Genomic DNA, 57671 nt, shown 5'->3' on the forward strand with positions numbered 1-57671 from the left:
CTTCATCGAGATGCGGCAGCCTAATATGACAACCCTGATGGACCAGAGCCTCCGTTAGCTCACGATGCCAGTTGGTCCCAAAATCCCTGACTACGGACAAGCTTGCGAAACGTCCCAACGTCATCGCCAAGATATCCGGCATCATCGCCTATACAGATCCCGACAACTGGACCGTCGAAAGCCTGCGGCCCTATGTTGAACACACCATCGCGAGCTTCGGCTGGGATCGGGTGGTGTGGGGCAGCGACTGGCCGGTCTGCAATCTCGGCGGCGGGCTGTCTGCCTGGGTCGCGGCCACGCATGCGCTGATCGAAGGCGCCAGCAGGCATGAGCGAGATAGCCTTTTGTCGGGCAACGCGCAGCGTATCTGGAAATAGCCTGGCCGCTTTTGCGGGAACAAAAAAGCCCCGGCGGGGAGCCGGGGCTGAGGTGGTTCTTCAGATGCCGTTGGGATCGGCACGCCGCATAGCTAGCATTGCTGCACATGTATCGCTTTGCGCAGGATCAAAGAGAAAGCGGACGGAAGTCGTCAAGACATCGCCACGAAACCCAAATAGGTTGCCTGTTCTCTCGTGACCCGGCTGGCAGGACCTTGGTCAGCCAGCGTTCATCTTCGCTATGCAAATTGTCTTTTCGGCCTAAGGGGGCACAACGGAGATCTTGAATATGAATAGTCTCAAACTCGCGGCCATTGCAGCCGTAGCCTTTTCCGCCGCGCTCGCCGGCTGTTCCCAGACCCCGCAACAGCAGCGGGCAACCACAGGCGCGGCGCTTGGTGCCGCCGGTGGTGCCCTAGTCGGGCAGGCGATCGGTCGGGATACCAAGAGCACGCTTATTGGCGCCGGCGCCGGGGCGCTGCTTGGCGCTGTCGCGGCGACGTCTGCGGGACCTCAGCCGGGCGAACGCGAAATGTGCCGTTATCGCGCGCCGGATGGCCGAATCTACATTGCCGAATGCGACGACCGCTACTATCGCGGCCAGTACTAGGCTGCGAACCTGTAGCCTGACAGAACAGTTGGCCGGTGCCCCAAGGCTCCGGCCATCGTTCTTCAATATCGGCCTTCATCCCTTGAATGGGTGATGAAGCAGTTTCCGGACCGCGCATAACGTCCCCGCCCAAGATCGATTGCGGTGAATGCGCGTGTTGTCAGGAATCCATATTGCCAAGACCAGTCGCGAGACGGACAAGCGCTGTCTGTCCGTTGGTGCCTGTCTTGCTGAAGATTGCCTTGAGCTGGCTGCGCACCGTTTCCGTCGAAACGCTCGCCGAAGCCGCTATTTCCGCTGGCCGCTGGCCAGCCAGGATCGCTTCCAGAACCCGCGTTTCAGCAGGCGTGAGCCGATAGGCAGATGCGATCCTTGCCGTATCGGGCACCGCCTTGCGCTCGCGGCGCGCCATCAGGATTGCCAGTGTGCCGCCCAGGAAAATGCTCGAGCCATAGTCTTTCGCGCTGCGTACGAAGGTGATTTCGGTGTCGCCATCGACAAATTTGGCCGTCCTCGTGCTGACAAGGCTGCGCCGAAGCGCCTGCCGCAAAGCGTCCTGCATCGCCGGGTTGCGAAAACTGACCGCTCCGCTCGCGCCGATGCGCAATGGAGAGCCGCTTGCCAGTCTCGCTTCACCGAGGGGCGAAGCGTAGATCACGCGCGCTGCCGTGTTGACGACGACGGTTGCAATCCCGCCGACCTCGCCGATCTCCGTGGCGAAGCCGCCGCCGAACGTATCGACGCTTTGCTTGCGGTAGAAGTCCGAGACGCGGCGCAAGTGCGGTGCAAGCTGGGTAAGATGCCGGGCGCGGGCGCTGTTGCGGCCGAAATCCGTGTCGCCGCAGAGGACCGAGCACAGAAAGAAGCAGCCGTTGTCACGGCTGATCGTGACGCCGATGCCGGCTTCCTGTCCCTGATGGCGCAGGAAGTCGTTGTAGTATTCGGTTCGAAGGAAGTGATCGCGTGGCACGATCTGCTCGCCGACGATGCCTTCGCCCAGCCTTGTCGCCGCGACCTGCGACATCCAGGGGTTAAGCGGCGCAAAGTGGTCGATATAGTCGCGCTGGACCGCCTCGGGGATGCCGTGGGCAAGCGTTATCGCGCCGCGGCCGCTGTGCGCGTCGTGATAGAACAGCGTCGCAACATCCGCATTCGTGGCCGTCGCGACTTCGTCGACGACTTCTTGCCAGTGGGTTTCTCCCAAAAGCGCGGAATAGATCAACGTGATCGCTCTTTCGCTGTTCGCAGCCGTCACCCGCGCCCTCCCCAAATCAATCGGATCAACCCCAATATCAAATGAAAAGAGAAAACAATATGCGAAGTATAATTCCAATCGTAATTTGTGCTGGTCTCGCACTTTCCGGATGCGAAACCACAGGTGGCGACGGATATATCACGCATTCGGATCATAATCTGACGGCGTCGGAACGAGCTGCTGTCACCAACGCGATGCAGAACTATCTCAAGGTTCCGGTGACGGTCTCCAGCCTCAAGGCGAGCTACGATCTCAACACCAGCGCCGTCATTGTCTGCGGATATGTCGCAGGTCTCGTCGCCGGTAAGCCAACACCGCCTTCGGTGTTCGGCGGAACGCTTTCGTCGCAGAGTTTCGTGCCGCTCAAGGTAGGCGGCAAGGGACAGGACCCGCAGCGCATCGCAACGGTGCGCGCGTTTTGCCAGGCAGCGCATATCAGCATCTGAGGCGGTGGCCCCAGGGCCTCGCCGCGATACCTAGACCATCATCCCAAGCAGTAAGGAAAGTCATGAAATTCACGACATTGATCGCAATCACCTCGGCTCTGGCAGTCATGGCCACGGCTACCCACGCAGCGGACAGCATCGGCGCCGAGCAACCGATTGCCGGCTATGACTGGTCCGGCACGTATATCGGCATCCAGGGCGGTGGCGCCTGGGCCAAGGCCGCCGACAGCGTCGACCATGTCAGCTTTAGCGGCGGCGCACTCGGCGGCTACGCCGGGGCGAACTGGCAATCCGGCAATCTGGTCTTCGGTATCGAGGCTGATGCAACGCACACCTGGAACGACGGCACAATTTTCGGTGTCGGCACCGGCACGGATTGGCAGGCGTCACTCAGGGGGCGGCTTGGCTACGCCATGGATCGCGCGCTGATCTACGGTGCCGGCGGCCTCGCGGTAAGCCGCGCCATCGTCGATGCTTCGCCGGCCTTTGTCGTCAAGGACACCTTCACCGGATGGACACTGGGCGGCGGTGTCGAGTACGCGTTGTCGTCGAACTGGACCACCCGCGTCGATTACCGCTACTCCGACTACGGCAGCAGTGGATTCGGCCTCGGTATTGGCGAGGTCAAGTTGACCGAGCATGCCTTGCGGTTCGGCATCGGCTATAAATTCTAACCGTTGCTTCAAGCGGCAGGACGTTTTCCTGCCTTGAAGACTTTACCCGATACCGAATCGTGTAACCGGCGACTGGCAGGCCAGTCGCCGGTTTGATTTTACTCATTCTGAAAAATACATTGGCCTGCTGAACTGGCTGGGCCATGTCCAAGGCCGTAGCCAGGCATGCACCGTATGGCGAACAGGCGTGTCCTGCATGCAATTTCCGGCTCCTGCGTTCCTTTCATTCATATCGCAGTCGCGGATTCGACTGGCAGATCAAGCATTGCCCGCTACATTGTTCGTGCGGCGTCAGGTGCCTTCTGGCAGCTATTCATTTTCGCGTCCCGAAGCGCCGAGTGTTGCGCACGGCACGATAGTGCCCTATTAACCGGCTGCATTTCCCAGCATTTCGATTATGTTGCCCTTCCTGCTCAAACGAGGTTTTTGTGACTGAAGAACAAGTAATCAAATCGGATCTTGCCGAGCTGACGGCAGATGTTGTCTCGGCCTATGTCGCCAACAATTCAGTTCCGGCCAACGAACTGACGGCCCTGATCCAGCAAATACACCAGACGCTGTCTGCTTTGGTGTCTGGTGGCTCCGTCAAGGAACCCGAGGCGGAGAAACAGAAACCCGCTGTGCCGATCAAGAAGTCGGTTACGCCGGACTACATCATCAGCCTTGAGGACGGCCGCAAGTTCAAGTCGCTCAAGCGCTACCTGCAGACCAGCCACGGCATGACGCCCGACGACTACCGGGCCAAGTGGAACCTGCCTGCCGATTATCCGATGGTTGCGCCGAACTATGCCGCACAGCGTTCCGCGCTCGCGCGCAGCATGGGCCTTGGCCGCAAGCCAGCGCCCGCCAAGCCTGCCCGCAAGAAGGTCGCCGCTCGCAAGCCGGCCGGCAAGTAACGCGGCAAAACGGCAACGTCGGACCTGAACACAAGGGGCCGCTCCCAGCCGGGAGCAGCCCCTTGGCTTTTTCATTGACGGCCTGATATTTCGAGCGCATTTCTGCGTTGACGATCTTGCACACGTGTGCAATGTGACGGTGAACTTCACCAACAGAGACTGCGAGGCCATGTTGATGGCAACCGGCGCTATAGAAGCCAGTGATCTGGACCGGCGTGAGGCCTTCTGCCGCCAGGTGGTGAAATCCGCCGGCGAGATCGCGCGCAAGGGGTTCGCCGACATCGCTGCCGGCGGCTACAGGATGAAGGGGCCGCAGGACTTTCTGACCGAGACCGATGCAGCGGTCGAGCGCCACATCAAGGAACAGGTCGCGCAAGCGTTTCCGCAGGACGGCTTCCTTGGCGAGGAAACCGGCGGCGCGCCGGCGCGCGAGACATGGGTTGTCGATCCGATCGACGGTACCGCCAACTTCGCCCGCGGCATCCCGCATTATTGCATCGCCGTCGCCTTCGTCAGTGGGGAAGAGACCGAACTCGGAGCCATCTACAACCCCAGCCTCGACGAATTGCATTTCGCAAGGCGCGGGCGAGGGGCCGTTCGCAACGGCAAGCCCATCCACGTGGCGGCGACGGCTGATTTCGACAGTGCCTGCGTCGAGTTCGGCTGGTCGAACCGCAAGTCGAACAGCGGCTACATTGCCGCCCTGTCCGCCATTCTCGACCGTGGCGCCAATGTCCGGCGCGGTGCGTCGGGCGCGCTTGGCCTCGCCTTTGTCGCCGATGGCCGCTCTGATGCCTATGCCGAGCTTCACATGAATCCGTGGGATTGCCTGGCCGGCCTGCTGCTGGTGAAGGAGGCCGGCGGCCTCGTCGGGCCTTATCTCAGCCAAGGCGGCCTTGTGCATGGCGGGCCGGTTATCGCGGCTGCGCCCGGCATCGCAGCCGGCCTGGCGCAAGCGACAGGCCTTCATCTCGACCTTGCCTGAACGGCTCGATGACGACCTCGCCAGCACCCGTGGCTTTCGCACCATGACGTTTCGGCTAGCGGTGATCGCCGACCCACATTTCCACGACGTGACCTTTCGGCCCGGCAGCGGAAGCCAGCCTGAAACCGCGTTCAGGACGCTCGCCGATACGGAAGAATCGACGCGGGTCTTCAACGAGAGCTTTGCGGCGCTGCCGCGCCTGCTCGACGACATCGTTGCCAGAGGCATCAAGATCGTCGTCGTTGCCGGCGACTTGACCGACGACGGCCAGCAGTCGACGACGCGCGCCGCCGTCGCGCTGCTTGAAGACTATTCCCGCCGTTTCGGCCTGCGCTTCTTCGCCGCCCTCGGCAACCACGATGTCTATGCGATCCACGGCCGCCATCAGTCAAAGCGCTTTCTCGATCCGGACGGCAGCCACACGCTGGTGACCAGCGATGCCTCGTTGCCGTGCGGCGCTTCGGTAAGCCCGCAAATGTATTGCGGCGGCTACGCGTCGGTTCTGCAAGCGATGGCGGGTTTCGGCTTCTTCCCCCGCAAGGATTTTCTACATTGGGAGACGCCGTTCGGTCAGGATGGCGGGCTCGATCATCGCAGCTTCGACATTGGTTCTGCGGACAGAAAAACGCTGCGCCGGATGGTCGATGCCTCCTATCTGGTCGAGCCGATCGACGGGCTTTGGCTGCTGTCGATCGATGCGAATGTGTTCGAGCCCCGGAATGGCGATCTCGATCCCAGGGCTGAGCAAAGCTTCATCGACAGCACGGATGCCGGCTGGAATTCGATGCTGCGCAACAAGCCGTTCATCCTGGACTGGATGAAAGACGTGGCGCGCCGCGCTTCTGTCGCCGGAAAGAAGCTGGTGGCCTTTTCGCACTATCCGCTGCTCGACCCGCTCAACGGAACGCTGACCGACGAGATGGCGCTTTTCGGAGACACGATCTTTGCCCGGCGCACACCCGGCACGGCCGTCGCGCGGGCCGCTGCCGCGACCGGCATCAAGGTCCATTTCAGTGGCCATCTCCATGTCAACGATACCGCCTTCTGGCAGGAGGGCAGCGACGTCCTTGTCAATGTCTCTGTGCCCTCGATGGTCGGTTTCCCGCCTGCCTACAAGGTCGTCTCGCTTGACGAGGACAGCATGCATATCGAGACGGTGCGCATCTACGATGTGCCCGGCTTCGATATTGCGTCGGGTGCCTATCTGTCCGAAATCGAGCATTCAGGCGCGCCGCTGTCTCCGCTTCTCGAAGCCACCAGCCATGCCGATTTTCTCAGCCGCCATGTGGCTGAACTGGTCAAGCGCCGCTATCTGCCCAACGAATGGCCGGCGGACCTGCGTGGCCTCGTTTTCCGGCTCGCCCTTGGCGACCTCGAACATCTTGCCGTGACAGCGCAACCCGTCGCCGCACAGGCTTTTCAGCTAGACGAGACTGCCGTCTGGCAGGGCTGGCGGGCGATAAGCTTTTTCGAGATGACGGTCGACTGGTATCGCCTGCGCAACGGGCGGCATCTGGCGCTCGATTTCATAGATCCCGCCCGCATCGAGGCGTACCGCCGGCTGGCGGCCGGCTTTGCTGCCGGAACATGGCCGCAGGAGAGCCTGCAGGCGCGCCTCGCCCTGTTCCTGCGCATGATGATGAATTATGTGGACGCGCCGCCGTCACTGGATTTCAGCGTCGATCTCGGCAATGGCCGTATCCGATCTCGCGATGCCGATTACCTCGGGCGCACCGAACGGCGCCAAACCGGCACTGCCTGAAAACAAGCTGTGCCGTCGTCGGATGCACTGTCTCCCGGTTCCGCCAGCAAGCGCATGATATGGTCGGCAATCTGGTCGATCGGCTGTTTGAAAGTGGTCAGGTTGTACGACGCCCAGCCAGCCTGTTCGATATCGTCGAAGCCGATCACGCAGATTTCCTGCGGCACGGAAAGGCCGAACTCGAAGCGCGCCGCATCCATGAAGCCGCAGGCAAGCAGGTCGGTGACGCAGAAAGCAGCCTGCGGCCTGTCCGATCCGCTGAGCAGGACACGTCCGGCCTCGAAACCCGATGCATAGGAGGTCGGCCCGGTGGCGGTAACGGTGACTTTCAGTCCGGCCTCGGCGGCGGCCGCCTGGAAGCCTTTCGTCCGGGCAACGAGGCTCGGCGTTCCAGCCAGAGACGAGACGACCGCAAGCCGTTCGCAACCTGCCCGCTGCAGCATCAGGAACGCCTCGCGGGCTGCCGCAGTATTGTCGAGCGTGATGTTCTTCGGGCCGTCGAGGTGGTCGTCGCGGTTGATGAGGATGACCTTTTGGCCGCTGGCCACGCAGGTCTTGATCAGGTTGGCCGGTGGGGCTCCCGAAAGGACGATGGTGGCGCCGGCGCGATAGTTGAGCGTCTGCCGAAGCGCAAGTTCGACGCTTGAGCTGTCGCCCGCCGTGTTGATTACCATGCCGACCCGGCTGATCGCCTGAAGCCGGCGTGTCAGGGCGTCGAGCATGCGCGCCTGATAGGGCGTGTTGATCTCGGCCCCGATGATGCAGACGATGCCGCTGTCTTCGTTGATCAGGCTGCGGGCGAGGTGATTGACGTGGTAGCCGAGGCTGTCGGCTGCCTTCATCACTTTCTGCCGCGTCGTTTCGGATACGCTTGCGCCGTCGGTGAAGGTGCGCGACACCGCCGAGCGCGAAACCCCAGCCAGCTCGGCAACCTGCTGTGCACTGACAAACGATCGCGCCGTTCTTGTCCCAGACATTTGTCCACCCCAGCGATAGCCGGTGCGTTGCAACCCCGTGCAACGTTCCGTGCCGCCACCCATGCGTTTCTAGATACAAGTCCGCAAAGCCGTCTGCAATGATGGAACAGCGACTTTGCGGGCTTTGTTGGGCCGGAGGTGGGCCTTTCAAGCAGTGTCGGGCCGATCCGATAGACTGGCGATGGTTTATGCGTCCGTTTCGCTGTCGCCCCCGCCAGTGCGCTTCGAGGTAAATCCGGCGTGACAGTATTGAACACGATTGCAAAGTTTCAAAAAACCTACCAATCTGGTCGCGGTCACGATGAGTGAACTCATTAGACGACGAAACTTTCGGGAGGAGTTCGTGATGAATCGTTCATGGCTTATTTCGGCCGCAGCGGCGGCGCTACTGGCAGTGGGCAGCGCGGGGGCTTATGCCGCCAGCCTGACCATGTATTGCGGTGCGGACGAAGCCTGGTGCCAGCAGATGGCGCGAGGTTTCGAGGACCAGACGGGCATCACCGTCGACATGACCCGCAAGAGTGCCGGCGAGATCTACGCCCAGTTGAAGGCCGAGGCCGACAATCCCAAGGGCGATATCTGGTGGGCCGGTACGGGTGACCCGCACCTGCAGGCGGCCGAAGAAGGCCTGACCGAGGAGTACACCTCACCCCTGATGAGCGAACTGCACGACTGGGCCATCAAGCAGGCCGAGACCGGCAGGCACCGCACGGTCGGCATTTATTCCGGCGCACTGGGCTTCGGCTACAACAAGGATCTGCTTGCCAAGAACGGCTTGCCTGAACCGAAATGCTGGGCTGATCTCGTCAAGCCGGAATACAAGGGCCAGATCCAGATCGCCAATCCCAATTCGTCCGGCACGGCCTACACGATGCTGGCAACGATGGTTCAGTTGATGGGCGAGGAAAAGGGCTTCGAATACATGAAGGCCCTGCACAAGAACGTCAACCAGTACACCAAATCGGGATCGGCCCCGATCAAGGCGGCAGGTCTCGGCGAAACCACCATCGGCGTCGTCTTCATGCACGACTCGGTCGCGCAAACGGTAGCCGGGTTCCCGATCGTCACTGTCGCTCCTTGCGAAGGCACCGGCTATGAAATCGGCTCCATGTCGATTATCAAGGGCGCGCGTCACCTCGATGAAGCCAAGAAGTTCTACGACTGGGCCTTGCGCGCCGACGTGCAGTCGAAGGCGCAGGAAGTGAAATCGTTCCAGCTTCCGTCCAACAAGGCTGCCAAGCAGTCGGATGCGGCGCCGGATCTCTCCACCATCAAGCTCATCGCCTACGACTTCAAGAAGTACGGCTCCAGTGAGGAGCGCAAGCGTCTTCTCAAGAAGTGGGACGACGAGGTGGCATCCTTGCCGCAATAGACGATGCGCGTCGAAAGCGCAGTCTCCCGCCTGCATCCGACCGTCGTCCTCTGGCTGGCGGTCGGGTGGGTCGGCTATGCCGTTCTGCCCTGGTATGGCGTGGATGGGAATTTCTTCTCGTTCTTCTGGCTGGGCGAGGGCTACCCGTTCGAGGAAGATGTGGCGCCTGCGCTGTTTCTTGTCGCCCAGGGCCTGAAGCTCTGGCTCGCGCCGCTCGCCATCCTGCTCCTCTTGCCCTTGCTCGCATGGGGACGGCGTAAGAACGATCCTTTCTTCGGCAAGCTGCTGATCGCCGTCGGCGCTCTCGGCCTCGCATGGATGCTGTTCCAGGGGTTTGGCATCGGCCTGCGCGGCTGGCGCTTCGGCTGGCTGACCATGCTCTTCGGTGAGTTGGAAGACCGCCAGTTCGGCATGGGTTATGGCGCGCTTTTGACTGCATGCGCCTTCCTGTTCCTGTTCACGCTGGGTCTGGCCGCGCGCGGCGCGGTCGGTGGCGACGTTTTCGTGGTCGGCTCCATCGGCTTCGTCGTCGCCATCGTCGCCCTGTTCGTGTTCATGCCGATCTTGCAGATGCTGGCCAATGCGCTCCTGACTCCCGATGGCGTCTATTCTTTCAGCGCATTTGCCGGCAAATTCCTGAGCGCCAAGCTTTGGTCGCTCGATTGCCTCGTGGGTGGCAGGCGCTGTGGTGTCGCCTGGAACTCGCTGTTCCTCGCCATTCTGGTCGGCATCCTGTCGACCTTGCTTGGCCTTGCCTTTGCGCTTGTCGCAACCCGGACGGGCTTTCGCTTCCGGCGGCTGCTGCGGGCGCTGACGGTGCTGCCGATCATCACGCCGGCCTTCGTCATCGGCCTCGCGGTGATCCTGCTGTTCGGCCTGTCGGGCGCTTTCACGCAATTGTCGGCGACCGTCTTCGGCACGCAGCCGACGCGCTGGGTCTATGGCCTGCCCGGTCTCCTCATCGCGCAGACGCTGGCCTTCACGCCTGTCGCCTTCCTCGTGCTGATCGGCGTGGTCGAAGGCGTCAGCCCGTCGATGGAGGAGGCGGCGCAGACGTTGCGGGCAGGGCGCTGGCAGACATTCCTCACCGTGACTCTGCCCTTGATGCGGCCGGGCCTTGCCAATGCCTTCCTGCTCGGCTTCATCGAGAGCATGGCCGATTTCGGCAATCCGCTGGTGCTGGGCGGCAATTTCGATGTCCTTTCGACGGAGATATTCTTCGCCATCGTCGGCGCGCAGAACGATCCGGCACTCGCCGCCATCCTTGCCATCGTGCTGCTGTTCTTCACGCTCGCTGCCTTCTACGCCCAGCGCTTCTGGCTCGGACGGCGCTCCTACACCACCATGTCCGGAAAGGGCGATGCCGGCGTGCACGCCCGCCTGCCGACTTCGCTGCGCTACGCGCTTTACGGCATCGTCGGGTTCTGGGTGGCGCTCACCGTCGTCGTCTATGCCACCATCGTCTACGGCAGCTTCGTCACGCTATGGGGCGTCGATCAATCGCTGACGCTGAAACACTATCACCAGGCTTTCGACGTGGGCTGGAACGAGTTCGGGTTGCATTGGCGCGGCTCCGCCTGGGGTTCGTTCTGGACCACCATCATCATCGCGCTCGTGTCGGCGCCGCTCACCGCCGCCGTCGGCCTGCTCACGGCCTATCTGCTCGCCAGGCAGAACTTTGCCGGCAAGAACGCGTTCGAGTTCGGCACCATGCTGTCCTTCGCCATTCCCGGCACCGTGATCGGCGTTTCCTACGTCATCGCCTTCAACGTCCCGCCGATCGAACTGACCGGCACCGGCATCATCCTCGTGCTGTCCTTCATCTTCCGCAACATGCCGGTTGGCGTGCGCGCCGGCATCGCCTCGATGTCGCAGATCGACCGCAGCCTCGACGAAAGCTCGCTGACGCTCGGCGCAAGCTCCTGGCAGACGTTCCGGCGCATCGTGCTGCCGTTGCTGCGGCCAGCCATCGTTGCCGCCCTCGTCTATTCCTTCGTGCGCGCCATGACGGCGATCAGCGCCATCATCTTCCTGGTCAGCGGCCGCTACGACATGGCGACGAGCTACATTGTCGGCCGTGTCGAAAACAACGAATACGGCATCGCCATCGCCTATTCGACCGTGCTGATCGTGGTGATGCTGGCGGTGATCGGGCTGATGCAGCTCCTCGTCGGCAGCCGCAGGATCGGCCGCCGTGTTTCCAATGCCCCCGGCGGCCAGACTGCAATCGCAGGAGCAGGTTGAGCATGACCAAGATTCGCGGCAACGCCGCCTCGGTGAGTTTCGAGCATGTCGTCAAGACTTATCCCGGTGTCTCCACGCCGGCTGTCGACGACGTCTCGTTCGCTATCGAAGCGGGCAAGCTGGTGACGTTGCTCGGCCCCTCCGGCTGCGGCAAGACGACGACGCTGCGCATGATCGCCGGCCTCGAAATGCCGACCAGCGGCCGCATCCTGATCGGCGGTGGCGATGTCACCCAGCTTCCCGCCACCGAGCGCGACGTATCGATGGTGTTCCAGTCCTACGCCCTTTTCCCGCATATGACGGTGATGGAAAACGTTGGCTACGGGCTCAAGTTCTCCGGCTACAGCAAGGCCGAGGCGACGGTGCGCGCCCGCGCCGGCCTCGAACTGGTCGGCCTGTCCGGCTACGAGGAGCGGCTGCCGAGCGAACTCTCCGGCGGCCAGCAGCAGCGCGTCGCCGTTGCCCGCGCGCTGGTGCTCGAGCCGCAGGTGCTTTTGTTCGACGAACCGCTGTCCAATCTCGACGCAAAGCTGCGCCGGCAGGTCCGCGAGGAAATCCGCGACATCCAGACCAAGCTCGGCCTCACCGTTGTCTATGTCACCCATGACCAGGAAGAGGCGCTCGCCGTCTCCGACCGCATCATCGTCATGAACAAGGCCGTCATCGCGCAGGACGGCAGTCCGCGCGAACTCTACGATGCGCCCGCAAGCGCCTTCGTCGCCGATTTTATCGGCGAGGCGAACGTCCTGTCGTGCAAGGTGGAATCGGTCAGCGGTCAAGTGGCGAAGGTCAGCGTCGGACCCATTTCGATCACGACGCCGGCACGCGGCCATCAAAGCGGTCCCGCCAAGCTGGCCATCCGGCCAAACCGCATCGCCATTTCACCTGCCGGGACAAAAAACAGCCTGCCGGGCACGGTGGGCAAGGCAACCTATGTCGGCAGCCACATGGAATATGTGGTCGAAACCGCCTCCGGCTCGCTCTTCGTCGTTTCGCCGGATGTGGGTGCGGTCCATGAACCCGGACAGGCGATCGGGTTGGTGTTTCCCGCCGGCGGGCCGGTGCTGGTCGACTGACCGGCGCTTCCGGTTCGGCGATTTCTCCAGGCATGAATGGCTTCAAGGCACGCGGGGCGGTCCGGTGCCGGGCCGGCATTCGCCCTGCTATGCTCTTGCGGCTTGCGCGATTTTCCTCATTTTATGCGCCTGTGCCGATTTCCCAAGGCCCGTGCCGACCGAGGTCCAATGATCGACAAGCTGGAATTCTTCATTGCGCTTGCCCGGGAGGAGCATTTTGGCCGCGCCGCCGAATTGTCGGGCGTCACGCAACCGACGCTGTCGGCGGCGATCAAGCAGCTTGAGGATCAGCTTGGCGTGATGCTGGTCAAGCGCGGGTCGCGTTTCCAGGGCCTGACGCCCGAAGGCGACCAGGTCCTGGTGTGGGCGCGCCGGATCGTTGGCGACGCGCGCTCCATGCACGAGGAAATGCGTGCCGCGCGCCACGGCCTCTCCGGTCGCATCCGCATCGCCGCCATTCCCACCGCGCTCGCCATGATGCCGAAGCTCACCACGCCGTTTCGCGAAAAACACCCCGGCGTCACCTTTTCCATCCTGTCGCGCACCTCGGTCGAGATCCTGTCGCTGCTCGGCAATTTCGAGATCGACGCCGGCATCACCTATCTCGACAACGAACCGCTCGGGCGCGTCGCCTCCGTGCCGCTCTACAGCGAGCGCTACCAGCTCATCACCGCCGCCGGAAACCAGTATTCCGACAGGCAATCGGTGAGTTGGGCTGAAATCAGCCGCCTGCCGCTTTGCCTGCTCACGCCCGACATGCAGAACCGGCGAATCATCGACCAGCATCTGGCCGAGGCCGGCGGAGAGGTGCGGCCGACGCTGGAGTCCAACTCCATGATCGTGCTGTTTTCCCATATCCGCACCGGCAAATGGTCGTCGATCATGCCGCTGACCCTTGCCGAGACGCTTGGGTTCAGCGAGCCGATCCGGGCGATTCCCATTGTCGGGCCGGATGCCGGGCACTCGGTGGGGCTGGTCGTCGCCCCGCGCGAGCCGAACACGCCGCTGGTTTCGGCGCTGCTCGACGAAGCAGTGATCCTCGCCCGCAATTTCAGGGCCAAAAATTGAACCTTGTTTCCTGATGGTTAGAAGTTTTTAACCTCCGTTGATAGGATTTTTCTATCGCCCAACGAAACAGGTGTATTGATTCCGCCAAATTTCTCTGTTTTCGTTATTACTTAGCGGGATAACGCTACGACGACGACCAGGGAGGGCGCTGCATGGCATTGCAGCCAGCAAGTACCGAGATCGCAGCTCAGGCTGCATCGATCATCGATGGAATGAAGGACCTCGAGGGGCCGCTTCTGCCGATTTTGCACGGCATTCAGGAAGAGTTCGGCTTCGTGCCGCAAGAGGTTCTTCCCGTCATCGCCTCGAAGCTCAATCTTTCGCGCGCGGAAGTCTACGGCGTCGTCTCCTTCTATCACGACTACCGCAAGCATCCGACCGGACGCCATGTGTTGAAGCTGTGCCAGGCGGAGTCCTGCCAGTCCATGGGCAGCGATGCCGTCGCCGCCCGTCTCAAGCAGGCTCTCGGCATTGATTTCCACCAGACCACGACCGACGGCGCGGTGACGCTGGAGCCGGTATACTGCCTTGGGCTTTGCGCCTGCTCGCCGGCCGCGCTGCTCGATGGCGAGGTCATTGGCCGGATCGACGCCGAGAAGGTCGATGAAATCATTGCGGAGGTTCGCTCGTGAAACCCCGTATCTACATTCCAGGCGATTCCGGCGCACTCGCGCTCGGCGCCGAAAAAGTCGCCAAGGCGATTGCGGCTGAACTGGCCGAGCGTGGCATCGAGGCCAAGATCGTGCGCAACGGCTCGCGCGGCGCCTATTTCCTCGAACCGATGGTCGAGGTCGAGACGGAGTCCGGCCGCGTCGCCTATGGCCCGGTCAAGTCGTCCGATGTGAAAAGCCTGATCGACAGCGGTTTGCTCACCGGCGGCAGCCACAGGCTGTCGCTTGGCGATCCGGAAGCCATTCCGTTCATCGCCAGGCAGACCAGGCTGACCTTTGCCCGCTGCGGCATCATCGATCCGCTTTCGCTGGAAGCCTACGAGCACCACGGCGGTCTTGCAGGTCTGCGCAAGGCGGTCGCAATGACGCCTGCGGATGTCGTCGCGCAAGTGACCGAATCGGGCCTGCGCGGGCGCGGCGGCGCGGGCTTCCCGACCGGCATCAAGTGGAAGACCGTCCTCGACACCAATGCGGACCGCAAATACATCGTCTGCAACGCCGACGAGGGCGACTCCGGCACCTTCGCCGACCGCATGATCATGGAAGGCGATCCGTTCGTGCTGATCGAAGGCATGACGATTGCCGGCATCGCCACCGGGGCCACCAAGGGCTTCATCTATATTCGCTCGGAATATCCGCACGCTGTGGCGGTGATGCGCAAGGCGGTCGAGATCGCCCGCAAGGCGGGCGTGCTGGGCATTCACGTGCTCGGATCGCCCAATACCTTCGACATGGAAGTGCGCGTCGGCGCGGGCGCCTATGTCTGCGGTGAGGAAACCGCCTTGCTGGACAGCCTCGAGGGCAAGCGCGGCATGGTGCGCGCCAAGCCGCCGCTGCCGGCGCACAAGGGCCTGTTCGGCAAGCCAACGGTGATCAACAACGTCATCTCGCTGGCGTCGGTGCCGATCATCATGGACAAGGGCGCTGCCCACTACAAGGATTTCGGCATGGGCCGCTCGCGCGGCACCATTCCGCTCCAGATCGCCGGCAACATCAGGTATGGCGGCCTGTTCGAGACCGCATTCGGCCTCACGCTTGGCGAGATCATCGATGATATCGGCGGCGGCTCGGCAACCGGACGGCCGGTCAAGGCCGTGCAGGTCGGCGGTCCGCTTGGGGCCTATTTCCCGCGCGACCTGTTCGACACGCCGTTCGACTATGAGGCTTTCGCCGCCAAGGACGGCCTGATCGGCCATGCCGGCATCGTGGTTTTCGACGACAGCGCCGACATGCTGAAGATGGCGCGCTTTGCCATGGAATTCTGCGCGGTCGAAAGCTGCGGCAAATGCACGCCGTGCCGCATCGGCTCGACGCGCGGCGTCGAAACGCTCGACAGGCTTTCTGCCGGCATCGAGCCGCAGAAGCAGGTCGCGCTCATTACCGATCTTTGCAACACGATGAAGTTCGGTTCGCTTTGTGCTCTGGGCGGCTTCACGCCTTACCCAGTCATGAGCGCGCTTACGCATTTCCCCGAAGACTTCAAGCCGGCGCCCGTCGCCGAAGCCGCCGAATAGGAGAAGCGGACATGGGTCTCATTCAAGAAATCGACTTTGGCACACCGGAATCCAGGGCTGCGAAACAGGTTACCCTGATCGTTGACGGCAAGTCCGTCACGGTTCCCGAGGGGACCTCGATCATGCGCGCCTCGATGGAAGCGGGCATCGAAATCCCCAAGCTGTGCGCCACGGATTCACTCGATTCCTTCGGTTCCTGCCGCATCTGCCTGGTCGAGGTCGAAGGTCGCAACGGAACACCCGCTTCCTGCACCACGCCGGTCGCCGAAGGCATCGTCGTCCACACCCGGTCCGAGCGCCTCGATGCGATCCGCAAGGGCGTGCTGGAACTTTACGTCTCCGACCATCCAAGCGGCTGGGAAGAGCAGCGCGGCACCGGCCAGAGCGAGTTCGATCATGTTGCTGCCGTCGTCGGCCTGGACGAGAATCGCTACGGGCTTGAAGGCCGCAACCACGTCGCGCCGGGCAACGGTTCGCTCAACATCGACTATCTCGTGCGTGACGAATCCAACCCCTATTTCACCTACGATCCCTCGCAGTGCATCGTGTGCTCGCGCTGCGTGCGTGCTTGCGAGGACGTTCAGGGCACCTTTGCTCTGACCATCGAGGGCAGGGGCTTCGATTCCCGCATCACCGCGGGTGTGAGCGAATCCTTCGTCGAATCCGAATGCGTCTCCTGCGGTGCCTGCGTGCAGGCCTGCCCGACCGACGCGCTGCGCGAAAAGCCGGTGCTGGAAAAGGGCATGCCCGAAAGCTCGGTCGTCACCACCTGCGCCTATTGCGGCGTCGGGTGCTCGTTCAAGGCCGAAATGAAGGGCGAGCAGGTCATCCGCATGATGCCTTACAAGGACGGCAAGGCCAATCATGGCCACTCCTGCGTCAAGGGCCGTTTCGCTTACGGCTATGCCACCCACAACGACCGCATTCTCTCGCCCATGGTGCGTGAAAACATCACCGATCCGTGGCGGGAAGTGACGTGGGAGCAGGCGCTGTCGCACATCGCCAACGAATTTCGCCGCATCCAGTACCAGTATGGTCGCGGCGCCATCGGCGGCATCACATCGTCGCGTTGCACCAACGAGGAAACCTATCTCGTCCAGAAACTGGTGCGCCAGGGCTTCGGCAACAACAACGTCGACACTTGCGCCCGCGTCTGCCACTCGCCGACGGGTTACGGTCTCAACACGACGCTCGGAACCTCAGCCGGCACGCAGGACTTCGATTCGATCGAAGAATGCGACGTGATGATCCTCATCGGCGCCAACCCGACCGATGCGCATCCCGTGTTCGGTTCGCGCATGAAGCAGCGGTTGCGCCAGGGCGCCAAGATCATCGTCATCGATCCGCGCCGTATCGACCTGGTCAAGAGCCCGCACATCAAGGCGGCTCACCATCTGCCGATCAAGCCGGGCACCAACGTCGCCATCCTGACCGGCCTTGCCCATGTCATCGTCACCGAGAAGCTCTACAACGAGGCCTACATCAACCAGTATTGCGATCGCGATGCGTTCGACGACTGGGCGGGGTTCGTCTCCGATCCGCGCTTCAGCCCGGAGGAAACGGCGAAGATTTGCGGCGTGGATGCCGAATCCATTCGGCAGGCGGCGCGTCTTTATGCCACCGGCGGCAATGGCGCGATCTACTACGGTCTCGGCGTTACCGAGCACAGCCAGGGCTCGACCTCCGTCATGGCGATTGCCAACCTTGCCATGGCAACCGGCAATCTCGGTCGCCGTGGCGTCGGCGTGAACCCGCTGCGCGGCCAGAACAATGTGCAGGGCTCGTGCGACATGGGTTCGTTCCCGCATGAGTTCCCCGGCTATCGCCACGTTGCCGGCGACGCGGTTCGCAAGATCTATGAAGACCTGTGGGGCGTGACGCTCGACCCGGAGCCGGGCCTGCGCATTCCCAACATGCTTGATGCCGCCGTCGAAGGAACCTTCAAGGGCCTTTACGTCCAGGGCGAGGATATCCTGCAGTCCGATCCCGATACCGGCCACGTCTCCGCCGGACTCGCGGCCATGGAATGCGTGGTCGTCCAGGATCTGTTCCTGAACGAAACTGCCCGCTATGCCCACGTCTTCCTGCCGGGCTCCACCTTCCTCGAAAAGGAAGGCACCTTCATCAATGCGGAGCGCCGCATCAACCGCGTGCGCAAGGTGATGGAGTCGAAGGGTCGCTACGCCGACTGGGAATCAACGCAGGAACTCGCCCGCGCGCTTGGCCTCGACTGGAACTACACCCATCCTTCGCAGATCATGGACGAGATCGCGTCGACGACGCCTACCTTTGCCGGGGTCACTTTCGATTTCCTCGACGAGGTTGGCTCCGTCCAGTGGCCGTGCAACGAGAAGGCTCCGATGGGCACGCCCATCATGCACACCACCGGCATCGTCCGCGGCAAGGGCAATTTCGTGCGTACCGAATATGTCGGCACGGACGAAAAGGTCGGCCCGCGCTTCCCGCTGCTTTTGACCACTGGCCGCATTCTCAGCCAGTACAATGTCGGCGCGCAGACACGCCGCACCGAGAATATGGTGTGGCACGATGAGGACCGCCTCGAAATCCATCCGCAGGATGCGGAAGATCGAGGCATCCGCGACGGCGAACTGGTGCGGTTGTCCAGCCGCTCCAACGAAACGACGCTGAGGGCCCTGATTACCGACCGGGTTGCACCTGGCGTGGTCTATACGACCTTCCACCACCCTGATACGCAGGCCAACGTCATCACCACGGACTACACCGACTGGGCGACGAACTGTCCTGAGTTCAAGGTCACCGCCGTCCAGATCGCGCCGTCCAACGGACCGAGCGAATGGCAGCTTGAGTATGAGGAACTGAGCCGCAAGTCGCGCCAGATCGCGCCACTGGAAGCAGCGGAGTAACCGTGAGTGGGAAAACCGGGCAACCTCAGGAAAGCGGCGTCGCAGTGACGCAACGGCCTGCGGTCGCCCGGATTTCGCGCATTGCGCATCGCGCCGCCAGCACCGGCGCCGCCAATCGCATGGTGCCGGAGGAAACGCCGATCGCACTGTCCTATGGCGGCACGACCCATGCCGTCATGATGGCTTCGCCGGCGGATTTCGAAGATTTCGCGCTCGGCTTTTCGATCACCGAAGGCATCGTCGGGTCGCCCGAGGAGATCGACGTCATCGACGTGCAGGACCTCGGTGCCGGCATCGATATCCAGATCCGCCTGAAAGACACGGCCAACCGGCGTTTCGAGGCGCGTCGCCGCCGCTTGGCCGGCCCTGTCGGGTGCGGCCTGTGCGGCATCGAATCCATCGAGGAAGCCATGCGCAGCGTCGACGACGTCGATGCTTCCAGGCTCACGCTGACGGCGCAGGACATCGTCCAGTCGGTTCAGATGCTGTCCAAGGTCCAGTTGCTGCATTCGCAGACGGGTGCGGTGCATGCCGCGGGCTTTTATGTACCGGGCGAAGGCATTGTCCTGGTCCGCGAAGATGTCGGACGCCACAATGCACTGGACAAGCTTGCAGGTGCGCTGTCGAAGGCTGGCATCAAGGGCTCGACGGGCGCAGTCGTCGTCACCTCGCGCGTTTCCGTCGAGATGGTGCAAAAGACCGCATCCATCGGCGCGCCCTTAATCCTCGCCGTTTCCGCGCCGACGGCGCTTGCCATCCGCACCGCCGAGAGCGCCGGCATGACCCTCGTCGCGCTGGTGCGTGGCGAGGATTTCGACATTTTCACTCATCCCGACCGGGTCGTTTTCGGAGCAGAAAAGCATGTCGCCTGACAAACTCATCTATCAAGCCAACCAGATCGCGACATTCTTCCATTCCAAGCCGCATGCCGAAGGCGTGGCCGGGGTTGCCGATCACATCAACAAGTTCTGGGAGCCGCGCATGCGCCGCCAGTTCTTCGAGATGATCAGCGCCGGCGCAAAGGGTTTCGACGAACTGGTTATCGAGGCCGCACCTGCGATCAGGCAGCCGCCGCCGGCCGAAGTCCTCCCCGGCGCACCGAAGGCCGGTTCTTCCAGCCATCACTAAGACTGAATCTTGCAATGCGCCGCCCGCTTCCGGGCGGACGGCCCGTATGCTTCCGTAACTCGGCCTACTTCTTCCTGGCGCGCTCGATCGCCTCGACGATCATCTGCCTGGCGCGGGTGGCGTCGTGCCAGCCGCCGATCTTCACCCACTTGCCGGGTTCCAGATCCTTGTAGTGCTCGAAGAAGTGCGAAACCTGTTCCAGCGTGATCTGCGGCAGGTCGGTGTAGTTGAACACCTTCTCGTAGCGCTTGGTGATCTTGGCCGACGGCACGGCGATGATCTTCTCGTCCTCGCCGGCATTGTCTTCCATGATCAGGACGCCGATCGGGCGCGCGTTGATGACGCAGCCCGGCACCAGCGCGCGCGTGTTGCACACCAGGACGTCGATCGGGTCGCCGTCACCCGACAGCGTGTGCGGCACGAAACCGTAGTTGCCGGGATAGCGCATCGGTGTGTAGAGAAAGCGGTCGACGAACAGCGTGCCGGCCTCCTTGTCCATCTCGTACTTGATCGGCTCGCCGCCCACCGGCACCTCGATGATGACGTTGACGTCTTCAGGCGGGTTGTTCCCGATGGCTATCGCGTCGATACGCATGGCTGACCCCTCTCGGCGTTGAAGCAATTCCGGCAAAAATGCCAGACCGGTCTTGCAACGGCAATTGTGTGAAAACTATGAAGCGAGGCCGCCGCACCGCGCAACCGGAGAGGCAACCTTCACGGAAGCTCCGATAGCGGCAGTTCCCGCGCCGGGCAATGCGACATGAACGCAACGGAAAGGTCCGGCAAGGACGGCGCTATTCCCAGACGAAGGCGACCTTCTTCAGCGCCTTCTGCTCGAACACCTCGACGCCCTCGGCGATGTCGCGGCCACCGGCGCCGGCGTAGAAGGCCAGCGCGTTTTCATTATCTTCCAGCGCCCACACCACCATGCCTTTCAGGCCGTGGTCCTTGAGACGCTGGCGAGCGGCGGCGAACAGGCGACTGCCAAGGCCGATGCCCTGATATTCAGGGCGCAGATAGAGTTCGTAGATCTCGCCCTGCTGGCGAAGCTCACGCGCACGGTTGCGGCCGATGGTGGCATAGCCGGCGATGGTCCCGCCGATCTCCACCACCAGCACCGATGCGGCGCGGCGAATGGCGTTGGCCCACCAGTCCGCGCCGCGGCGATTGATCATCGAGGTCAAGGTCTTGTGCGGGATGATGCCGGAATAAGCACCGCGCCACGCCTCGAGATGCACCTCGGCGATGTCGCGCGCGTCGCTCGGTTCCGCTTTCCTGATGTCGATCGTCAACGTGTTCATGATTTGTTAACCATAAACCCGTGCCGGTCGATTGCAAGGTCCGGCGCAAACCGCCGCTCATTTTCCCACGACCTGTTCAGCGATGGATGCCGCTTGCCTGTTCAGATTTCGATCAGGCGGTCATCCAGTTCGTTGGCGTCGCCGGGCGACACCGGGAAGTGCTCCGACAGCACCGCACCGACCGCCTCGATCGCCTTGATGAAGCCGTCGGCGAGACGGTCGTCGCGTGCCGCCGTGGTCAGTTCGCGCACCACATCGTCCCATACGCGCTGTTCGACGCGGCTGTTGATGCCGCTGTCGGCGATGACCTCGGCATAGTGCTCGGCCAGCGAGACGAAAATCAGCACGCCGGTGCGTGCGGCCGTCAGGTGGATGTTGCGGGCGAGGAACTGGCGCACCGCATTGTCGTGCGCTGCGCGGTGGCGCATCTGCCACGGCACCAGATGGATGCGCAGCGCAGGCGCCAGCCACAAAAGCGCGAGCGCACAGATTGCCGCCAGGCACTGGGCCAACACGAAATGCGGCAGGCGGATCGACAGCCACCAATATTCGGCCGCATAGGCAAGGATGAGCCCGGCAAGCAGGATTCCAAGCAACGCCATGAAGGCGGAAGGGAAGAAATAGCCATCGCTGCGATGGGCGACGACGCAATAGATCTCGCCGTCGGTCGTGGCTTCGGCGGTGCGTATGGCCGCCGCCACGCGCTCATGATCTGCCTTGCTGATCGAACGTGTCGCCATCCTCACCATCCCCCCGATGCGCCGCCGCCGCCGGAAGAACCGCCGCCGCCCGAGAAACCGCCGCCGCCGCCGCCGGATGACCAGCCGCCGCCACCCGACGACCAGCCGCCGCCGGAAGAGCCGCCCGACGAGCCGCGGTTGCTCATGTCGAAGGTCATGCCCAGCCAGCGATAGCGCCGCGGGCCGATCTTCTGGCCGAAGATCGGAGGCAGGATGGCCATGGCGAAGCCGCCGAAGAACAGGATCGCCCAGATGGTTATGAAGATGATCGGGATCCAGTCGTCGATGTTCATCGACGTGTCCTGGTTTCGCGCGCCGCGCGCCTCCAGTTCCTCCGGATTGCCTTCCAGCACCATGATGATGTCATCGACGGCCTTTTCGATGCCGCCGGAAAAATCGCCGGCGCGGAAAGCCGGCACCATGTCGTTTTCGATGATCAGCTTGGAATGCAGGTCGGTCAGCGTGCCTTCAAGGCCGTAGCCCACCTCGATGCGCATCTTGCGGTCGTCGCGCGCCACCAGCAGGAGCACGCCGTTGTTCTCGCCGCCCTGTCCCAGTCCCCATGCGCGGAACAGCCGATTGGCGTAAGGCTCGATCGCTTCGCCATCCAGGTTGGGAACTGTCGCCACCACGATCTGGTCGCTGCCCTTGTTCTCGAAATCGGCCAGCTTTTGCGTCAACAGCACTTCGCTTGCCACATCGATCATGCCGGCGTTGTCGACCACGCGGCCGGTCAGCGCCGGCAGGCTGGCGGCGAAGGCGGCGAGGGTGAGGAAGAAACTTAGAAGCAGAATTGCAAAGGCCCCTGCGATCCCTCGCACCCCCCTCTGGCCTGCCGGCCATCTCCCCCTCAAGGGGGGAGATTGGACTGTTGCTCCGCCCAGTCCATTGACCGGTGTTGCAGTGCGAATTGCAGCCTTAATACTGCCGATCTCCCCCCTTCGAGGGGGAGATGGCGAGCAGGCCAGAGGGGGGTGATTAAAGCGCAAGGGTAAGCTTCGATGCGATCGTCAGCCGCCTTGCCCGGTGCCGAAGTTCACCTTGGGTGCTTCCAGCTTGTCTTCTGCCACGGTGAAGTTCTGGAACGGCTGGTTCGAGCGGAACCAGAAGGTCGCCCACAGCACGGACGGGAAGGTGCGCAGCGTCAGATTGTAGTCCTTCACAGCCTGGATGTAGTCGCGCCGGGCAACCGCAATGCGGTTTTCGGTGCCTTCAAGCTGGGCCTGCAAGGCAAGGAAGTTCTGGTTGGCCTTCAGGTCGGGATAGTTCTCCACCACCGCCAGCAGCCTTGAAAGGGCGCTGGTCAGGCCGGACTGGTTTTCCTGGAAGGCCTTGAAGGCGTTGGGATCTGACAGCGTTTCAGGCGTGACGGTCACTTGCGTCGCCTTGGCGCGCGCCTCGACCACGCCTTCCAGAACGTCCTTCTCGTGGCTTGCATACCCCTTCACGGTCTCGACCAGGTTGGGGATCAGGTCGGCGCGGCGCTGGTACTGGTTGAGCACCTCGCTCCACGCCGCCTTGGCGTTTTCTTCCGCCGTTGGAATGGTGTTGTAGCCGCAGCCGGCCAGAAGCGGCAGCACGAAGGCCAGCATGAGAAAGGCCGGCAGGTTGCGAGGGAGGCGAGCAAGACGCTGGGCAAGCATGGAGTCAAATCCCTGATGTGGATGGTGGCGAAGCATTACCATAAAGCGGGGCCAAGAAAACGACCTTCGCGCTTTCCGAGCGAATGTGAAAAGCTCTAAGGTGGTCCTGAAGCAGGGAAGGTCATGGCTGAGAACCAAAATCCGGGCGGACGAGAGAGCGAGCGCGAACGCGAGGCGCGGCGCATCCTGAAAGGTATCGCCAGCGAAACGGAAGTGTCCGGCACGTCCTTCGTCAACCGGATGGCGAAGCGCACGCAAGACCACATGAATGCCGCCGACGCCGACCGGTCGGATCGCATCGAATATATTGGCACACGCATTGGGCGGGTGCTTGGACCTGTTATTGCCGTCGCATTGGTGGTCTGGTTCGTGATCTTCATTGTCCGGGGCGGGTAGCTTTTTCCATGACATCTGAAACCTCGGCCGTTCGTCCGGCCGTCATCGTCATTTCCAGCCATGTCGTGCGCGGCTCCGTCGGCGGCCGTCCTGAAATCTTCGCGCTGGAAACGCTTGGTTTTCCAGTCTGGGCCGTGCCCACCATCGTGCTTGGCTGGCATCCCGGGCATGGCCGCTCCACAAGGATCGTCCCGCCCGCCGACCAGTTCAGCGCCTTGCTATCCGACCTCGAACAGGCGCCCTGGCTTGATGAAGTGGGCGCGGTGCTGTCGGGATATTTCGGCAGCCCTGAACAGGCCGATGCGGTGGCCTCGCTGGTCAAGGCGCTCAAGCTGCGCAATCCGGGTGCTCTTTATGTCTGCGATCCGGTGCTGGGTGACTATGCCGAAGGGCTTTATGTGCAGGAAAAAACCGCGGCTGCCGTGCGCGACAGGCTGATGCCGTTGGCCGACATCGCCACGCCCAACCGCTTTGAGCTTGAATGGATGACGGGCGCGCCGCTGGCCGACCTCAAATCGACCACCGAGGCAGCCGTAGCTGCCGCCCCTCCGACGATGCTGGTGACATCCGCGCCCTCGATGATCGCCGATGGCATCGGCAATCTGCTGGTCGATCAAAAACAGGTCTTGCTCGCCGAGCACCGCATCGTGCAAAAGCCGCCGAAGGGGACCGGTGACCTGACCTGTGCCACCTTTCTCGCCCGGCTCCTTGCCGGCCATTCGCCTGAGAAAGCCCTGCAGTCGGCAACCGCCACCGTCTATGAGGCCGTTGCCCGCGCGGCCAAGCGTGGCAGCGACGAATTGCAGCTGCACCTCGATGCGCAGAGCCTGTCGCATCCTATGGCGATGGTGCAGATGCGCACGCTGTTGCACCCGTCGCGGACACGCAAGGCGTGATTTCCGATCTGCCGGTATCCATAGCCGGTGTCGATGGCTGCAAGGGCGGCTGGATTGCGGTTCGCGCCGATCCGGGGCAGACGCCGGCCGTCCGGATTTACACGGCATTCGCAGCGCTGGTAGCCGACCTGCCTTCGGATGCGATTGTCGCCGTGGACATGCCGATTGGCCTGCCGGATGTCACCCACAGGGGAGCGCGCGGCCCGGAAGGCATGGCAAGACCGCTGTTGAAGCAGCGCCAATCCAGTGTCTTTTCGATCCCGTCCCGAAGTGCCGTCCACGCCGAGACGGCACCTTTCACCACCCCGGATGAATGGTACGCGGCGCATCGGCGGGCCAGTGAAGTTGCGCGCCGAACCTCCAACCCGCCACGCGGCATATCCATCCAGGCGTTTGGCATCTTTCCCAAGATCCGTGAAATCGACGCGTTGCTGATCGCGCAGCCGCAGTTGCGCTCGCGTATCTGCGAGTCCCATCCGGAAGTCGCATTTTGCCGGCTCAATGATGGCGAGCCGATGAGTTTACCCAAGAAAATCAAAGGTATGGTCAATCCGGCCGGTATGGCGGAGCGCAAGGCTCTCTTGTGCAGGTGCGGTCATGAGGCGGACTTCCTCGACCAGCGTCCGCCTCGCGGCGCGGCAGCTGACGATTTTCTCGATGCGGCCGTGATGATGCTGGTCGCGGCGCGCATCGTGCGTGGCGAGGCGCGGCCGTTGCCCGATCCGCCCTTGCTTGACCGCCACGGAATACCGACCGCGATCTGGTCGTGACCTCTGTGCGCGGCGGCTGCGACGATAGTATTGCCTCGTGGTGCGATTCTTTATTGATCGGCAGGCCCTTTTGCCGTTAGACCCACTCCCAGCTTGACCAAGCTATTGCCATCCACAGCGGAAAGGCCTCATTCCCCACCATGCCACATCTTCCCGAACACCTCCTCACCGGACACCGCAACTTCATGAACGGCCGTTATTCGGCTGAAAGCGGACGATACGTTTCGCTGGCGCGCGAGGGCCAGGCGCCCGAGACCATGATCATCGCCTGCTGCGATTCCCGCTCGTCTCCTGAAACCATCTTCGATGTCGGTCCCGGTGAACTGTTCGTGCTGCGCAACGTCGCCAACCTCATTCCGCCCTACGAGCCGGATGGCGAATACCACTCCACTTCGGCAGCCCTCGAATTTGCCGTGCAGAGCCTGAAGGTGAAAAACATCGTGGTCATGGGCCATGGCCGCTGCGGCGGCATCAAGGCCGCTCTGGCCCACGGCAAGACGCCGCCCTCCAAGGGCGACTTCATCGGCAAGTGGATGAGCCTCATCTATCCCGCCGCCGATGCCGTGACCTCCTCAACACTGATGACGCCCGGCGAACGCCAGACGGCGCTAGAGCGCATCTCGATCCGCTATTCGCTGAACAATTTGCGCACCTTCCCCTATATCGCCGCGCTCGAGGCCAAGGGCAGCCTCAATCTCTACGGCGCATGGTTCGACATCTCGACCGGCGAGCTGTGGGCGATGAACAAGGACAGCGGCGACTTCGAACGCCCGGAACTCGGCTGACGGCGGCGCGTTTCCATCCATACGCCCGCTATTTGCCTCGAGGGATCTCTCTATGGCAATCCGATGCATGAGAAACGGACTGGCAGCACTGCTTCTGCTCCTGTCAGCCGTCGCCGCGCAAGCCGATGACGAAGCGGTCATCGACCGCTGGTACTCGGCCTTGCTCAAGACAGACCGCGCAGCCCTCGGCGAATTGCTGGCGGATGATGCCCGCATCAACCTGACCGATCTTGGCGTCGTCCAGACCAAGCAGGAATTCATCTCATCCATGGACGAGTGGGAGAGCGCGGTCGCCGGCGGCAAGATCAGGCACCGCATCGCCAAGAGCGAAGCAGGCGTCGTCACCGTCATCGCCTGCTACGATTTCCCTGCCAACGACATGCTGATGCAGGAAACCTTCGCCCTTTCCGGCGAACACCTCACCGCGACCTCGCAGGCGGCGATGGCGGAAACCTGCGACGCCTACTGAAGCGGTTGCGAATGCTGACCTGCACGCCTACATCGGGCGAAGCAGCGTCAACAGCGAAAGAAATCCCATGCCCGCAAAGACCATCGACCTCGCCTCGCATGCATTGACGGCTTGGCAGGGACCGCTCGACCTGCCCGACTTTACCCGTATAGGCGACGGCGATTTCGGCCCGGTCTTCGACGCTGCCCTTGAGGCCCATCAGGCCGAAATCGACGCGATCGCCGGCAATTCCGCCGAGCCCACCGTCGATAACACGCTCGCCGCGCTTGAACTGTCCGGCCAGGCGCTCGACCGTGTCTCCTCGATCTTCTGGTGCAAGGCCGGCGCCAATACCAACGACACCATCCAGGCGCTCGAGCGCGAAATCTCGCCAAAGATGTCGCGGCATTTCTCCGCCATCTCGATGAACGAGAAGCTGTTTGCCCGCATCGATGCGCTCTACCAGAAGCGCGCTTCGCTCAGCCTCGATGCCGAGACGTTGCGCGTGCTCGAAAAGACATGGAAGGGTTTCGTCCGTTCCGGCGCGAAGCTTGATGCCGGCGGCAAAAAGCGGCTCGCCACTATTAACGAACAGCTTTCCTCGCTCGGCACCAGTTTCGGCCAGAACGTGCTCGCCGACGAACGCGACTGGGCGCTGTTCCTCGATCAAGCCGATCTTGCCGGCCTGCCCGATTTCGCCAAGAGCGCTATGGCGGTAGCCGCCGAGACGCGCGGCCAGAAGGGCCGCTATGCGGTCACCCTGTCGCGCTCGATCTACGAGCCGTTCACGACCTTTTCCGAGCGCCGCGACCTGCGCGAAGCGGCCTGGCGGGCGTTCACCATGCGTGGCCAGAACGGCGGCGCCAGCGACAACACCGCCGTGGTGCGCGACATGCTGAAGCTGCGCGCCGAAAAGGCGAAGCTGCTCGGCTACGCCTCCTACGCCGCGCTCAAGCTCGACGATACCATGGCCAAGACGCCGAAGGCGGTGCACGGCCTGCTCGATCCGGTCTGGCAAAAGGCGCTGGAAAAGGCAGCCAGCGACCAGAAGGAACTGGAGCGGCTCGCCAACGAGGCCGGCAGCAACGGGAAATTCGCCGCCTGGGACTGGCGCTTCTACCAGGAAAAGCTCCGCGCCGAGAAATTCGCCTTCGACGAGGCGGAGCTGAAGCCCTATCTGCAACTCGACCGCATCATCGCCGCCTGCTTCGACGTCGCGACCCGCCTGTTCGGCATCCGCTTCGAGGAGAAGTCGGGCATCGCCGCCTGGCACCCGGACGCGCGCGTCTTCGTGGTGAAGAACGCCGACGGCTCCGAGCGCGGCCTTTTCCTCGCCGACTATTTCGCCCGGCCCTCGAAGCGCTCCGGTGCGTGGATGAGTTCGCTGCAGTCCGGCTACAGGCTGGGCGAGGGGGCTTCGCCCGTCATCTACAACATCATGAACTTCGCCAAGCCGCCGGCAGGCGAGCCGGCGCTTCTATCGGTCGATGAAGCGAAAACCCTGTTCCACGAATTCGGCCATGCGCTGCACGGCATGCTGACCGACGTGACGTGGCCGAGCGTATCCGGCACCTCGGTCAGCCGCGATTTCGTCGAACTGCCCTCGCAGCTTTACGAGCATTGGCTGACCGTGCCGCAGGTCCTGGAAAAGCACGCGCTCCATCACCAGACCGGCAAGCCGATGCCGAAGGCGCTGCTCGACAAGATGCTGGCGGCACGCACCTTCGGCGCAGGCTTCGCCACCGTCGAGTTCACCGCTTCGGCGCTCATCGACATGGCCTATCACGCGCGCCCGGATGCCCCGGAAGAGCCGCTTCGTTTCGAAGCCGAAACGCTTGAAAAGCTCGCCATGCCCGACACCATCGCCATGCGCCACCGCACGCCGCATTTCGGGCACGTGTTTTCGGGCGACGGATATTCAGCCGGCTATTATTCCTACATGTGGTCGGAAGTGCTTGACGCCGACGCCTTCTCCGCCTTTGAGGAAACCGGCGATCCCTTCAATCCGGAGCTTGCCGAGCGGCTGAGGAAAAACATCTATTCGGCCGGCGGCTCGAAGGACCCGGAACAGCTCTACACCGCCTTCCGCGGCAAGATGCCGACGGCGGATGCAATGATGGTCAAGCGCGGCCTGGTGTAGCCAGGCTGGCGTCGATCAGCAGTTCGGCGTTCCTGGCCACCGAGCGGGCCGGGCCGCCGGCGCCGAACAGTTGCCCCGAAATATAGGCCCCTTCGATCAGGAGCAGCAGCCCGTCGCCCAGCGTGTCGGGTTCGCCCGCGCCCATCGCCTTTGCCATGGCGCGCAGCCGCCGGCGCAGCTCGCGCTTGTTTTCCTCGCTGACGAGACGGGCCGGATGGTCGCGCTCGGGATATTCCACCACCGCATTGGTCATGCCGCAGCCGCGATAACCCGGCCTTTGCGTGCGCTTTCCGACACCGGCCAGGAACGCCACGATCTGCGCGCGCGGGTCGCCCGGATGCGCGGTCACGGACTCTTCAAACCGTGCCCAGAATTCGCCGTCGTAGCGCCTGAGATAGGAGGCCGCCAATTCGTCCTTCGACGGAAACGACCGGTAAAGGCTCGGCTTGGTGACGCCGGCCGTCCTGACGATCTCGTCGACGCCGATCGCCCGTATCCCTTGACGATAGAACAGGTCGCGCGCAACCTTCAGGATCTTTTCCGCCGCGCGCGGTTCGTGGCCGGTTCCGGCGGCTGGATCAATTTTGTTGGTGACTGGCATCAGAGGACTTCACTTGACAATGTTACCGATCGGTACGTATACGAAACCCACAACGCAACGTACCGGTCAGTAACATGATAGCCCAGTCACGCCCGTTTGGCCAGCGCTACGCCTTCGTGGTCGTTGCCGTCATCTTCGTCTGCCTGCTCATCGCCGCCGGCCTGCGTTCCTCGCCCGCGGTGATGATGCTGCCGCTCGAACACAGCCTCGGCTGGGGCCGCGACGCGGTGTCGTTTGCCGCGGCCATCGGCATTTTCCTGTACGGCCTGGCGGGGCCTTTCGCGGCGGCGCTGATGGAACGCTTCGGGCTGCGCCGCACGTTGCTGGCTGCGCTTCTCCTGATGTCCGGCTCCACAGCGCTCAGCTATTTCATGACCGAGCCTTGGCAGATGGTGGTCACCTGGGGCGTGATGTCGGGCATCGGCTCCGGAGCCGTTGCCATGGTCTTGGGTGCGACCATCGTCAATCGCTGGTTCAAGACAAATCGCGGTCTTGTCATGGGCCTGATGTCGGCTTCCAGCGCCACCGGCCTTTTGATCTTCCTGCCTATCCTCGCCGCCCTTGCCCAATGGGGCGGCTGGCAATGGGTGGTTCTCACCGTGTCGCTTGCCAGCGCGCTTCTGTTGCCGCTGGTTTATTTCCTCGTGCCGGAACGGCCTGCCTCCATCGGCATGGTGCGCTTTGGCGGCGATCCCGATGACGTGCCGCCGCGTTCGCCGGCGGCGCAAGGCAATTTCATCAGCCATACGCTCAACACGTTGTGGCGCGCGGCCCATACCCGCACCTTCTGGTACCTGTTCGCCACCTTCTTCATCTGCGGCTTCACTACCAACGGTCTTGTCGGCACGCATCTGATCGCCTTTTGCGGCGACATGGGCATCACTGAAATCCGGGCGGCGGGCCTGCTGGCGTTGATGGGCGTGTTCGACCTCATCGGAACCACCCTGTCGGGCTGGCTTACCGACCGTTTCGACCCGCGCAAGCTGCTCGGCGTCTACTATACCATTCGCGGCCTGTCGCTGATGTACCTGCCTTACTCCGGCTTCTCCGCCACCAGCCTCATCATCTTTTCCGTGCTTTACGGTCTGGACTGGATCGCCACCGTGCCGCCGACGCTGCGCCTTTCCAACGAAGCCTTCGGCGATGGTCATGGCCCGCTGGTGTTCGGCTGGATTCTGGCGGGCCATCAGCTCGGCGCTGCAAGCGCAGCCTATTTCGGCGGCATCATGCACGAAATGCAGGGCGACTACGTTCTGGCCTTCCTCATCGCCGGCATGACCGGCATCGTCGCCGCCTGCATCTCGCTGCTCATCAACACCAGCAAACCGTCGTTTGACCCCGAGCTGCAGCCTGCGTAGAAGCTGCGGCAACGGATGGCCGGGGTGCCCACATTAAAGTCGGGCGCCCGGTTGCTCCGCAGTCTTGGTAAGAACGGGGGCGGCCGTGCGCGCATTGATACAAAGGGTTTCCGAGGCCAGCGTCACGATTGACGGCAAGGTCACCGGCGAGGTCGGGCACGGCCTGCTCATCCTCGTCTGCGCCATGCAGGGCGACAGCGAAAAGCAGTCGGAATGGCTGGCGCGCAAGGCGGTCAACCTGCGTATCTTCAGGGACGAGCAAGGCCGCATGAACCGCTCGCTGCTCGATGTCGGCGGCGCGGCGCTTGTCGTCAGCCAGTTCACGCTGGCCGCCGAAACGAAAGGCAATCGACCGGGCTTTTCCACTGCTGCCGCGCCCGACGAGGGCAAGCGCCTCTACGAGCATTTCTCCGCACAAATTGCCGGACATGGCGTGACGGTCGCCAACGGAATTTTCGGCGCCGACATGAAAGTCGCGCTCATCAATGACGGTCCCATCACCATCTGGCTGGATACGGAAGCCAAGTAGGGCGGGTAGCGCTGAAGGCCGGATGAGGGGTGTTTGAGCGCAGACGCTGACGCTTAACCCTCCCCTTGATGGGAGGGTCGCGCCGCAGGTGCGGGGTGCGGTGAGCGATCTGTCCCTGCCACCCCCCTCTGGCCTGCCGGCCATCTCCCCCTCAAGGGGGGAGATCACTCGATTGCCATGCTTTCATCCGGTACTGAGGTCACAGAGGCGGCTGTAAGCTTGAAGCTGCCGATCTCCCCCCTTGAGGGGGAGATGGCCGGCAGGCCAGAGGGGGGTGTTGTTCTTGTGAGGCTTCTGATCGCGTAGNGGCTGTAAGCTTGAAGCTGCCGATCTCCCCCCTTGAGGGGGAGATGGCCGGCAGGCCAGAGGGGGGTGTTGTTCTTGTGAGGCTTCTGATCGCGTAGTGGAGAAATCACGCCTTCCCACAAAAATTCCCACTCCACTTATCCCCGCCGTCTCCGCCTCCCTCATACTCGCTGCCATCGCCCTTGCGGGAGACCTGGTGCGCACCGGGTATCAGGGAAGGGCGTCGGTGCCGGATTGGTCGCATAACGGTGTGCGGCTGGGTGATGAGCCCCCAATGAGCCCCCAAGTCCGGGCCTTGATCGGGGCTTTCAGCGTCATTGCTGCCCCCGGTAAGGCAAGACCACCGGACGGGCGGCCGCAAGGCCGCACTACTTACCTAAACGAGCGACCGAACGGCCGCCCGTCCTCCCGACCTCAATCGAGGTCAGTTCTTTGACAATGGCCAGACGCGAAAGCGGGCGTGGCAACGGTAAAGTACGACCTCCGTCAGCCGTCTGGCCATTCCTCGGGGTCCCCGCCAGCGACGAGCGTTAGCGAGAGAGCTTAAAGGCGGGGCAGAAAAATCCCAGACGCGAAAGCGGGCGTGGCAATGATGAAACATATCCATCTCTTCGTCATCCCAGGGCGGAGCAGGCCGAAGGCCGTTGCGCAGACCCTAGGATCCATGCCGTTACAGCGCGGCAGCGTGGAAAGGGTACAAATGAAGGCTCCCCATTCTGAGCCGCCCCTTCCACAGTGACCCTCACGGCATGGATCATCGGGTCGCGCCTTTCGCTACGCACAGGCTTGCCCGAGGATGACGAAGGGAACGAGGCAGCCTAGTGGCGAACAGGCGCTGGAAAATTACTGCGGATAGCAGGCGACCGGGATTTCCGGCCATTTGGCTTCGGCGCAACCGGCGGCGTGCTGCTTCTTCTTGAAGCTTACGCTGACCGGGCCGGTCACCATGGGATCGACGCCGTCTGGCGCATCGGCAAACAGCTGTTCCGCTTCGGTCGCGGCAAGCACCTTTTCCGACAAGGGAGCGCTGGCGCTCACCATGGAATGCGCCGCGCCCGCTGCAAAAATCGCGGTGATCGCGATGGCCGCAAGGGAAAAACCGGATCGGGGCAGCAAGGTCTTTGTCATCGACAATCAATCGTCAGTAGCGCGGATGGTTCCGCATTGGTTAACGAAACCTATCCGACAAGCTCTTAACAATCGGTGACCGGAAGTCTTTTGCCTGCGCTCCCCTTTCGCGATTGCGAAAAAAGCTGTATGAGCCGCGCAACCGAAAATGATGGCGCGCGCGGCTTGCTCCCTTGTCGCCGCCGTCAGCATCCCAGAGAGACACGTATGAACCTCCGTAACATCGCGATCATCGCGCATGTCGATCATGGCAAGACCACGCTTGTCGACCAGCTTCTGCGCCAGTCCGGCTCGTTCCGCGAAAACCAGCGCGTTGCCGAGCGCGCCATGGATTCCAACGACATCGAAAAGGAACGCGGCATCACCATCCTCGCCAAGGCGACCTCGGTCGAGTGGAAGGATACCCGCATCAACATCGTCGATACGCCCGGCCACGCCGATTTCGGCGGCGAGGTGGAACGCATCCTGTCGATGGTCGATTCGGCCATCGTTTTGGTCGACGCCGCCGAAGGCCCGATGCCGCAGACCAAGTTCGTCGTCGGCAAGGCGCTCAAGGTTGGCCTCAGGCCGATCGTCGTCATCAACAAGATCGACCGTCCGGACGCCCGTCACGTCGAGGTCGTCAACGAAGTGTTCGACCTGTTTGCTGCGCTCGACGCTACCGATGAGCAGCTCGACTTCCCGATCCTCTACGGTTCGGGCCGCGATGGCTGGGTTTCGGAAAATCCGGAAGGGCCGAAGGACCAGGGCCTTGCTCCGTTGTTCGATCTCGTCTTGAAGCATGTGCCGGCGCCGACCGTCGAGCCGGGCCCTTTCCGCATGATCGGCACCATCCTCGAGGCCAACCCGTTCCTCGGCCGCATCATCACCGGCCGCATCGCGTCCGGTTCGCTGAAGGCAAACCAGGCGGTCAAGGTGCTGCACCACGACGGCTCGCTTCTGGAAAACGGCCGCGTCTCCAAGATCCTCGCCTTCCGTGGCCTTGAGCGCCAGCCGATCGACGAAGCGCAGGCAGGCGACATCGTGGCGATCGCGGGCCTGTCGAAGGGCACGGTCGCCGACACCTTCTGCGATCCGTCCGTGACCGAGCCGCTCCATGCGCAGCCGATCGATCCGCCGACCGTGACCATGAGCTTCATCGTCAACGATTCCCCGCTTGCCGGCACCGAGGGTGACAAGGTGACGAGCCGCGTCATCCGTGATCGGTTGCTCAAGGAAGCCGAGGGCAACGTCGCGCTGAAGATCGAGGAATCCGCCGACAAGGACAGTTTCTACGTTTCGGGCCGCGGCGAGTTGCAGCTTGCCGTTCTCATCGAGACCATGCGGCGCGAAGGCTTCGAGCTTGCCGTGTCGCGTCCGCGCGTGGTGATGAAGAACGACGATGGTGGCCAGTTGCTTGAGCCGATCGAGGAAGTCGTCATCGACGTCGATGAGGAACATGCCGGCGTGGTTGTGCAGAAGATGAGCGAGCGCAAGGCCGACATGGTCGAGCTGCGCCCCTCGGGCGGCGACCGTCAGCGCCTCGTCTTCCATGCACCGACGCGCGGCCTGATCGGCTACCAGTCGGAACTGTTGACCGATACGCGCGGCACCGCCGTCATGAACCGGCTGTTCCATTCCTACCAGCCCTACAAGGGCGAGTTGCCCGGTCGCGTCAACGGTGTCCTGATCTCCAACGACCAGGGCGAGGCGGTTGCCTATGCGCTGTTCAATCTCGAGGATCGCGGCCCGATGGTCATCGACGCCGGCGTCAAGGTCTACCAGGGCATGATCATCGGCATCCATTCCAGGGACAACGATCTGGAAGTGAACGTGCTGAAGGGCAAGAAGCTGACCAACATCCGCGCCGCCGGCAAGGACGAGGCCGTCAAGCTGACCCCGCCGATCCGCATGACGCTGGAGCGCGCCTTGGCCTGGATCCAGGACGACGAACTGGTCGAGGTCACGCCGAAGACGATCCGGTTGCGCAAGCTCTATCTCGACCCGAACGAGCGCAAGCGCTTCGAGAAGTCCAAGGTCGCCGGCGCGGCATAGGCTGGACCGTCGAAATAGGGCTGGCTGCGCTCTTGGCTTAGCGTGCGATCCGATCTAACCGCTTTCATGCAGTTGGATCGGACCGTGACACCCACCCAGACAACAACATCGACTTTGCTGGCCGTCCTCGTCTGCTCGATGGGCATCCTGCTGCTTTCGGCAATGGATGCCGCAGTGAAGGGGCTCGTCCTGGTGATAGGCGCCTACAACACCTTGTTGTGGCGTTCGCTCTTTGCAACAACCACGGCTGGCGCCATCTGGGCAACCACATCGGCCTCATGGCCCAGCGCCAAGGTTCTGAGGCTGCATGCCTTGCGAGGCGTCGTCGTCGCCTTCGTCGCCTTGAGCTTCTTCTGGGGTCTGGGCCGTTTGCCCCTGGCCGAAACGATTGCGCTCTCATTTATCGCCCCGTTGGTGGCGCTATTCCTGGCCGCCGTGCTGCTTGGGGAGAAAATCGGCCGCTCTGCCGTGTCGGCGTCCATCGTGGGCATGGTCGGGGTGCTGGTCATCATGATCGGCAAGTTCAACCACACCGGCTATGCGCCCGATGTCGTCCTTGGCATGGCAGCGGTCATCGGCTCGGCAATCCTCTATGCCTACAACCTCATCCTGGCGCGCCGGCAGGCACTGATGGCAAAGCCGCTTGAAATCGTGTTCTTTCAAAATCTGGTCGTTGGCATTACGCTTGGCCTTGCTGCTCCGTGGCTCGGAATGTCCCTTCCGCAGGACCAGTGGCTGCCGCTTGCCGGGGTGACGATGCTTGCGCTGGGTGGCCACTTCCTGATGAGCTGGTCCTATGCGCGTGCGGAAGCGCAATACCTTATTCCCACCGAGTATTCGGCTTTTGTGTGGGCCATTATCCTGGGTTGGGTGTTTTTCGACGAGGCAGTTGGCTGGTCGACTTTGGCGGGGGCCTTCCTTATCATTATCGGCTGCCTGCTTGCCTCCCGGGCGAAGCCCAAGCTAGCCGAACCAATCGAAGTCGCTGCGGTATAAGCGAAATCTCCATCGGGAAGGATAATTGTCGTGACCTTCACCTCTCTCCTTATCTTTGCCGCCTCACTGTTCGTCGCCGCCGGCTCGCCCGGACCCTCCATCGCGGCGCTGGTGGCACGCGTCATCTCGAAGGGGTTTCGCGACGTTTTTCCATTCCTGCTCGCCATGTGGATCGGCGAGGGCATCTGGCTGTCCTTCGCCGTTTTTGGTCTGGCCGTTGTGGCGCAGACTTTCCACGCCGCCTTCGTTGCGGTGAAATGGGCAGGCGTCGCCTACCTCGCCTATCTTGCCTGGAAGATGTGGACGGCCCCTGTCGAGGCGAAGGCGGGCGAGTTGCCGAAGGAAGACTCTCCGTTGAGGCTTTTCCTTGCCGGCATGGCCGTTACGCTCGGCAACCCCAAGATCATGATGTTCTATCTGGCGCTTCTACCGACCATCATCGACCTCGCTTCGGTCACCGTCATAGGTTGGCTGGAACTGACGCTGACCATGGCGGTTGTGCTGGTGGCCATCGACCTTGCCTGGGTGGTGGCGGCGGCGCAGGCGCGCAAGCTGTTGAAGAGCAAACGGGCGATGAAGATCGCCAACCGCGTCAGCGCCGCCACCATGGCCGGCGCTGCGGCGGCAATCGCAGCGCGGTCATGATGCTGACTTGCCGGTACGGGATTTCCCCCGTCACATCATCTGGATGATGGGCGCGATCTCGACGCTGCAATTCGGTGCATTGAGGATCGGGCAGCCCTTCGCTTTTTCTGCAGCCTGGTCGATGTCAGCGGCCTCGATGATGGAATAGCCTCCGGTGGGATTGGTGCCGCCATTGTTCTCGATGCGGCCGCCGGGCAACACCGTCTTCGACATGCCGACCGGGTTCCCGCCATCGACAACCGACTTGCCCAGCTTGCCGAACCAGCCGTTCCAGGCATCCATTATTTCCTTGCGTTCGGCTTCCGTCGCCGGAATCTTGCCCGAGCCATGATAGACGTAGAGAAACTTCGCCATGTTCTCCTCCTTGCTGATCAGCGGCCTCGAACCGGCATGCGGCCCGGCCGCGCGCCGATCATCGGACCAAACAGCAAGGTGCGCAACGGAAATGCGCTGCCGCTAATATAATGTGAAGTCGGCCGTCACCGGGCCATCTTGTGGTATTCGGCGTTGGGGCGCATGTCGATGGCGGCAGCCAGGCGGTTCGACATGTTGAAGAATGCGGCGGTCGAAGCGATGTCCCAGATGTCGCGGTCGCTGAAACCGGCATCGCGCAAGGCCCGCCGGTCCTCCTCCACGATCTTGGCCGGCTCTTCCGTCAGCTTCACCGCGAACTCCAGCATCGCGCGCTGGCGAGGCGAGAGGTCGGCGGCACGGAAATTCATCACCATCAGTTCGCCCAGCACAGGGTCACCGGAAAGCTGGCGTACCGCCGCGCCATGGGCCGTGAGGCAATAGAAGCAGTGATTGATCGAGGACACGGCCACCGCGATCATCTCGCGTTCCAGCTTGGAGAGGCCCGATTCACCCAGCATCAGATCGTTATAGGTATCGGTGAAAGCCCGCAGCTTCTTCTCGTCGAAGGCATAAGACAAAAGCACGTTCGGAACCAACCCGAGCTTTTCCTCGCACTTGGCGAAGTAGGCCTTGGTCGCATCGCTCAACTCTGGTGCGGGAAGGTCAAGGGCAGTGATTTTTTCGGACATGGGACGTTCTTCTCCACTCAGCTTTTTGGCGGCAATCATGCATCGAGTTTATTTTCTTAAGGCGTAGTCAAACCTTTGTCGCCAAAACCTGCCCATCTGCTACGATAGTCGAAATTGCAGTCGGCGGAGGGAAAATTCGCATCATGGCCAGTCTAAAACCTGCTTCCAGGGCAAATTCGAAACCAGGAAAGGGCGATGGGGCGAAGATTTCGGAAAAAAGGGGCAAGTTGGCGGACCACCTTCTTGCGAGGACTCCTGAAGAAGATCTGGCAGTCTACGACGCGGCGGACCTCGACCGCGCCGCGGTGCTGGCCGAGCGCGCGGTGCTTCGACACAAGAAGGGCGAGAGCGTCGTTTCCGTCGAAACCGAGGGCGGCGTTTCGCGTGAAGGCAAGCCGGTGACGGTGATTACCGTCGTCAACGACAACATGCCTTTCCTGTTCGATTCCATTATCGGTGAGATCACCGAAAGTGCGGGCGAGCCGCTCCTGGTTACCCACCCCGTCATCAGCGTGAAGCATGGCAAGGCCGGTGTCGTGGAAATCACCGGTGATGCGAGTTCGGCAAAGGGAGAACCCGCTCTCGACCGATTGAGCGTCGTCCATGTCCATGTCGGGCGCCTGTCCGAGGATCAGGCGAAAGGCCTGGCCGAGCGACTGGAAAAGACGCTTGCCCAAGTGCGTTCGGCGGTGGCGGACTGGAAGCCGATGCTGGCGCGTCTCGACCAGGCAATCTCGGAATTCCGCTATGCGCCGGTGCCGCTCGACAAGGCCCATGTGGCTGAAGCGATCGCCTTTCTCGAATGGTTGCGCGATGACAATTTCACCTTCCTCGGCATGCGTGAATACAAATACAGTGGCGGCGAAAAGAGCGGTACGCTGGAACTCGCCAATAAGGCCGGTCTCGGCATCCTGACCGATCCAAACGTCCTTGTGCTGCGGCGCGGCACCGAAGCCGTGACCACAACGCCGGAAATTCGCGCCTTCCTGCATGGGCCGGAACCGCTGATCGTCACCAAGGCAAACGCCAAGTCGACCGTGCACCGGCGCATCTACCTCGACTACGTCGGCATCAAAACCTACACGTCCAAGGGTGCGCTTGCGGGTGAATTGCGCATCGTCGGCCTGTTCACGTCGACTGCCTACACGCGCTCGGTGATGAAGATTCCCTATCTGCGTTCCAAGGTGGAAACGGTCATCGCCAAATCGGGCTTCAACCCAAGCGACCATTCCGGCAAGGCGCTCATAAATGTGCTCGAGAGCTACCCGCGTGATGAGCTTTTTCAAGTCCCGGTGCCGACACTGAGGAAGCACGCGGAAGCTATCCTCGGGCTGATCGAGCGACCGCGTGTGCGTGCGCTGGTGCGGGTCGACCAGTTCGACCGTTTTGTCTCCATCCTCGTTTTCGTGCCGCGCGACCGCTACGATTCCGAGGCTCGTGAAAAGATCGGTAGCTATCTGAAATCAGTGTTCGAAGGCCGGTTGTCGGCCTACTACCCGGCTTTCCCGGAAGGCGGACTGGCGCGCGTCCACTTCATCATTGGCCGCTCGGGTGGCAAGACGCCGAAGGTCGAGCAATCGACGATCGAAGAAGCCATTCGCGCGATCGTGCGGACCTGGGAAGACGCCCTGCGTGAAGCGGCGGCTGACGCGGGCTCTGATGCGTCGCTCGCCAGCATTGCGGGCCGTTTCCCGGAGAGCTATCGCAACAGCTTCTCACCGGCTGCGGCACTGGTGGATGCCGGACGCATCGCGACGATCACCGCGTCCAACCCGATTGCCATCGACTACTATAAAGACCCCAGCCAGACACCCGAGCAGGCGTCGCTGAAGATCTACCATCATGGCAGTCCCGTTGCATTGTCCAGGCGCGTACCGGTGCTTGAAAACATCGGCTTCCGCGTCATCAGCGAGCGGACCTTCGAGATCGGCGAGGACGGTGGCGACAAGGTCTTCCTCCACGACATGGAACTGGAAAACGCTTACGGCAAGCCGATCGACCTTTCCCATGGCGGAGCGTTGTTTGAAGACGCATTCCTTTCGGTATGGCGAGGTGACGTCGACAATGACGGGTACAACGGGCTTGCGCAGACGGCAGGCCTGTGGTCGAACGAAACTCTGGTTCTGCGCGCCTATGGCCGCTACCTGCAACAGGCCGGAATTCCCCAGAGCCAGGATTTCATCGCCGCCGCTCTGAACCGATACCCCGAAATCGCGCGCGGACTGCATTCCCTGTTCGTCGCCCGTCTGGGGCCGGGTTCCCGGGAAGATGGCGTAGTCGCGGCCAAACATCTCAAGGCCAAGATCAAGGACGCGCTGGAAGACGTCCCGAACATCGACGACGACACCATCATTCGTCGCTACCTGAACCTTATCGAGGCGTCCTTGCGGACCAACCATTTCGCCGGGGGCAAGAAGGAGCGTGGTCAGTCGCTGGCGATCAAGCTTGAGCCGCGGGCCATAGACGGGCTGCCTGAGCCGCGGCCATGGCGCGAGATTTTCGTTTACGGGTCGGAAGTCGAGGGCGTACATCTGCGCTTCGGGCCGGTTGCGCGCGGCGGCTTGCGCCTTTCCGACAGGGCACAGGATTACCGCACCGAGGTGCTGGGCCTGGTCAAGGCACAGCAGGTCAAGAATGCGGTCATCGTGCCGGTTGGCGCCAAGGGCGGGTTCTATTCCAAGCGCCTTCCCATAGGTGGAAGTCGTGACGCCGTTTTCGAGGCCGGACGTGCCGCCTACATTAATTTCGTCTCCAGCCTCTTGTCGATCACCGACAATATCGGCATCGATCAGGTCATTCATCCTGATGGCGTGGTGCGCCATGACGGCGACGATCCCTATTTCGTTGTCGCAGCCGACAAGGGCACAGCGACATTTTCGGATACCGCCAACGCCATCAGCGAGAAGCACAATTTCTGGCTCGATGATGCCTTTGCCAGTGGCGGTTCTGCCGGATACGACCACAAGAAGATGGGCATAACCGCCAAGGGCGCATGGGAAGCCGTCAAACGCCACTTCCGCGAGATGAACCGCGACATTCAGACTGCGCCGTTCACCGCGGTCGGTGTCGGCGATATGTCGGGCGACGTGTTCGGTAACGGCATGTTGCGTTCAGAACAAACCCGCCTGATTGCCGCTTTCGACCACCGCGATATCTTCATCGATCCGGATCCGGATATGGCATCGTCGTTCGTGGAGCGCCAGCGGCTGTTCGACCTGCCGCGTTCGAGTTGGCAGGACTACGACAAATCCAGGCTGTCGAAGGGCGGTGCAATCATTTCGCGCGCTCAAAAATCGGTGACCTTGAGTGCCGAGGCCGCCGCGGCGATTGGTATCGGCAAGACGGTTGCCACGCCAGTCGAGATCATGCGTGCGATCCTCGCCGCCCCGGTCGACCTGCTCTGGTTCGGCGGTATTGGCACCTATCTGAAAGCGTCTGGCGAAACCAACCAGGATGCGGGGGATCGAGCCAACGATGCCATCCGCATCAACGCTGCGGACGTTCGCGCCAAGGTCATCGGCGAAGGCGCCAATCTCGGTGTTACCCAACGTGCCCGTATCGAATTTGGCCTGAAGGGAGGCCGCAACAATTCCGATGCCATCGACAATTCCGGCGGCGTCAATTGCTCGGATGTCGAGGTCAACATCAAGATTGCGTTGGCCGCCGCCATGCGCAAGGGCGCACTTGCCAGACCGGCACGCAACAAGCTGCTTGCCGAAATGACCAACGAAGTCAGCGATCTGGTTCTGGCAAACAACTATGAGCAGACGCTGGCGCTTTCCCTGGCGAGCAAGCGCGGCTTGGCCGACATCGCTCATCAGGGGCGCTTCATGGCGGCGCTGGAGGCGCGTGGATTGCTCGATCGCGTGGTCGAGACATTGCCTTCACCGGCGGCTCTCGCAGAGCGTGAAGCTCGTGGAGAACCGTTGACGAGACCGGAGCTCGGCGTTTTGCTGGCTTATGCCAAGATCGTGCTGTTTTCGGACATCGTTGCATCCGACGTACCGGACGGCCCTCATTTCGATCAGGATCTGATGGGCTACTTCCCCGATCGCATGGCGAAGAAGTTCTCGCCGGAAATCCATGGCCATCGCCTGCGGCGTGAAATCATCGCCCGCGTGGTTGCCAACGATCTCGTCAATCGCGGCGGCCCTTCCTTCGTCAATCGCCTGATGGAATCAACGGGACGTACGGCGGCAGACGTGGTGCGCACCTTTGCATTGATCCGGGATGGCTTCGCGCTTCCCGGGCTCTATCGGGAGATCGATGCGCTCGACAACAAGATTGACGGAGAGGTGCAGCTTGACCTCTACCAGATGGTCAGCCGCCTGATTTATGTAACAAGCGGATGGTATCTGAAGAACGACACCGGCACGGTGCCACTTGCCCAACGCATTGCCGAGTTGCAGGAAGCGCGCAAGGCGCTCGAGCCGAAACTGCTTTCCGTGCTCCCTGCATTCTCGCGCGAGCGGATCGAAGAACGGCGGCATGGCTTGTTCAAAGGCGGTGCGTCGGAAAAGCTGGCGGAAAGGCTGGCGCTTACAGAAGTTGCCGATCTTATTCCCGATATCGCACTAACGGCAAAGCTGGCCAACGCCGACATCATTGCTGCGGCCAGGGCATTCTTTGCGGTCAGCGATGCATTCCGGATTCCACGCGTGGAGGATGCTGCGCGCTCGATCATGCCGTCCGACTACTATGACCAGCTTGCCCTGTCACGGGCAACCGACACCATAGGCGCGGCCCGTCGCGGCATCGCGGTTGCAGCACTGACCGATCACGCCAAGGCGGCTGACCCAGTTGCGGCTTGGATGGAAGCGGGCGGTGAGCGGGTCGCTCGTACAAGGGAGCGTTTGCAGGCCCTGACCGAAGGCGGAGACATCACCGTGTCGCGCCTTTCAGTAGCGTCGGGCCTGATGAGTGATCTTGTCGGGCCTTCCGCATAGCAACCGGCACTGGAGGGACCATGGCCGACAAAGGCGTGCAGCGGGCATCCGGCCGCGGTATCTGGGGGTGGATGCTGTTCGACTGGGCAGCTCAACCGTTCTTCACGGTCGTCACCACTTTCATCTTCGGCCCTTATTTCGTCTCGCGCATGGCAAGCGATCCGGTGGCCGGGCAGGCTGCATGGGGCTACGGCATAGCGGCGGCAGGTTTCGTCATCGCCATCCTGTCGCCGGTCCTCGGTTCCATCGCTGACCAGACCGGCCCACGCAAGCCGTGGATCGCCTCCTTCGCGGCAATAAAGATTGTATGCCTTTGCCTGCTGTGGCTGGCGGCCCCGGGCTCCAGCCTGTTCTTGATCGTCCTGTTGTTCTCGTTGGCATCGGTGGCGGCGGAATTCTCCACGGTCTTCAACGATTCCATGATGCCACGTCTGGTTCCCAAGCAGGATATCGGCAGGATATCCAACGTTGCATGGGGTCTTGGCTACCTCGGCGGCATGATTGCGCTCATCTTTGTCGTAGCGTTGATGGCCGGATCGCCGGAAACCGGAAAGACGATCATCGGGGCCGAACCGCTGTTCGGTCTTGATCCGAAGCTAGGTGAGGACGCAAGGGCTACAGGGCCGCTGGCAGCTCTTTGGTACTTCGTCTTCATCTTGCCAATGTTCTTCTTCACGCCCGATGCCATCAAAGGCATGGCGATCGCTCCCGCTGTCCGCGAAGGGTTGGCGGAACTCAGATCAACCCTTGCGGAGGCTCGGCGCAGAGGCGGGATTTTGCGCTTTCTAGTCGCTCGCATGGTCTACCAGGACGGGGTCAATGCGCTTCTGGCGCTAGGTGGCGCATTTGCGGCGGCGATGTTCGGATGGTCCATCACCGAGATCGGCGTCTACGGCATCATCCTCAACATTGTCGCCATTTTCGGCTGCTGGATCGCGGCTCGTCTCGACACAAGGTTGGGGTCTAAGGTGGTGGTGATGATCTCGCTGGTGCTTTTGTCGATCGCCACCGTGGGTATTGTCTCGACAGGTCCGGGCTTTACCCTGTTCGGAGCGCTGCCGTTGCCGGCAACGGATTCCGGTTCGCTGTTCGGCACGGCTGCCGAAAAGGCCTACATCCTATACGGGCTTTTGATTGGTTTCGCATTCGGACCGGTGCAGGCATCGTCCCGATCCTACATGGCGCGGTCGGTGACGGCGGCCGAATCTGGCCGCTATTTCGGCATCTATGCGCTGGCCGGACGGGCAACGAGCTTTGCTGCGCCCTTTCTGGTCGCCACCATTACTGCCGTTAGCGGATCGCCCGCGCTCGGCATGGCGGTCATCATCTTCTTCCTTGTCGGCGGCATGTGGCTCCTGGCGGGAACGCCATATCCTGCAGACAAGGTGGAGTAAGAAATCAGTCAGTGCCGGAAGTGCCTCACACCCGTGAACACCATCGCAATGCCATGCGCATCTGCTGCGGCGATGACGTCGTCATCGCGCATCGAACCACCTGGCTGGATGACCGCAGTCGCACCGGCTTCGATCGCAGCCATCAGTCCATCGGCAAATGGGAAGAATGCATCCGAGGCAACCACCGAGCCCTTTGTGAGGGGCTCGGCAAGGCCCACGGCCTCGGTAGCGTCTTGCGCTTTGCGTGCGGCGATCCGCGAGGAATCGACCCGGCTCATTTGACCAGCACCAATGCCCACCGTCGCTCCACCGCGAACATAGACGATGGCATTCGACTTCACGTGCTTGGCTACGCGGAAAGCGAATTTGAGGTCGGCCATTTCGGCATCGGTCGGTGCGCGTCTGGTCACGATCTTTAGGTCGAGGTCATCCACAACGGCGTTGTCGCGCCCCTGAACCAGGAGACCGCCAGCAACTGACTTTACCGTGGTTGCAATCGTGCGGGGATTTGGCAGCCCACCGGTAACGAGCAAGCGCAGGTTTTTCTTTGCGCCGACAATGTCGATCGCATCGTCAGTCGCCTCAGGCGCGATGATGACTTCGGTGAAGGTCTTGACGATTTCCTCAGCCGCTTCGGCATCGAGCATCTGGTTCAAGGCGACGATACCGCCGAATGCCGAAACCGGATCGCATGCCAGAGCCTTCAAATAGGCGTCCTTTGTTGTGCGCGCCTCGGCTACGCCGCATGGGTTGGCGTGCTTGATGATGGCTACGGCAGCAGATTTGGACGGCTCGAACTCACCCACGAGTTCGAAAGCGGCATCGGTGTCGTTGATGTTGTTGTAGGATAGCTGCTTGCCCTGCATTTGGCGGGCAGTCGCAACGCCCGGACGCTTCTCGCCCGTAACATAGAAGCCGGCAGACTGATGTGGATTTTCGCCGTAGCGCATCACCGTTTCCAGCTTGCCGCCGAAGGCGCGCCATGTCGGGTGCTCGATGTCGAGCGTTTCGGCAAACCAGCCCGAGATCGCCGAATCATAGGCAGCCGTGCGTGCGAATGCTTTTGCTGCCAGCTTCCTGCGAAAATCGAGTGAGAGAGAGCCGAAGTTCATTTCAAGCGCGTTCAACAAGGGTGCATAGTCTTCATGATCGGTAACTGTGGTCACATAGGCATGGTTCTTCGCCGAAGCGCGCACCATCGCCGGGCCGCCGATATCAATGTTCTCTACGATTGCTGGGTAGTCAGCGCCCGATTGGCGAACTGTTTCGAAGGGATAGAGATTGACGACGACGAGATCGATCGGCTCGATCTTGTACTTGTGCATTGCCTGCGCGTGTTCGGGGTCGTCACGCACACCAAGCAGCGCGCCATGAATCGCCGGATGCAGGGTCTTGACACGGCCATCCATAATCTCGGGAAAGCCCGTAAGTTCAGACACGTCCCGCACCGCGATGCCAGCTTCTGCAATCGCCTTGGCGGTGCCGCCGGTGGAAACAAGCTCCACCCCCGCATGGGCGAGTGCGCGAGCAAAGTCTACGAGACCCGTCTTGTCGGAAACCGACAGTAGTGCGCGGCGAATCGGCACGAGGTCAGGGGCGGGAATGTTCTTGGAGGCGACTGCCATGGGAGTGGCCCTTCATCTGAGAGTGGGTGGGCCGTAACACATGAGCCCCGTAAATCAAGCGGCTATGCCGCTTTTCAAGGCATCAGCGGTAGTGTTCAATTCCAATTGGGGCGGCCTTCGGTGCGGATGCGCGTCAGTCGCCATTCGATCTGCGAGTGTTCGGATGCCTTGAATGACAGAACGAGCTGCCGGCTTATACGCGGGCCGCCGAGGCCAGCGAAATAGATTGATTCCTCGACCTCGGGGACCGGATCAGCACAGGCGAAAGCCCAACTGTCGGCATTGTCCGCAGTTAGCACCAAACGGTCGTCACTATCCTTGAACAACTTGATTTCCGGGTGGAGGTGAAAACGAACGGTCACGAAGTCGCGGCCATTGTTGTTGGCCACCTCGCCTCCCGGACGCAGGAAACGGTCCCTGCCTTCCAACAAGTTGCCTCTATTGGACAATGTCAATGCGCGTTCATGAACAATCCCGAAACGATGGACGTAGCCGTCGTGGCTGGCTGTAAAACCCTGGTGGTCCTGACCATCGTCACGATGGCAGGGCACGTTGCGTGGACCTCCAACGAGAGGGGAGCCAACAAGATTACTCACGCGTGGCGAATGGCTGAAGCGTGCCGATGAGGTATCGTTCAACGTCGCCGTGGAGTGAGCCGCAGTGGCCCGCGCCAAGGGCCGGAATTCGGGATCGCCATAGGTGTCCACTCCGGCATTGACGATGAAATGCTGCCGGCCCGACGACAATTCGAAGGAGAGGCACCCGGCGTGAGCCGTTGTGGACAAGTCTGGCGGTGGCGGGGCGCCGGTGTCGGCGATAACTGTCACATCACCCATGGATAGGCGTTCGTAGCCGGAATGCGGCGCGTGTAGCAGCGGGGCGCCAGCCGTGTCGTCATGGCGCAGGATCGCAGCGATGCGGTCATGGATGGTTGCGCCCATGCCATTGAAGCGGGCCAGACTGCCGTCCTGATGACGGAAGAAACGTAGTGCCGGCAACATGCGATCTATCGCACCCATCAATGCTGCGGGTGGCGCTTCCGCTTGGTTGGCGTAGGTTTGCCGCAGAGGCAGCAGGTCCGCCAGGATTTCGAGAACTGTCAATGGATTGCGGGAAACATGACCACCGTCGGGAAGGATCTGGCGGTCAAGTTCTTCACTGAGGTTACGGGTCGCCGCGCGCAATGCAGAGGCCGGCGTTGGCAGCGATAGTGCCGCAAAAGCCAGTGCGATACGGGCTCTGAGCCGGTCCTTGCCGTCAGGCATTTCGCGGACGATGGAACGCAAGTAGCGAATCTGGATCGCCAATGATTTCAGAAAAGCTCGATAGAACGGGAATTCTGCGCCTTGCAGCACCACCGAGGAGTGCTGCAACCACGCGATGATGCGCTTGGAGGTTACTCCCGGGTCCCAGGCAATGCCGCTGATATGACTGCCATGCATCGCGATCCAGTCGGAGACCAGGGCACGGGCATTGGCCGACGCCAGTTCGGTCCCGGCCGCACGCATATGGCGTAGCCAGCGGAAGCCATGCAGGGAGCGTTGCCAGCCTCGATTGGCGACTTCGATCTGAAACGGCGATTGCCCGCCGGTTTCGACCAAGCGCCCCGATAGCGGATACCGGCCATAGTAGATTTCGAGCGCAATCTGGGGGTCGGCTAGCCGCAGGTCGGGTGGCGCAATCAGTACACGTTCCGGCGTGCGCCCGGAGTATCGCCAACGGTAAGCCGGGCCCGCGCGCAAGCGTCGACGTGCTTTACGCCAAAACTCGCGCGCGACGAGCGCCCATAGGCGCGTCGTGTTGATGGCAGCGGCAGCCAATGATCCTCCAGATGTCCCAATTCCCCGCGCAAGGGTAGATGATTCAAGAACTTATGCGAAGGCCCAATTGAATCGGAACGGCGATAAGTAGGTTCGCTTTCCACATGCATTTGCACGCCTGGCGGGAAAATTGAGGTTGACTCACTTTTGGCGAAGCTAAACTTTGCGCAGGCGTGCGGCAAAGAAGCCGTCCAGCCCTGACAGTGAGGCGCTACCTAGGTTCAAACCGGCCGGCGTGGTGCGCAAAGTCCCTTGTTCGGTTACGAAAGGCGCAATGCCGTCCACCTCGGAAATTGATACCGGATCGATGCGAACCCCAGGCGTCTCGGTGAGGAAGGTTGAAAGTAGGTCCTCGCCCTCCAATGGGTCCAGCGAGCAATTGGAAAAGACGATCGTGCCGCCTGGCTTGGTGATTGCCACAGCCTTGGCGATGAGCCGGCGCTGCAGGTCGGCAAGCTTGGCAATGTCATCGGGCGTTTTTGTCCACGGTACGTCCGGATGCCGCCGAACCGTGCCGGTCGATGAGCATGGCGCGTCAAGCAGCACTGCATCGAACGGCTTCTCCGGTTGGAATTTCAGGAGGTCAGCCTGGACAACGTCGGCGGACAGGCTAAGTCGCTCAAGGTTCTGACGCAGCCTTGCCAACCGGCTTTTGGACGTATCCATGGCGGTGACGCTGGCTCCGGCAAGGATGAGTTGCGCCGTCTTGCCGCCAGGCGCTGCGCAAAGGTCGGCAACGCTTAGCCCCCTGATGTCGCCAAGCAAGCGAGCTGGCAAGCTAGCGGCCGTGTCTTGCACCCACCAGGCGCCCTCTTTGAAACCCGGTAATTCGGTTACGGCAGCAGTCAGCTTTTCCAATCGAACCGAGCCTGTTGGCAATACGACGCCGCCGAGACGTTCGGCCCACATTTCCGGGCTCGACTTCACGGTTATGTCGACCGGCGCTTCCAGGCGATGTGCCGCGAGGATGGAGCGCGCTTCGTCGAGGCCATATGCCTCGATCAATTTTGAGAGGAACCACTCCGGCGCGTCGTCGGTTGCCGCCAACGTCTTGGCAAGTTCCGTTTCCTTGGCGCGGACCAAGGCTCGCAGCAGGGCGTTGACCAGCCCTGAAAACCGGACGGTGCGGGGGTCGGATTTTGCATGCGTAACGGCCAGATCCACGGCTGCGCTATCTGGTATGTCCAGGAACAGAACCTGCGCCGCTGCGACGTGTAGTATGTGAGAGAGGGCCGTGGCGTTTGCCGGCAACGGCTTGTCGAGCCTGTGGGAAATCAGGTTGCCGATGGTAACGCGATGGCGAAGGGCGGTTGCAAGGATGGCGCGAACCAGTGCGCGGTCGCGCATATCCAGCGACATATACTGTGGATGGCCATGCTCGTTGTCGGTCAGTCCGTCCAGTGGGGTGTGCGCATCGATGACAGCTGCAAGCAGACGTGCCGCTGCCTTGCGCGCAGCAAGACCGGGCACATTTGTGGTCGGGCCGTTGTCATGTTTTTGCCGTGGGAAGCGTCTTTGCAACGGTGCGTTTTGGCTGGTCAATTCCAAGGACCTTTTGGCCCTGTTGGATTGCGGCCCCAGGGATTGGCTTTCGGTTCCGGTGTTTGCTCAGTTTCGGGACGCGCTGTGCCGCCCCACGGCCCCTTATCCTCGTCTGTGCGCTGTGGCTGCGTCGCACGCTCCTGCGGGATAGGCTGCTCAGCCATTTCCGTAGCCATCGCTTGCAGTGCGGCGATGCGGTTGGCAGTGGCGGGGTGGGTGGAGAACAGATTGTCCATGCGTTCGCCGGAAAGCGGATTGATGATAAAAAGATGAGCTGTCGCGGGGCTTCGCTCCGCCTCGGCATTGGGAATGCGTTCTGCGGTTCGGGCGATCTTGTCAAGGGCGGAAGCTAGCCAAAGCGGATGTCCGCATATTTCCGCACCACGCCGGTCCGCCGCATATTCGCGGGTGCGGCTTACCGCCATCTGTACGATCATCGCGGCAAACGGAGCCACGATCATGGCGATCAGGACGCCAACGAAGCCGAGCGGGTTGTTGTTGTCGCGATTGCCGCCGAAGAAGAACGCAAAGTTTCCAAGCATGGAAATGGCGCCGGCCAGAGTTGCAACAATTGTCATGGTCAGGGTATCGCGGTTCTGCACATGAGCGAGTTCGTGTGCCATGACGGCTGCGACCTCTTCATGCGAAAGCCGCTCCAACAAACCGGTTGAGGCTGCGACCGCAGCATTTTCCGGGTTGCGCCCGGTAGCGAAGGCGTTCGGCTGGGGCGTATCTATGATATATGTACGAGGCATCGGCAGACCGGCGCGGGAAGCCAGTTCGCGAACGATCGCGTAGAATTCCGGTGCGTTCTTTTCATCGACTTCGATGGCGCGATGCATGGCCAGCACCATCTTGTCGGCGTTCCAGTAGCTGAACAGGTTTGTGGCTGCAGCTATGACGAGCGCTATCATCATGCCGCTCGATCCGCCGATCATGTAGCCTACACCCATGAAAAGCGCAGTCATGGCGGCAAGAAGCATGGCGGTACGAAGTGTGTTCATCGTCTGCTCCGTTTTGCCAATGCGGAAAGGGTCGATCCTGCGCACTGGTTCCGCTATATGATGGGAGAGAGTTTGCGGCGTTTCAATGCATGGGCAGATGGCATGACTGAGGAAAACAGCAGGTTGACCCAAAAGGGTGGCTCGAACGTGCAAAAGAAGCTGCCGGCGGCCGCGGAGCGGGCGCTTGCCGAGGCAGAAGCGAGGCGCAAGCAATATGTTGCGGCAGAAGCAGCGCGACCCAAGGAACTGGGTGGGCGTGGCGGCATGGAGCCCGGCCGATACGGCGATTGGGAAGTAAAGGGCCTGACGGCAGATTTCTGAAGCCTATGTGCGATCTCGATGAATGTGTTTAGCTCATCGGGAACCATCGACCTCACGCCGCGTTGCAGAGATGGACTTTCCTCTCTGACAATCGACGCTACGAGGTTCTGCGATGCTGATACGGCTTGGCTATGAAATCGCTGTCGAATGCGATCAGGACACGCCCATCGTATCGATGCTCGAAATCGACAAGGGGCGACAGGGCGATATAGAGCGCCAGACAGAGGTGCTGACGTCGCCGGAAGTTCCAAGCACCCTCTATTTCGATATCTATGGAAATACCTGCCGCCGTTTCATGGCGCCTGCGGGCAGTTTCCGCATCATGTATGACGCGATCATTCAGGATTCCGGCCTTCCTGACGAGGTTAACACCTTGGCCAACGAAATGCCGGTGCAGGATCTGCCGAACGAGACACTCGGTTTCCTTCTCGGCAGCCGCTACTGTGAAACCGATCATATGAGCAACCTTGCCTGGCAGTTGTTCGGAGGGATCCCTTCTGGATGGGCCAGGGTACAGGCAATCGTCGACTACGTGCACAACCGGCTTTCGTTCGGGTATGGCTATGCGCGTGCTACAAGGACGGCTGCGCAAGCCCACGAGGAGCGGGTCGGGGTGTGTCGGGATTTCGCGCATCTCGCGATTACGCTATGCCGCTGCATGAACATTCCAGCTCGCTATGTTAACGGGTATCTCGGCGATATCGGCGTGCCGGCAGATCCGGCGCCGATGGATTTCTCCGCGTGGCTCGAGGTGTTCCTCGACGGCAAATGGTACACGTTCGATGCTCGGCACAACGTGCCGCGTGTCGGTCGGATCGTGGTTGCGCGTGGGCGTGACGCCACCGACGTTCCATTGCTGCACAGCTTCGGGCCGCATAGGCTCAGTCTTTTCAAAGTGTGGACCTACGAGCAGGACAGCCATCCGGCGTCGCCTCCGTTTCATGGCATAGACAGAACGGTAGGGGTGGAGGCCCTTACATAGGAACCAGTTGCGAATCTGCGCTTGCACAAGGACATTTATAGGAATAATTTCCTTGTATGGAATCGCTCAACACCTTTCAATTCGTCGCTGCCGCATTGTTGGCGGCGATAGGGCTTTCACTCACTTCGCCAGTTCGCGCTGCCAAGATGTTTCACGGCCCCGTTGAGGCGAATGTAGTCGATGTCATTGATGGAGATACTTTCCTGGCGGACGCCCTGGTTTGGCCGGGCCAATCCCTGCGGATAAACATTCGAATTCGCGGTATCGATGCGCCGGAGATGAAAAGCCAATGCCCAACAGAGCACGATGCGGCTCTGCGCGCCCGAGACGGGCTTGCGGATATCCTTGGTGCCGAACCAATCCGGATTTCGAATATCGCCGGGGCAAAATACTACGGTCGCGTCCTGGCAGATGTCGTTGCAGCAAACGGGAAAGAGGTTGCCAGGGAAATGATTATGCGCAGCCTGGTCAGACCTTATGGCTGCGGCAAGCGGGTGGGGTGGTGCGACTGACCCGTTTCGATACGTGCCCCGTTTCGACACATGCAATGGTGTCCCGGAATGGGCAGTTTCAAATGCACCGATCGACGGTGACGCAAGAGATGGTAAGCGCTCAGTAAAGATCCATGCGACCTGGCAAAGACGTTTACACGGCTTTTACCATCCGTGCGAGCGAATACCAATAAAAACAATGGGTTGGTGAGTTGCGCCTCCTGTCGGTGCATGGACTGGCTGCAATCGGCCAGAATCCTGCAATGCACCAGGCAACGGCAATCGATGCCGTGTCATTTGGAGGCAGGGCAATGTGGCGGTTTTGGATGATAGGTCGATCGGCAGTGCGTTTTGGGGCGGATCGACGCGGCAATTTCGCTATTATCTTTGGCATGGTAGTCGCCGTTCTTGCTCTGGCTGTCGGCTTCGGCGTCGATACGGCCCAGCTCATGAACGCCAAGTCCGCTTTGCAGAACGCCGTTGATACGGCAGTCACTTCCACTGCGCGTGACCTTACCACTGGTTCGGCAACAGAAGAGGAAGCACGCAAGCGTGTGTCTGCATTCCTTACCGCCAACAGCTCAGGCGGTGCCTTGCCTTATGACAAGATCGTGCTCGACAAGCTGGTCATCGACAAGGCAGCCAAAACGGTTACGGCCAGTGCCTATGTCGATGTGCCGTTGTATTTCGCGTTGTTTGGGCAGAACAACGTCAAGCGCATCCACAACACCGGTGCCGCCGTCTACTCCGACAAGCACATCGAAGTTGCGATGATGCTCGATATCACCGGTTCGATGGGTGGCCAGAAAATCAAGGATCTGAAAATCGCTGCCCAGAATGCCGTCGAGGCCCTATTCAGAAACCAGAGTCCCACTAATCCGCGCGTGCGCGCCGCCATAATTCCCTATGCAGAGGCGGTCAACACTGGACCGTTGGCCGATAGCGTGTTCGTCGAACAGAAGGGCGGTCCGGATCTTCCACCCCCAGACAGTCAACCGGTTCTGGTATCGGGTGTCAGTTCGACGCGGCTAGACAAATGCGCTACCGAACGCAAGGACAAGGACGGGGCAGCGGACTTCACCGATGACGGCCCCTATAGTCAACGCCGCGACAACGCTGGTAACATCTACACCGCGAAGGTTAATCGCGACGACCGCATCTCGCTCGTTAAGGATGGACGCGGCGTAGTGATCGGCACCAAATGTCCCAAGGCTGAGCTCATTCCCCTGACGGCGGACAAGCAGAAATTGCTCGACACAATCAGTGCCTTCGCCGCCGACGGAGTCACGGCAGGKGGCATCGCTGCTCAATGGGGCTATTACATGCTGTCGCCGAGGTGGCGCGACGCCATTCAAAGCGCTGGTGCCGGCGACGGCCCGGCCGACTACAACAAGGACAAGGTTGGTAAGGTTGCGATCCTGATGACCGATGGCCAGTTCAACACCGCGTTCGCCGGTGTTCCTGTTAGCAATGACTCTCGGAACCAACCTCAGAATTATCAGGGAACCAGGGCCCGCATATATGCCGAAAGCGTCTGCGCTAACATGAAGCGCGACGGCATCGAGGTCTACACGATTGGTTTTGCCTTGAGCAACAAGGAGCAGGATGAGGCTAGGGCGGTGCTGCGGAATTGCGCCACCAAGGACACATCAGTCATCAAACACTTCTTCGACGTCTCGACCGGACCTGAACTGGACGCGGCGTTCAGGGAAATCATTGCCAACACCGAAAGGTTGGCTTTGACCCAATAGGTTAGTGGGCGCGGAGCTTGCGCGGCCGGGGACAGAGCCAGACAAGCAAAAAGGCCGCCGCTTCTTTCGAAGCAGGCGGCCTTTCCGTGTCTTCGTCCAGTGCGCAGCCCGTGACGGGTTCCCGAAGAACCCTTCGCCACGCGGTTCAGCACTTAACGGAGAGATTGCTCCCCGCAAAGGCGATCCGCCGGGATCAAACGCATGGAAACGAAATCACTCGACATCGGATCACCTCCTTTCAATTGGTTGAACACAACCACATGATGGGGTGCGTCGCCGGCGATTGCAAGAGGACGGCGGCGAGCGCGGGTTTCCGAGGCATACCTCTTATGACGGCAGCAGGCGCATAGCGTCGCCGATGCCAATGTCCCCCGTGTGGTCGACACGGCAATAGACGCCGAAGTTGTGCCTGTTGTGGCGAACGAGCGTGCGCAAGATATTTGGATCGTGATCGATCCCTTCCTGGGCTATGATTGTAAAGCCGCACCGGCGGCACGGTTCTACTATTGTCAACTCGACCGGGCCGATGGAGATTCTGCGTCCCATCCATTCTGTTTCGGGAAACGAGCCATCTATCTCGGGAATGTCGACCAGAACGCTTGGGCGAAATCGCCTTGTATCAATATTGCCGGTCGGATGAAGCGCCTGCAGTCTTGCCAGTGAAGCGGTTGTTAGAAGATGGATCGGCGCCTTGTCATAGCGCGGCTTTGTGAAGGCGCCGGCATAGCCGGGCGCCGGCGTTTTCTCAAAGGGTCGGATGGCAGTGCCGAAGCCGAGATAGTCTGATATGATTGCATCAGTTTCCCTGGTTGGCGCCGGCATCCATGTGTCGGTTCCTGGCACCAAGACTTCCAGCGATCGGTCCGACCTTAGTCTGGCGAGGATGTGCGGTACCTTTTGCCATCTGGCCACGGTATCCGGGCGAGCAATTTCGCCGTTTGCCAGATCGATCAGGCCGAAAAGCCTGTCGCCGTCGGCTCCGCTCGTGCCGACGGCCATTTTGCCCAAGAATTCCCCGCCAAGCGAGCTGGCAGGGTAGCGCCACAATTCCCTGACATGCCCGAGGTCGGTCATTGTTGCCTTCAATATATAGAGCATTGGAGGAGCGAGCCCCCAATGCCCTGCCTTCTGCTTCCCGCAATAGCGAAAGCGAAACCGCTTTGCGCCCCTGCAGGGAGGTCTCTAGGCACTTTCCCTCTTGTTCTGCCTGTTGGCAATGAGGTCGTCGACGACGGTGGGGTCGGCCAGTGTCGAGGTATCGCCCAGCGAGGTGTATTCGTCTTCGGCAATCTTGCGCAGGATGCGGCGCATGATCTTGGCCGAGCGGGTCTTGGGCAGGCCGGGCGCGAACTGGATCTTGTCCGGCGTGGCGATGGCTCCGATCTCCTTGCGCACATGGGCGATCAGTTCCTTGCGCAGCCCTTCGCTCGGCGTCTCGCCTTCGGCCAGCGTGACGTAGCAATAGATGCCCTGTCCCTTGATGTCGTGCGGATAGCCGACGACTGCCGCCTCAGAGACCTTGTCATGGGCAACCAGCGCCGACTCGACTTCCGCCGTGCCCATGCGATGGCCGGACACGTTGATGACGTCGTCGACGCGGCCGGTAATCCAGTAGTAGTCGTCGCCGTCGCGCCGGCAGCCGTCGCCGGTGAAGTACTTGCCCTTGTAGGTCGAGAAATAGGTCTGAACGAAGCGGTCGTGGTCGCCGAACACGGTGCGCATCATGCCCGGCCAGGGATGCTTGATACACAGGTTGCCGCTGCCCTCGCCCTCGATGACATTGCCGTCGCCATCGACGATCTCCGGCACGATGCCGAAGAAGGGTCGCGTTGCCGAGCCTGCCTTCAAGTCGGTTGCACCGGGCAGCGGGGCGATCAGGATGCCGCCGTTCTCGGTCTGCCACCAGGTGTCGACCACCGGGCACTTCTTCTCGCCGACGACGTTGTAGTACCATTCCCAGGCTTCCGGATTGATCGGCTCGCCGACCGAACCCAGGATGCGCAACGACTTGCGCGACGACGTCTTGACCCACTCGTCGCCCGCGCCGCGCAGCGCCCGGATGGCGGTCGGCGCGGTGTAGAAGATATTGACCTTGTGCTTGTCGACGACTTCCCAGAAGCGCGACGGCGTCGGATAGTTCGGCACGCCCTCGAACATCAGCGTCGTCGCGCCGTTGGCGAGCGGGCCGTAGAGGATGTAGGAGTGGCCCGTCACCCAGCCGACGTCAGCGGTGCACCAGTAGACGTCGCCATCGTGGTAGTCGAAGATGTACTGGTGGGTCATCGACACGTAGACGAGGTAGCCGCCGGTGGTGTGCAGCACACCCTTCGGCTTGCCGGTCGAGCCTGACGTGTAGAGGATGAACAACGGGTCTTCCGCCTTCATCTTCTCGGGCTTGCAGTCGGGCTTCACAGAAGCCGCTTCCTGGTGCAGCCAGACGTCGCGGCCTTCGGTCCAGTCGATCTTGCCGCCGGTGCGGTGCACCACGACGACCTTGTCGACCTTGATGCCTTCCTTGGCGGCGATCTCGATGGCCTTGTCGGTATTGTCCTTCAAGGGGATATGCTTGCCGGCGCGCAGGCCTTCGTCGGCGGTGATGACGAAGTTCGACTTGCAGTCGACGATGCGCCCTGCAAGCGCGTCGGGCGAGAAGCCGCCGAACACGACGGAATGGATGGCGCCGATGCGGGTGCAGGCGAACATCGCATAGGCCGCCTCCAGGATCATCGGCATGTAGATGGTGACGCGGTCGCCCTTCTTGACGCCGTGCTTCTTCAACACGTTGGCGAAGCGGCAGACATGCTCGTGCAACTCGTTGTAGGTGACCTTCTTCCCGTCATAGGGATTGTCGCCTTCCCAGATGATGGCGACCTGGTTGCCGCGCTTCTTCAGGTGTCGGTCGATGCAGTTGTAGGAGACGTTGGTCAGCCCATCCTCGAACCACTTGATCGAGACCTTGCCGTCGAAGGAGGCGTTCCTGACCTTGGTGTAGGGCTTGAACCAGTCGATGCGCTTGCCGTGCTTGCTCCAGAATTTGTCCGGGTTCTTCACGCTGTCGGCATACCACTTCAAATAGGTGTCGTTGTCGATCAGCGCATTCTTCTTCCAGCCGGGTTGTACACGGTGGACATGAACGTCGGACATTGCCTGCTTTCCTCCCGAAATCTGCTATCTGGGGTTGCGGGACGATGACGAGGGTCTCGCGCCGCGACGATGTGGCATTATTAACAGTTCAGTTCAATCGGCAATATTAGACGTTCGGTTGCATCGCAGTATGTCGCAAGAATCGTACACCGTGCAGCGTCCGGCACGAAATCTCCCAAGCTACCGACTTGACGGCAACAAAACCCGCTGGTCGTGCGTTTCAACGAACGATTAACCATGTGGGCGCACAGTTTGCGCAGGCAGGTACACGTTGTGAGGCAACCATGCGTGACCAAGGCGAACTGGAACTGATGCTGAAGGGCTACGGGCTGACGACGGCAAAGATCCTCTACCACTTTCCCGATCACCCCCATTTGTTGCAAACCTTCATATGGCAGGACTACGATATCGCGCCGAAGTTTCCGGTGCTGGTGAAGTTTATCGAGTTCTGGAAAGCAAAGCTCGAAGGGCCGCTACACTCGGTGAGCTATACGCATAAGGCGCTGATTGGCCCGAACGAGTGGCGAAAGGTGGACGGCGAGTTTTTGCTGCACTGACGGCAAGACATTCCGCAGGCATTTTCGCAGGACATCAGCACGAGCCGGAATGCCGGCGCCTGGGCGCGGGTAGCTGATACTGTCTTTTTCGGCTGCCTTCCTGCTGGCACAACCATTGATGTGCGTTGCGTCACTCTGGGTCGATTGCCAAGGCGGATCGCAAGGGTTATGGCTCGACCAGAATTCGCTGAACCCCTTGGTTCGCGAAAGAAGGAGAAAGCCATGAAAAACAAGCTTTTAGCCGGCGTTGCGATGATCGCATCGCTCGCTTTTGCAACCGTTGCGCAGGCTGATATCGTCATCGGCCTTGTCGCCCCTCTCACCGGCCCTGTCGCGGCATACGGCGACCAGGTCAAGAACGGCGCACAGGCTGCCGTGGATACCATCAACGCGAA

51 protein-coding genes and 2 pseudogenes (1 of these 53 running past the window's edge) are annotated in these 57671 nt (G+C 61.5%); 36 read left to right on the forward strand and 17 right to left on the reverse strand.

Annotated elements, in window-relative coordinates; all coding sequences use genetic code 11:
* Window positions 1-98: 98 nt before the first annotated feature.
* Together ASD50_RS10045 and ASD50_RS10050 are read left to right on the forward strand one after the other, a co-directional pair.
* Window positions 99-377 (forward strand): annotated as a pseudogene (locus ASD50_RS10045) (amidohydrolase family protein); the annotation flags it as partial.
* 289 nt (window positions 378-666) lie between these two features.
* Window positions 667-987: a YMGG-like glycine zipper-containing protein gene (locus ASD50_RS10050; RefSeq protein WP_056239965.1), complete on the forward strand. Its 321-nt coding sequence runs from the start codon at window positions 667-669 to the stop codon at window positions 985-987.
* A 160-nt stretch (window positions 988-1147) separates the two neighbouring features.
* Here ASD50_RS10050 and ASD50_RS10055 read toward each other — a convergent pair whose 3' ends face one another.
* Window positions 1148-2242 carry a helix-turn-helix transcriptional regulator gene (locus tag ASD50_RS10055; protein ID WP_056239968.1) on the reverse strand — a complete coding sequence of 365 codons (1095 nt, stop codon included), beginning with the start codon at window positions 2240-2242 and terminating at the stop codon, window positions 1148-1150.
* 59 nt (window positions 2243-2301) lie between these two features.
* Here ASD50_RS10055 and ASD50_RS10060 point away from each other — a divergent pair, with 59 nt between their 5' ends.
* The 5 genes from ASD50_RS10060 (at window position 2302) to ASD50_RS10080 (ending at window position 7005) form a co-directional block, all read left to right on the forward strand.
* The gene (locus tag ASD50_RS10060; protein ID WP_156465008.1) at window positions 2302-2688 is read left to right on the forward strand and encodes a hypothetical protein; all 387 of its coding nucleotides are present in this window, start codon (window positions 2302-2304) and stop codon (window positions 2686-2688) included.
* A gap of 62 nt (window positions 2689-2750) precedes the next feature.
* A complete protein-coding gene (locus ASD50_RS10065; RefSeq protein WP_056239975.1) occupies window positions 2751-3362 on the forward strand; it encodes an outer membrane protein in 612 nt (203 codons plus the stop codon).
* Between the two features lie 428 nt (window positions 3363-3790).
* Window positions 3791-4258, forward strand: a complete 468-nt coding sequence (locus tag ASD50_RS10070; protein ID WP_056239977.1) for a MucR family transcriptional regulator — start codon at window positions 3791-3793, stop codon at window positions 4256-4258.
* A 175-nt stretch (window positions 4259-4433) separates the two neighbouring features.
* On the forward strand, window positions 4434-5243 hold the full coding sequence (locus ASD50_RS10075) for an inositol monophosphatase family protein (RefSeq protein WP_056240152.1): 810 nt from the start codon (window positions 4434-4436) through the stop codon (window positions 5241-5243).
* A complete protein-coding gene (locus ASD50_RS10080; RefSeq protein WP_056239981.1) occupies window positions 5161-7005 on the forward strand; it encodes a metallophosphoesterase family protein in 1845 nt (614 codons plus the stop codon). Before ASD50_RS10075 ends, ASD50_RS10080 begins: the two co-directional genes overlap by 83 nt.
* Here ASD50_RS10080 and ASD50_RS10085 read toward each other — a convergent pair.
* Window positions 6963-7982, reverse strand: a complete 1020-nt coding sequence (locus ASD50_RS10085) for a substrate-binding domain-containing protein (RefSeq protein ID WP_056239986.1) — start codon at window positions 7980-7982, stop codon at window positions 6963-6965. The two genes, ASD50_RS10080 and ASD50_RS10085, sit on opposite strands and share 43 nt — an antisense overlap.
* 346 nt (window positions 7983-8328) lie before the next feature.
* Between ASD50_RS10085 and ASD50_RS10090 the strand changes: the two genes are divergently transcribed.
* The 9 genes from ASD50_RS10090 to ASD50_RS10130 all read left to right on the forward strand — a co-directional run bounded on the left by ASD50_RS10090 (window position 8329) and on the right by ASD50_RS10130 (window position 19940).
* Window positions 8329-9354 carry an ABC transporter substrate-binding protein gene (locus tag ASD50_RS10090; RefSeq protein WP_056239987.1) on the forward strand — a complete coding sequence of 342 codons (1026 nt, stop codon included), beginning with the start codon at window positions 8329-8331 and terminating at the stop codon, window positions 9352-9354.
* Window positions 9355-9357: 3 nt separating this feature from the next.
* A complete protein-coding gene (locus ASD50_RS10095; RefSeq protein WP_056239990.1) occupies window positions 9358-11598 on the forward strand; it encodes an ABC transporter permease in 2241 nt (746 codons plus the stop codon).
* A gap of 2 nt (window positions 11599-11600) precedes the next feature.
* Window positions 11601-12674, forward strand: a complete 1074-nt coding sequence (locus ASD50_RS10100; RefSeq protein ID WP_056239995.1) for an ABC transporter ATP-binding protein — start codon at window positions 11601-11603, stop codon at window positions 12672-12674.
* A gap of 168 nt (window positions 12675-12842) precedes the next feature.
* Window positions 12843-13742, forward strand: a complete 900-nt coding sequence (locus ASD50_RS10105; RefSeq protein WP_056239996.1) for a LysR family transcriptional regulator — start codon at window positions 12843-12845, stop codon at window positions 13740-13742.
* Window positions 13743-13894: 152 nt separating this feature from the next.
* Window positions 13895-14374, forward strand: a complete 480-nt coding sequence (locus ASD50_RS10110; protein WP_056240001.1) for a formate dehydrogenase subunit gamma — start codon at window positions 13895-13897, stop codon at window positions 14372-14374.
* Window positions 14371-15927, forward strand: a complete 1557-nt coding sequence (locus tag ASD50_RS10115) for a formate dehydrogenase beta subunit (RefSeq protein WP_056240004.1) — start codon at window positions 14371-14373, stop codon at window positions 15925-15927. The genes ASD50_RS10110 and ASD50_RS10115 overlap by 4 nt, the downstream gene beginning before the upstream one ends.
* 11 nt (window positions 15928-15938) lie before the next feature.
* Window positions 15939-18812, forward strand: a complete 2874-nt coding sequence (gene fdhF / locus ASD50_RS10120) for a formate dehydrogenase subunit alpha (protein WP_056240007.1) — start codon at window positions 15939-15941, stop codon at window positions 18810-18812.
* 44 nt (window positions 18813-18856) lie between these two features.
* Complete coding sequence (gene fdhD / locus ASD50_RS10125; RefSeq protein ID WP_056240009.1) at window positions 18857-19684, forward strand: formate dehydrogenase accessory sulfurtransferase FdhD; 828 nt, start codon at window positions 18857-18859, stop codon at window positions 19682-19684.
* On the forward strand, window positions 19674-19940 hold the full coding sequence (locus ASD50_RS10130) for a formate dehydrogenase subunit delta (RefSeq protein WP_056240012.1): 267 nt from the start codon (window positions 19674-19676) through the stop codon (window positions 19938-19940). The genes fdhD and ASD50_RS10130 overlap by 11 nt, the downstream gene beginning before the upstream one ends.
* A 64-nt stretch (window positions 19941-20004) precedes the next feature.
* On the opposite strand, the gene ppa is transcribed toward ASD50_RS10130, so the two are convergent.
* From ppa to ASD50_RS10155, 5 genes are all read right to left on the reverse strand, one after another.
* On the reverse strand, window positions 20005-20535 hold the full coding sequence (ppa, locus tag ASD50_RS10135) for an inorganic diphosphatase (protein WP_056240016.1): 531 nt from the start codon (window positions 20533-20535) through the stop codon (window positions 20005-20007).
* Window positions 20536-20734: 199 nt separating this feature from the next.
* Window positions 20735-21241 (reverse strand): GNAT family N-acetyltransferase, encoded by a 507-nt coding sequence (locus tag ASD50_RS10140; protein WP_056240022.1) that lies wholly within the window; start codon window positions 21239-21241, stop codon window positions 20735-20737.
* 101 nt (window positions 21242-21342) lie between these two features.
* Complete coding sequence (locus tag ASD50_RS10145) at window positions 21343-21981, reverse strand: TPM domain-containing protein (protein ID WP_056240024.1); 639 nt, start codon at window positions 21979-21981, stop codon at window positions 21343-21345.
* Between the two features lie 2 nt (window positions 21982-21983).
* Window positions 21984-22835 (reverse strand): TPM domain-containing protein, encoded by an 852-nt coding sequence (locus ASD50_RS10150; RefSeq protein ID WP_056240028.1) that lies wholly within the window; start codon window positions 22833-22835, stop codon window positions 21984-21986.
* 156 nt (window positions 22836-22991) lie between these two features.
* On the reverse strand, window positions 22992-23624 hold the full coding sequence (locus ASD50_RS10155) for a LemA family protein (protein WP_056240030.1): 633 nt from the start codon (window positions 23622-23624) through the stop codon (window positions 22992-22994).
* A 123-nt stretch (window positions 23625-23747) separates the two neighbouring features.
* Between ASD50_RS10155 and ASD50_RS10160 the strand changes: the two genes are divergently transcribed.
* The 6 genes from ASD50_RS10160 (at window position 23748) to ASD50_RS10185 (ending at window position 29059) form a co-directional block, all read left to right on the forward strand.
* Window positions 23748-24020 (forward strand): hypothetical protein, encoded by a 273-nt coding sequence (locus ASD50_RS10160; protein ID WP_056240033.1) that lies wholly within the window; start codon window positions 23748-23750, stop codon window positions 24018-24020.
* Window positions 24021-24028: 8 nt separating this feature from the next.
* Complete coding sequence (gene pdxY, locus ASD50_RS10165) at window positions 24029-24916, forward strand: pyridoxal kinase PdxY (protein ID WP_056240035.1); 888 nt, start codon at window positions 24029-24031, stop codon at window positions 24914-24916.
* Window positions 24916-25686 (forward strand): DUF429 domain-containing protein, encoded by a 771-nt coding sequence (locus ASD50_RS10170; protein WP_056240155.1) that lies wholly within the window; start codon window positions 24916-24918, stop codon window positions 25684-25686. Before pdxY ends, ASD50_RS10170 begins: the two co-directional genes overlap by 1 nt.
* A gap of 140 nt (window positions 25687-25826) precedes the next feature.
* A complete protein-coding gene (locus ASD50_RS10175; protein WP_056240038.1) occupies window positions 25827-26471 on the forward strand; it encodes a carbonic anhydrase in 645 nt (214 codons plus the stop codon).
* Window positions 26472-26538: 67 nt separating this feature from the next.
* Window positions 26539-26940 carry a nuclear transport factor 2 family protein gene (locus tag ASD50_RS10180; RefSeq protein WP_156465009.1) on the forward strand — a complete coding sequence of 134 codons (402 nt, stop codon included), beginning with the start codon at window positions 26539-26541 and terminating at the stop codon, window positions 26938-26940.
* 67 nt (window positions 26941-27007) lie between these two features.
* Window positions 27008-29059 (forward strand): M3 family metallopeptidase, encoded by a 2052-nt coding sequence (locus tag ASD50_RS10185; protein ID WP_056240045.1) that lies wholly within the window; start codon window positions 27008-27010, stop codon window positions 29057-29059.
* Here the strand turns inward: ASD50_RS10185 and ASD50_RS10190 are convergent.
* A complete protein-coding gene (locus ASD50_RS10190; RefSeq protein WP_056240048.1) occupies window positions 29040-29660 on the reverse strand; it encodes a TetR/AcrR family transcriptional regulator in 621 nt (206 codons plus the stop codon). The genes ASD50_RS10185 and ASD50_RS10190 overlap by 20 nt on opposite strands.
* A 74-nt stretch (window positions 29661-29734) precedes the next feature.
* Between ASD50_RS10190 and ASD50_RS10195 the strand changes: the two genes are divergently transcribed.
* Together ASD50_RS10195 and dtd are read left to right on the forward strand one after the other, a co-directional pair.
* Window positions 29735-31018, forward strand: a complete 1284-nt coding sequence (locus ASD50_RS10195) for an MFS transporter (protein ID WP_056240051.1) — start codon at window positions 29735-29737, stop codon at window positions 31016-31018.
* An 85-nt stretch (window positions 31019-31103) separates the two neighbouring features.
* Entirely contained in the window at window positions 31104-31547 is a 444-nt protein-coding gene (gene dtd, locus ASD50_RS10200; RefSeq protein WP_056240055.1) for a D-aminoacyl-tRNA deacylase, read from the forward strand.
* Between the two features lie 1149 nt (window positions 31548-32696).
* On the opposite strand, the gene ASD50_RS10205 is transcribed toward dtd, so the two are convergent.
* Complete coding sequence (locus tag ASD50_RS10205; RefSeq protein ID WP_056240058.1) at window positions 32697-32981, reverse strand: hypothetical protein; 285 nt, start codon at window positions 32979-32981, stop codon at window positions 32697-32699.
* A gap of 207 nt (window positions 32982-33188) precedes the next feature.
* Here ASD50_RS10205 and typA point away from each other — a divergent pair, with 207 nt between their 5' ends.
* The 3 genes from typA (at window position 33189) to ASD50_RS10220 (ending at window position 36656) form a co-directional block, all read left to right on the forward strand.
* Entirely contained in the window at window positions 33189-35015 is a 1827-nt protein-coding gene (typA, locus tag ASD50_RS10210) for a translational GTPase TypA (RefSeq protein ID WP_056240061.1), read from the forward strand.
* A gap of 84 nt (window positions 35016-35099) precedes the next feature.
* Complete coding sequence (locus ASD50_RS10215; RefSeq protein WP_320410603.1) at window positions 35100-36011, forward strand: DMT family transporter; 912 nt, start codon at window positions 35100-35102, stop codon at window positions 36009-36011.
* Between the two features lie 30 nt (window positions 36012-36041).
* Window positions 36042-36656: a LysE family translocator gene (locus ASD50_RS10220; protein ID WP_056240067.1), complete on the forward strand. Its 615-nt coding sequence runs from the start codon at window positions 36042-36044 to the stop codon at window positions 36654-36656.
* 30 nt (window positions 36657-36686) lie between these two features.
* On the opposite strand, the gene ASD50_RS10225 is transcribed toward ASD50_RS10220, so the two are convergent.
* Both ASD50_RS10225 and ASD50_RS10230 read right to left on the reverse strand, forming a co-directional pair.
* Window positions 36687-37010, reverse strand: coding sequence for a YciI family protein (locus tag ASD50_RS10225; protein ID WP_056240070.1), 324 nt, complete (start codon window positions 37008-37010; stop codon window positions 36687-36689).
* Between the two features lie 125 nt (window positions 37011-37135).
* The gene (locus tag ASD50_RS10230; protein WP_056240159.1) at window positions 37136-37699 is read right to left on the reverse strand and encodes a peroxidase-related enzyme; all 564 of its coding nucleotides are present in this window, start codon (window positions 37697-37699) and stop codon (window positions 37136-37138) included.
* Window positions 37700-37842: 143 nt separating this feature from the next.
* On the opposite strand from ASD50_RS10230, the gene ASD50_RS10235 reads away from it, so the two are divergent.
* Complete coding sequence (locus tag ASD50_RS10235) at window positions 37843-42645, forward strand: NAD-glutamate dehydrogenase (protein ID WP_056240073.1); 4803 nt, start codon at window positions 37843-37845, stop codon at window positions 42643-42645.
* 20 nt (window positions 42646-42665) lie between these two features.
* A complete protein-coding gene (locus ASD50_RS10240; protein ID WP_056240076.1) occupies window positions 42666-44039 on the forward strand; it encodes an MFS transporter in 1374 nt (457 codons plus the stop codon).
* 8 nt (window positions 44040-44047) lie between these two features.
* On the opposite strand, the gene purH is transcribed toward ASD50_RS10240, so the two are convergent.
* The 4 genes from purH to htpX form a co-directional block, all read right to left on the reverse strand.
* A complete protein-coding gene (purH, locus tag ASD50_RS10245; protein WP_056240079.1) occupies window positions 44048-45664 on the reverse strand; it encodes a bifunctional phosphoribosylaminoimidazolecarboxamide formyltransferase/IMP cyclohydrolase in 1617 nt (538 codons plus the stop codon).
* A gap of 95 nt (window positions 45665-45759) precedes the next feature.
* Window positions 45760-47484 (reverse strand): heparinase II/III family protein, encoded by a 1725-nt coding sequence (locus ASD50_RS10250; protein WP_056240081.1) that lies wholly within the window; start codon window positions 47482-47484, stop codon window positions 45760-45762.
* Between the two features lie 156 nt (window positions 47485-47640).
* The gene (locus ASD50_RS10255; RefSeq protein WP_244484477.1) at window positions 47641-48954 is read right to left on the reverse strand and encodes an RsmB/NOP family class I SAM-dependent RNA methyltransferase; all 1314 of its coding nucleotides are present in this window, start codon (window positions 48952-48954) and stop codon (window positions 47641-47643) included.
* 68 nt (window positions 48955-49022) lie between these two features.
* On the reverse strand, window positions 49023-50030 hold the full coding sequence (gene htpX, locus ASD50_RS10260; protein WP_056240088.1) for a zinc metalloprotease HtpX: 1008 nt from the start codon (window positions 50028-50030) through the stop codon (window positions 49023-49025).
* Between the two features lie 102 nt (window positions 50031-50132).
* Here htpX and ASD50_RS10265 point away from each other — a divergent pair, with 102 nt between their 5' ends.
* From ASD50_RS10265 to ASD50_RS10280, 5 genes and pseudogenes are all read left to right on the forward strand, one after another.
* Window positions 50133-50351, forward strand: coding sequence for a DUF1674 domain-containing protein (locus tag ASD50_RS10265; protein WP_056240091.1), 219 nt, complete (start codon window positions 50133-50135; stop codon window positions 50349-50351).
* A gap of 112 nt (window positions 50352-50463) precedes the next feature.
* A complete protein-coding gene (locus ASD50_RS10270) occupies window positions 50464-51333 on the forward strand; it encodes a transglutaminase-like domain-containing protein (RefSeq protein WP_056240094.1) in 870 nt (289 codons plus the stop codon).
* 56 nt (window positions 51334-51389) lie between these two features.
* Window positions 51390-51845, forward strand: a complete 456-nt coding sequence (locus ASD50_RS10275) for a thermonuclease family protein (RefSeq protein WP_056240097.1) — start codon at window positions 51390-51392, stop codon at window positions 51843-51845.
* 305 nt (window positions 51846-52150) lie between these two features.
* Window positions 52151-52321 (forward strand): annotated as a pseudogene (locus ASD50_RS24160) (TadE/TadG family type IV pilus assembly protein); the annotation flags it as partial.
* A 114-nt stretch (window positions 52322-52435) separates the two neighbouring features.
* Window positions 52436-53575 (forward strand): hypothetical protein, encoded by a 1140-nt coding sequence (locus ASD50_RS10280; protein ID WP_320410604.1) that lies wholly within the window; start codon window positions 52436-52438, stop codon window positions 53573-53575.
* A 327-nt stretch (window positions 53576-53902) separates the two neighbouring features.
* Here the strand turns inward: ASD50_RS10280 and ASD50_RS10285 are convergent, their stop codons facing one another.
* A complete protein-coding gene (locus tag ASD50_RS10285; protein WP_056240172.1) occupies window positions 53903-54649 on the reverse strand; it encodes an MOSC domain-containing protein in 747 nt (248 codons plus the stop codon).
* A gap of 108 nt (window positions 54650-54757) precedes the next feature.
* On the reverse strand, window positions 54758-56719 hold the full coding sequence (acs, locus tag ASD50_RS10290; protein WP_056240100.1) for an acetate--CoA ligase: 1962 nt from the start codon (window positions 56717-56719) through the stop codon (window positions 54758-54760).
* Between the two features lie 284 nt (window positions 56720-57003).
* On the opposite strand from acs, the gene ASD50_RS10295 reads away from it, so the two are divergent.
* Window positions 57004-57276, forward strand: a complete 273-nt coding sequence (locus ASD50_RS10295) for an usg protein (protein ID WP_056240102.1) — start codon at window positions 57004-57006, stop codon at window positions 57274-57276.
* A 222-nt stretch (window positions 57277-57498) separates the two neighbouring features.
* A protein-coding gene (locus ASD50_RS10300) for a branched-chain amino acid ABC transporter substrate-binding protein (protein WP_056240175.1) crosses the window boundary here: on the forward strand, window positions 57499-57671 show its 5' portion. Its footprint extends 934 nt past the window's final position; only the first 173 of its 1107 coding nucleotides appear in the window; the start codon lies at window positions 57499-57501; the stop codon falls past the right edge of the window.

This window comes from Mesorhizobium sp. Root552 (genome assembly GCF_001427285.1).
GTDB lineage: Bacteria > Pseudomonadota > Alphaproteobacteria > Rhizobiales > Rhizobiaceae > Mesorhizobium.

Excerpts from the sequence above, each read along its gene's own strand:
- ASD50_RS10175 (WP_056240038.1), top strand. The coding sequence starts at position 25,827 with ATGCCACATCTTCCCGAACACCTCCTCACCGGACACCGCAACTTCATG.
- ASD50_RS10095 (WP_056239990.1), top strand. The coding sequence starts at position 9,358 with ATGCGCGTCGAAAGCGCAGTCTCCCGCCTGCATCCGACCGTCGTCCTC.
- ASD50_RS10240 (WP_056240076.1), top strand. The coding sequence starts at position 42,666 with ATGGCCGACAAAGGCGTGCAGCGGGCATCCGGCCGCGGTATCTGGGGG.
- ASD50_RS10085 (WP_056239986.1), bottom strand. The coding sequence starts at position 7,982 with ATGTCTGGGACAAGAACGGCGCGATCGTTTGTCAGTGCACAGCAGGTT.
- ASD50_RS10145 (WP_056240024.1), bottom strand. The coding sequence starts at position 21,981 with ATGGCGACACGTTCGATCAGCAAGGCAGATCATGAGCGCGTGGCGGCG.
- ASD50_RS10225 (WP_056240070.1), bottom strand. The coding sequence starts at position 37,010 with ATGGCGAAGTTTCTCTACGTCTATCATGGCTCGGGCAAGATTCCGGCG.
- ASD50_RS10180 (WP_156465009.1), top strand. The coding sequence starts at position 26,539 with ATGAGAAACGGACTGGCAGCACTGCTTCTGCTCCTGTCAGCCGTCGCC.
- ASD50_RS10155 (WP_056240030.1), bottom strand. The coding sequence starts at position 23,624 with ATGCTTGCCCAGCGTCTTGCTCGCCTCCCTCGCAACCTGCCGGCCTTT.
- ASD50_RS10110 (WP_056240001.1), top strand. The coding sequence starts at position 13,895 with ATGGCATTGCAGCCAGCAAGTACCGAGATCGCAGCTCAGGCTGCATCG.
- pdxY (WP_056240035.1), top strand. The coding sequence starts at position 24,029 with ATGACATCTGAAACCTCGGCCGTTCGTCCGGCCGTCATCGTCATTTCC.
- ASD50_RS10190 (WP_056240048.1), bottom strand. The coding sequence starts at position 29,660 with ATGCCAGTCACCAACAAAATTGATCCAGCCGCCGGAACCGGCCACGAA.
- ASD50_RS10270 (WP_056240094.1), top strand. The coding sequence starts at position 50,464 with ATGCTGATACGGCTTGGCTATGAAATCGCTGTCGAATGCGATCAGGAC.
- ASD50_RS10105 (WP_056239996.1), top strand. The coding sequence starts at position 12,843 with ATGATCGACAAGCTGGAATTCTTCATTGCGCTTGCCCGGGAGGAGCAT.
- typA (WP_056240061.1), top strand. The coding sequence starts at position 33,189 with ATGAACCTCCGTAACATCGCGATCATCGCGCATGTCGATCATGGCAAG.
- ASD50_RS10265 (WP_056240091.1), top strand. The coding sequence starts at position 50,133 with ATGACTGAGGAAAACAGCAGGTTGACCCAAAAGGGTGGCTCGAACGTG.
- ASD50_RS10285 (WP_056240172.1), bottom strand. The coding sequence starts at position 54,649 with ATGACCGACCTCGGGCATGTCAGGGAATTGTGGCGCTACCCTGCCAGC.
- ASD50_RS10065 (WP_056239975.1), top strand. The coding sequence starts at position 2,751 with ATGAAATTCACGACATTGATCGCAATCACCTCGGCTCTGGCAGTCATG.
- ASD50_RS10195 (WP_056240051.1), top strand. The coding sequence starts at position 29,735 with ATGATAGCCCAGTCACGCCCGTTTGGCCAGCGCTACGCCTTCGTGGTC.
- ASD50_RS10140 (WP_056240022.1), bottom strand. The coding sequence starts at position 21,241 with ATGAACACGTTGACGATCGACATCAGGAAAGCGGAACCGAGCGACGCG.
- ASD50_RS10060 (WP_156465008.1), top strand. The coding sequence starts at position 2,302 with ATGCGAAGTATAATTCCAATCGTAATTTGTGCTGGTCTCGCACTTTCC.
- ASD50_RS10080 (WP_056239981.1), top strand. The coding sequence starts at position 5,161 with ATGGCGGGCCGGTTATCGCGGCTGCGCCCGGCATCGCAGCCGGCCTGG.
- ASD50_RS10185 (WP_056240045.1), top strand. The coding sequence starts at position 27,008 with ATGCCCGCAAAGACCATCGACCTCGCCTCGCATGCATTGACGGCTTGG.
- ppa (WP_056240016.1), bottom strand. The coding sequence starts at position 20,535 with ATGCGTATCGACGCGATAGCCATCGGGAACAACCCGCCTGAAGACGTC.
- ASD50_RS10205 (WP_056240058.1), bottom strand. The coding sequence starts at position 32,981 with ATGACAAAGACCTTGCTGCCCCGATCCGGTTTTTCCCTTGCGGCCATC.
- acs (WP_056240100.1), bottom strand. The coding sequence starts at position 56,719 with ATGTCCGACGTTCATGTCCACCGTGTACAACCCGGCTGGAAGAAGAAT.
- fdhF (WP_056240007.1), top strand. The coding sequence starts at position 15,939 with ATGGGTCTCATTCAAGAAATCGACTTTGGCACACCGGAATCCAGGGCT.
- ASD50_RS10075 (WP_056240152.1), top strand. The coding sequence starts at position 4,434 with ATGGCAACCGGCGCTATAGAAGCCAGTGATCTGGACCGGCGTGAGGCC.
- ASD50_RS10090 (WP_056239987.1), top strand. The coding sequence starts at position 8,329 with ATGAATCGTTCATGGCTTATTTCGGCCGCAGCGGCGGCGCTACTGGCA.
- purH (WP_056240079.1), bottom strand. The coding sequence starts at position 45,664 with ATGGCAGTCGCCTCCAAGAACATTCCCGCCCCTGACCTCGTGCCGATT.
- ASD50_RS10230 (WP_056240159.1), bottom strand. The coding sequence starts at position 37,699 with ATGTCCGAAAAAATCACTGCCCTTGACCTTCCCGCACCAGAGTTGAGC.
- ASD50_RS10130 (WP_056240012.1), top strand. The coding sequence starts at position 19,674 with ATGTCGCCTGACAAACTCATCTATCAAGCCAACCAGATCGCGACATTC.
- ASD50_RS10235 (WP_056240073.1), top strand. The coding sequence starts at position 37,843 with ATGGCCAGTCTAAAACCTGCTTCCAGGGCAAATTCGAAACCAGGAAAG.
- ASD50_RS10050 (WP_056239965.1), top strand. The coding sequence starts at position 667 with ATGAATAGTCTCAAACTCGCGGCCATTGCAGCCGTAGCCTTTTCCGCC.
- htpX (WP_056240088.1), bottom strand. The coding sequence starts at position 50,030 with ATGAACACACTTCGTACCGCCATGCTTCTTGCCGCCATGACTGCGCTT.
- ASD50_RS10100 (WP_056239995.1), top strand. The coding sequence starts at position 11,601 with ATGACCAAGATTCGCGGCAACGCCGCCTCGGTGAGTTTCGAGCATGTC.
- ASD50_RS10295 (WP_056240102.1), top strand. The coding sequence starts at position 57,004 with ATGCGTGACCAAGGCGAACTGGAACTGATGCTGAAGGGCTACGGGCTG.
- ASD50_RS10160 (WP_056240033.1), top strand. The coding sequence starts at position 23,748 with ATGGCTGAGAACCAAAATCCGGGCGGACGAGAGAGCGAGCGCGAACGC.
- ASD50_RS10275 (WP_056240097.1), top strand. The coding sequence starts at position 51,390 with ATGGAATCGCTCAACACCTTTCAATTCGTCGCTGCCGCATTGTTGGCG.